Below are 57,671 nucleotides of genomic sequence, written 5' to 3' on the forward strand. Positions count from 1 at the left end.
CCGAGGTGACGCAACCCGAACCGACGAGCCCGACCACCTCGACGCCCACCGTCGGCGGGCCTCGGGCGTGCGCCGGGTCAGAGACATCGACCCCGATCCGCATCCGCTTCGGTGGAACCACGCTCACCGGGTCGCTCGGCACGAGCCCGGCGGCGCGTGCGTTGCGTGACCGGCTGCCGATCACGGTCGCGGCCACCGACTACGGCGGTGTCGAGAAGACCGCCGAGATCCCGGCGCTGCCGATGGCGGACATGCCCGCAGGCGCCGATCCCGAGCCGGGAACGCTGGGCTACTATGCCCCCGACCGGGTGCTCGTCTTCTACTACGGCGACGTCGGATACTTCCCCGGTATCGCCGCCCTGGGGCAGTTCACCGACACCGATGGCGTCGTGGCCACGGCCACCGGTGCGGTCACCGTGACCGTCGAACTCGACTGCTGACTCCGAGGGTCGGGCCCGTGCCGACGACACCGACCCCCGAGGCAGTCCCCTACTTCTTCTTGCGGATGTTCTCGAACACCGTCGGATCGACCAGCGTCGAGGTGTCGCCGAGTTCGCGGCCCTCGGCCACGTCCTTGAGCAGCCGCCGCATGATCTTGCCGCTGCGGGTCTTCGGTAGCTCGGGCACCACGTAGATCTCGCGTGGCTTCGCGATCGGGGAGATGTCCTTCGACACCTGCGCCTTGAGCTCCTTGATCAACTCGTCACCGGTGTCGGTGGTGCTGCCGCGCAGGATCACGAACGCGACGATGCCCTGACCGGTGGTCTCGTCGGAGGCACCGATCACCGCGGCCTCGGCGACACCGTGATGGTTCACCAATGCCGACTCGACCTCGGAGGTCGAGATGCGGTGCCCCGACACGTTCATCACGTCGTCGATGCGGCCGAGCACCCACAGGGCGCCGTCGGAGTCGTAGCGCGCGCCGTCACCGGCGAAGTACCACCCCTGCTTGGCGAAGCGGGACCAGTAGGTCTCCTTGAACCGCTCGTCATCACCCCAGATGCCGCGCAGCATCGCCGGCCACGGCTCGTCGAGCACCAGGTATCCCTGCTCGCCGTCGGCCACCGCGTTGCCGTCGTCGTCGACGATCTTGGCGCTGATGCCCGGCAACGGACGCATCGCCGAACCCGGCTTGGTCTCGGTGACACCCGGCAGCGGCGAGATCATCATCGCGCCGGTCTCGGTCTGCCACCAGGTGTCGACGATGGGGCTGCGGTTCGCGCCGATCACGTCGCGGTACCAGCGCCACGCCTCGGGGTTGATCGGCTCACCGACACTGCCAAGCAGGCGGATCGAGGTCAGATCGTGCGCGTCGGGGATCTCGCGACCCCACTTCATGAACGTACGGATCAGCGTCGGCGCGATGTAATACGTTGTGACCTTGTGCTTCTCGATGATCTCGAAGTGCCGGTGCTCGTTCGGCGAGTTCGGGGTGCCCTCGTAGACGATCTCGGTCGCGCCGTTCGACAGCGGGCCGTAGACGAGATAGCTGTGCCCGGTCACCCAGCCGATGTCGGCGCCACACCAGAAGACATCGCTCTCGGGGCGATGATCGAACACGTTGCGGAACGTGTAGTTGATCTGGGTGAGGTAGCCGCCGGAGGTGTGCAGGATGCCCTTGGGTTTGCCGGTGGTGCCCGAGGTGTAGAGCAGGAACAGCGGATGCTCGGCGTCGAAAGCCTTGTAGGAGTGCGTGTCTGCGGCCTCGGCGACCGTCTCGTGCCACCACACGTCGCGGCCGTCGACCCAGTTGAGGTCGGGGTCGTGGCCGGTCCGCTTGACCACCAACACCTTCTCGACCGACTTCGCGGCGTCGTCGCCGGTGCCGAGTGCCTCGTCGACCGCGGACTTCAGCGGTGCAGGCTCGCCACGGCGGTACTGCCCGTCGGTGGTGACGACGAGCTTCGCCGACGCGTCGTCGACCCGGGAACGGAGGGCGCCGGCGGAGAACCCGGCGAACACCACCGAGTGCGGCAGGCCCAGGCGTGCGCAGGCGAGGATCGTGACGATGGCCTCGGGGACCATCGGCATGTACACCGCGACGCGGTCGCCCGGCTCGAGGCCGATCTCGGTGAAGTAGTTGGCGGCCTTGCTCACCTCGGCGAGCAGGTCGGAATACGTGATGTCGCGGCTGTCGCCGGGCTCACCGATCCAGTGGATCGCGACGCGGTCGCCGTTGCCGGCGTCGACGTGACGGTCGATGCAGTTGGCGGCGACGTTCAGCTCGCCGCCGACGAACCACTTCGCGAACGGCGCGTTCGACCAGTCGAGCGTGTCGGCGAAGTCGGTCTCCCACTGCAGCTCACGCGCCTGCTTGGCCCAGAACGCCAGCCGATCGGCGTCGGCCTCGTCGTAGAGACCGGCCTGCGCGATCGCGTTCGCGGCGAACTCCGCGGGCGGCGGGTAGGCGGCCTGATGTTCGGGCTCGCCTGCTGCAGTGGACTGATCGGTAGCGCTGGACATGGTGTGTCGATCACCTTTCTCTTCCACCGCGCAGGGGAGGTGACCCCGTCGTCGGTGCTCCTCGCGTCTTCCATGGTGAGGGTAGTCACGTTGGGATCGCGTTGCAGGCGGTGGTGATGACCTGCGTCAGCGCCCGCCGGCGCCGTCGGCGAGCCAGCGCTCGCGGCGTTGCGCCTGCGCGACCGGATCCGGCACGGGCACCGCGGCCAGCAACTTCTTCGTGTAGTCGGCCTGCGGCGAGGTCAACACCTGCTCGGTGGTGCCGACCTCCACGAGCCGCCCGTTACGCATGACCGCGATGCGGTCGGACACCTGCTCGACGACGGCGAGGTCGTGGCTGATGAACAGGCACGCGAAACCGTGTTCACGCTGCAGTTGGGCGAAGAGTTCGAGGACCGTCGCCTGCACCGAGACGTCGAGTGCCGAGGTCGGTTCGTCGGCCACCAGCAGGGTGGGCTCGAGCGCCAGTGCCCGTGCGATACCGACACGCTGGCGCTGGCCGCCGGACAGCTCGTGGGGATAGCGGTTGCGCATCGTCGACGACAACCGCACCTGGTCGAGGAGTTCCTCGACCTTCCGATCGAGCGCCCCGCCGCGCATCTTGCGCTTGAGTCGGAGTGGCTCGCCGATGGAGTCGCCCACGGGGAATCGTGGGTTCAACGACGAACCCGGGTCCTGGAAGACGATGGCGACGTCGTCGCGAATGGCCTGCAGGCGACGGCGGTCGGGATCGATCATCGACGTCCCGACGACGTCCATCTCTCCGCCGGTCGGCGCGAGCAACCCGACGACGGCGCGGCCGATGGTGGACTTGCCCGAACCGGATTCCCCGACCAGACCCACCACCTCGGATCGGTCGATGTGGAGCGTGACCTCGTCGACCGCGCGGAACGCGGGGGCGCTGCCGCGGCCGGGGTACTCGATGACGGTGGCCCGCATGTCGAGCACACGGTCGGCGCCCGTGGCAGCGGTCTCGGTGGTGGCGCCCGCAGCGCCCGGCGTCCCCGTCACCGATGGGTCAGGTTCTGTCGCAATTTCGTCGGTATGGGTGCCGAGGTGGGGGACGGCCTCGAGCAGCGAGACCGTGTACGGGTCGGACGCGGACTGATAGATGTCGAGCGCGGTCCCCGACTCGACGACCACACCGTCCTTCATCACCAGCATCCGGTCGGCGATGTCCGCGACGACGCCCATGTCGTGGGTGATCAGCAGGATGCCCGCGTCGATGCGGTCGCGGAGATCGCGCATCAACTCCAGGATCTCGGCCTGCACGGTCACGTCGAGCGCGGTCGTCGGTTCGTCGGCGATCAGCAGGCCCGGCTCGTTCGCCAGGGCCATCGCGATCATCGCGCGCTGCCGCTGCCCACCGGAGAGCTGGTGCGGGAAGGAGTCGACCCGTCGACCGGGTTCGGGGATGTCCACCATGTCGAGCAGCTCGATCGCGCGGACCCGCGCGGCCTTCGGTGTCATCTGCCGGTGGCTGCGAATGACCTCGGCGATCTGGAAACCGATGGTGTACACCGGGTTCAGCGCGGTCATCGGCTCCTGGAAGATGACGGCGATGTCGTTGCCGCGAACGGAACGGACCGTGGACGGCTTGGCGCCCACCAGCTCGTGTCCGCGCAGCGAGATGCTCCCGCCCACGCGCGCGTTCGCCGGGAGCAGGCCCAGCATCGCCATCGCGGTGGTCGACTTCCCCGAGCCGGATTCGCCCACGATCGCCAGCACCTCGCGCCGGGCGAGGGTGAAGTCGATGGTGTCGACGGCGCGGAACCAGTCCTTCTGCGTCCAGAAGTCGACGGTGAGTCCGCTGACCTCGAGGATCGGACCGTCGGCGCCCGCGCCGCCGGCGAGGATGTCCGCGGATTCTGCGGGTCTGCCGCGGAGCAGGGTGGTCAGATCGAACATGGGAGATCCTCGCTGGTGTGCTGGTGGCGTACCCGGTGAGAGCATGGTCGGATGGATACGGTGACCATCCGGCCGCGCGGTGCGCTGGTGACGGCGTGCGTGTTGTGGGTCATCGCGGCGGCTTCGACGGTGTACGGGTTCACCCTCGGCGTGCTGCCCGGTCTGTCGGTGGCGGGACCCATGGTCCTCGTGGCGACGGCCGCGTGGCTGCTGCTGGCCAATCCGCATGTGCGCGTCGATGATTCCGCGATCACGGTCGTCAACCCACTACGAACCTTCGTCGTCGACCTGCAGTCGATCGTCGATGTCGCGACCAAGTTCGCGCTGACCGTCCAGACGGCGAACGAGACCGTCGTGGCGTGGTCGGCCCCCGCGCCGGGTGGGCGTGACCACGTTCTCGGGGCCAGGGAAGGCCGTCGACGTCCCGAGGCGGGCGCCGTCCCTCGCTCGGCGATCCGTGCCGACGGCACGGTGTCACCCGGTGACCTGCCGGGTTCGGGATCCGGCGACGCCGCCGCGGTTCTCCGGAGGAGATGGGAGTCAGCCCGGGCCGCAGGCGTTCTCGACGATCTCCCGATCACCGGGGTGAGAGCACACTGGAACGCCGCGTCGATTCTCCTGGTGGTGGCGGGGATCGTCACAACGGTGGGTTCTGTTCTGCTGACGTGACATCGGACGGGTCGTCGAGTCGCGGCTTGGCCGTTCGTCCGAGGAGGCGTTCGTACCAGCGCACCTTCGGGATGTCGCGCTGACGCGGGTCGTAGGCGTCGCGCAGGCCGTCACCGATGAAGTTGACGGTCAACGCGATGATCACGATGAACAGACCGGGCCACCAGAACAGCCACGGCCGCGTGGTGAACGCGGCCTGGTTCTCGGTGATGAGCAGCCCCAGGGAGGTGTCCGGACTCCGGACGCCGACCCCGAGATACGACAGCGACGTCTCCAACAGGATGGCCGTGGCGGTCATCAAGGTCGCCGAGACGACGATGACGCCCACGGTGTTGGGCAGGATGTGCCGGAAGATGATGCGCATCGACGACGCGCCGCCGACGCGGGCGGCGTCGACGAATTCGCGCTCGCGCAGCAGCAGGAACTCGCCGCGCACGACACGTGCCAGAGACGTCCACCCGACGAGTCCGATGACCAGTCCGATGATGACGACGCCGGACTGACCGAACTTCGCGCCGAGGGTCGCTGCGATCGCGATCACGGGGATCGTGATGACGACGTCGGTCGAGCGCATGAGGATCGCCTCGGTCCAGCCGCGGAAGTAGCCGGCGACGGCACCGATGACGGTGCCGACGATGGTCGAGGTGAGACCGGCCACGAAGGCGACCACGATCGACTGCTGGGCACCGCGCATCGTGAGCGCGAAGTAGTCGACGCCGATCGAGTTCTGCCCGAACGGATGTGAACCGAGATGGAACGGGAAGCGATAGGTGGGGTGTCCGCCGTTCACCGTCGGCGACGGACTCGTGTAGTCCCACTTCCACCATCCGGGGATGCCTGCCCACCCGATCGAGCTGTAGACAAGGACGATCGTCAGGACGAGGATGGCGACGCCCACCATCGCACCGCGGTGGCGGACGAAGCGTCGGTAGACCAACGAGCTCTGCGATTGCGCGGCGGTGGTCGGTTCGTCGGCCTCGGGTGTCGGCGGCCCGGTGTGGGCGGGCACCGACGGGTCGAACGGGGTGATCGGAGTCGTCATTGGAGCCGGATCCTCGGATCGAGTGCGGTGTACAGCAAGTCGGCGAGCAGGTTGAACACCACGGCCGCGGTACCGGTGACGAGGAAGAACGCCATGACCACGTTCGGGTTCACGTCCTTGAGCCCGGAGATGAACAGCGTGCCCATCCCCTTCCACCCGAAGACGTTCTCGGTGATGACCGCGCCGCCCAGTACGGCGGCGAAGTCGTAGGCGACGACGGTCGTCAGCGGGATGAGCGCGTTGCGGAAGGCGTGGCGCATCACCACGGTGCGCTCGGTGAGGCCCTTTGCGCGTGCGGTGCGGATGTAGTCCTGGTTCATCACCTCCAGCATCGACGCGCGCGTGTAGCGGGTGTAGCTCGCGAAGCTGATGAGGATCAGTGCCGTGGTCGGCAGCAGCAACGACGTGGTGAGGTCGAGGAAGTGCTGCCAGGTGTTGCCGCTGAAGTTGGGGGTGGAGTCGCCCACGGTCGGGATGGGGCGACCGAACTTCTTGTCGGAGAACCGGGCGAAGTTGCTGAGCACCCGGTCGAGAAGCACCATCAGGCCCGTACCGATCCCGGTGAACACCGCCGCGCGCACCGCGGGGCTGCGGTACTCCTCGCCACCGACGAACCATCCGACGGCCGCCGAGACGATCACGGTGATGATCAGCAGGACCACCAGGAAACTGATCGCGGGATTGCGCAGCACCGGTTGCAGGACCAGCCCGATGATCGTCCCGAGGACGGCGGTGATCACCGCCGACGAGAGGACGGGGCGGGCGGCCAGGCCGGCCGTCAGCGATGTCGCCGCCAGCGCGATGAGCAGCGACAGCACCAGGATCAGTCCGACACCGAGGGCGGGGCGCGCGAACCAGTCGACGGCCGAGAAGTACTGCAGGACCGCGACGACGACCACGAGGGACCCGCCGAAGGCGATGGCGCGTTTGCGTCCGTTGCCGCCGATCACCCCGGACAGCACCAGCCCGACCAGCACGCCCGCCACCACGCTCACCCAGATCGGGATGGTGGGGCTGGCGAGCCAGTTGTTGAACTTGATCGCGCCGAACTCCTTGAGCAGCACCGCGACCCAGAAGATGGGCAGCGAGTAGAAGAGGAACGAGGCGAAGGTGATCGTGTAGTCGAAGCCGCTGTACTGACGCAGCGCCGAGAGGATGCCGACGATCACACCGAGAACCACGGCCAGGAACAGCGCCAGGATCACCAGTCGGAGCGTGGTGCTGATCGCGTTGCCGAGTACCGCGGTCACCTGCGTGCCGTCGATGGTCTTGCCCAGGTCACACGACACACCGGGGACGAAACAGCCACCCGCGCCGCGTAACCAGTTGAGATACCGCAGGATCACGTTCTGATCCAGATCCAACGCCCGGGTGACCGCCGCGATCTTGTTGTCGCGGATGGCGGCGGGGAAGCTCTCGAAGTTCTGACGCGGGTCGCCCGACCACACGGTGAGCATGTACATCAGGAACGTCGCGCCGAGCAGCACGAAGAAGCTCGTGACGAGTCGGCGGAGGACGAAGTAGAACGCTGGACTGCGAAGGAGTCGCCTCGGCGACCAACGCGCCGATGTGGGCGAGATCCCGGCGGTGGTGTCTGCGGGATCCGACGTTGCTGTCGACATGGTGTGTGAACTCTCGAGGAATGGGGCCGGTCATCGACCGGCGGAGGGCGAACGCCACCGAACCGGGTGGCGCGGACCGTGTCGGCCCGCACCACCCGGGGTGAGAGGTCAGGTCAGGACTTGACCCAGCTCGCAGCGTCGAAGGTGGCCTGCGTCTGGGTGGTGTTGAGCACCACGCCGGACACCCTCGGGCTGTAGGCGTTCAACAGCGGCCAGGCGAACACCGGGATGGTCGCCAGGTCCTTCCACAGGATCGTCTCGATCTGCTTGGTCAGGTCCAGCTGCTGCGACTTGTCGCTCGTCTGGGCCAGCGTGGCCAGCAGCTTGTCGACCTCCGGGTTGTTGTACTTGCCGTAGTTCTGATCACTCGTGGAGGTGAACAGAGGCGGGTTCTCCGACACGAGACCGCTGCCGCTCCAGGCGAACTGGGCCACGTCGTAGGCACCGCTGGTGGTGGCCACGCCCCACTCCTTGGGGGTGAGCGCCTTCACGTTGTACTTGAACCCGGCCTGGCCGCACGAGTCGGCGATCAGCTGCTGGGTCTGCTGACGACGCTGGTTCGGGTTGCCCAGGTAGATCGCGTTGACCGTGAGGTCGGTGACTCCGGACTTGGCGATGTCGGCCTTGGCGCCGGCGATGTCGACCGAGTCGTAGGCCTTGCCGCCGTCGGCGTCGGCCACGGTCGAGTAGCCGTCCTGGACCGGGTAGATGATGCGGGTCTGCATCAGATCCGCACTCGGCTCCACCGGCTTGATCAGCTTGTTGACGATCTCCTGGCGCGGAAGGCACTTGGCGATCGCCGAGCGCAGCAGCGGGTTGGCGAACTTGCCGCGGAAGTTGAAGTCCAGGTGGTCATACGAGAAGCCGGGGCCGGTGTTGATCTTGGCCGCGTCGCCGAGTCCCTTGAGCGACGAGATGAGGTCCACGTTCGGCTGCGGCTCGATGACGTCGGCGTCACCGTTCTGCAGCGCCTGGACCTGCTGCTCCTGCGGGATGAACTTGATGGTGATCCCGCCGTTCTTCGGCTTGGTGCCCCACCACTTGTCGTTGGGGACGACGGTGATCGACTGACCGGCCTTCCACTCGCCGAGCTTGTACGGACCCGACGACGGGATCTGATCGGCCGAGGGCAGCTGTCCGGGCGCGAAACCGACCCACTTGTTGTTCCAGTAGTCGGCGATCTTCGCGATGGCCGCCTTGTCGTCGTTCTTGACGGCCTCGGCGACGTTGGTGCCGGTGGCCTTCTCGATCACATGCGCGGGCAGGAGCGGCTGGTTCTGGGTGCCCAGAGCGGTCTGCCAGTCACCGAACGGCTTGGAGTAGGTGACGGTGAAGGTCTTGCCGTTCGGATCGTCGGTCGGCTTGTTGATGTCGGAGATACCCGTGGTCGAGACCGGCTGGAACTCGCTGTACTGCCCCTTGTGGGACAGCCAGAACAGGTACCAGTCCGACGTGGTGACCGGCACGCCGTCGGACCAGACGGCCTTGTCGTTGATCGTGTACTTGACCGTCAGCGGATTGTCGGAGACCTTCTCGAAGGTGCCGTAGTCGGTGTCGCGCGCGACGTTGCCCTTGGGGTCGACGTGCGAGAAGAAGCCGAAGGTCTGGTTGGTGACGACCGCGTTCGCGACGGCGTTGGCCGCGGCGTTGTCGTTGTTGTACGCCGAGAACTCCTGCTCGTAGGCGTAGCTGATCTGGTTCTGGTTGCCCGCTGCGCTCGAGGATGCGCCACCGGAGTCACCCGTGTCGTCATCGGAACTGGTGCACGCTGTGGCGACCATGCTGGCGACGGCGATGCCGACGACCGCGGATATGAGTCTTCTGGACTTCATCGTTTCCCTCTTGCTTGTGAACGGGTGACGGCCTTGCGACGAGTTCGTTGAATGTGGACGAATCGTGGCCGAACGTTAGCGAACCACACACACCCCCGGCGGCATTACCCGGGAATTCACTTTCAACACGAACGAAACATTCGACCCCCGAAATCGACGATTTGTCGCATTGGTCGGACCGTTCGTGGTGGCGGGCGTCACGGTGTCCGTCGGGCGATCTCGCCGACCGGCCGCGAGGAGGACGCGACCCCCGGCGCACTAGAGTTCAGGTGGTGACCGACCCGCTCGCGCCCCTCCTCGATCTCCCGGGCGTCGCGGAGGCCGCCGACGCCGCGCGTGAGGCGCTCAGTGCGGTCCACCGCCACCCGGTGAACCTGCGGGGGTGGCTCGACACCTCCACCGAGGCGTCGTGGCGGGCCGCGCACTCCTCGGCTGCGATCGACGGAGTGAGCGCCTCGTTCAACCGGTCCGACGACGTCGACGACCCGATGCTGGCCGGCGCGCTGCGGGTGGCTCTCGCGCTGACCGGCGACTCCCTCGACGCCCTCGTGGCGGTGTGGACGCGGGCCCCGTTGCAGGCGCTCGCGCGACTGCACCTGCTCGCGGCGACCGACATCGTGACCGACCCCGACACCCTGGGGCGTCCTCGTGTCGACGCCGAGGTGTCCGAGCGGCTCGAGATGCTCGCTCAACTCGTCACCGGCGCCACCACGGTTGCCGCTCCCGTCCTCGCCGCGGTGGTGCACGGCGAGCTGCTGACTCTCGCGCCGTTCCCGGTGGCGAACGGTGTGGTGGCACGTGCGGCGTCCCGTCTGGTGGCCGCCTCGACCGGCCTCGATCCCCACAGCCTCGGCGTGCCCGAGGTGACGTGGCTGCGCAGAGTCGACCAGTACCGCTCGGCAGCAATGGCATTCGGCACCGGAACCGGTGACGGCGTGCGGGAATGGGTGCTCCTGCACTGTGAGGCGTTGTCGGCCGGCGCAGTGGAGGCCAGGTCCATCGCCGAGGCGCGTCGCTGACCGCTTACCGCCGAAACCTGGTGGGGTGGAGAATCTGTCCCACAACGTATTACGGGCGGCCGGGGTGATCCGATGTGGATCATCCTGGCCGCCCGTCAGCACGGACCCGAGTTACCAAGCGTGCGCGGTGGGTTGCGTGGGTGGCCTCGGCGATGGATCGCGCTGCGATCGTCCGCGACGCCCACCCAAGGGTCGTCGTGGTTCTCGCTGATCGCGATGTCGCAGGCCCGCAACACTTCTGCCTGTCGCGGCGTGCTCCGCGTGGGTGCTCGATATCCGTGCTGGGTCACGACGTTCGGGGGTCCGCTCCTTCTCTTCCGAAGTGGACTTTGCCGCTCGTCGATCCCGTGCCTCAGTTCTACACCGTGATGGCCATCACATCAAGGGTTCGATGGTTGCGATTTCACCGTCGTCACCTCTGCCGGGGTCGGCAGGCCTGAATCGCCAGCGGGACTAGCGGTTTCGCCCCTTGTGCAGCGTGGCGTAGGTGAGTCCGCCGGCCACGACGGCGCCGACACCGACGGCCGCGGCTCCGGTGAGCGTGCCCCGCGACGGCGCACCCGGGATGCGTTCGCGCAGAGACACCGGGCGGGAGAACGTGAGCACGGGCCAGCCGTGAGTCGCTGCGGCCCTGCGCAACTGGCGATCGGGGTTGACGGCCGTGGGGTGACCGACCGCGGCGAGCATCGGGAGGTCGGTGATGGAGTCGGAGTAGGCGAAACACGCCTCGAGGTCGTATCCGCGCGCAGCGGCGAGTTCCTCCATCGCCGTCACCTTGCCCTCGCCGTAGCAGTAGAACTCCACCTCGCCCGAGTAGTGCCCGTCGACGACCTCCATGCGGCTGGCCACGGTCGTGTCGACGCCGAGCATCTCGCCGATGGGCGCGACGATCTCGCTGCCCGACGCCGAGACGATCACCACGTCGTGTCCACGGGCGCGGTGGCCGGCGATGAGGTCGGTGGCCTCGGCGAACACCAGCGGATCGACGATGTCGTGCAGCGTCTCCGCGACGATGCCGCGTACCTGATCGACGTCCCACCCGGCGCACATCTGGGTGACGTGCCTGCGCAGCCGCTCCACCTGGTCACGATCGGCGGCGGTCAACAGGAACAGAAACTGCGCATAACTGGATTTCAGAACCGCCCGACGATTGATCAGTCCCTCGTCGAAGAATGGGCGAGAAAATGCGAGCGTGCTCGATTTCGCGATGATTGTTTTGTCGAGATCGAAGAATGCGGCGACCGGGGTGTCGGCGGCGCGTCCCGACCTCGGGACACCGTCTCGGCCGGGCGGGGTCACGGTCACCGTCCGAGCGTACGTCCCCGGCGGCCTCACGGCGCGGTGCTGGTGGGGCGCATCTCCGGGTTTCGTCTGGTCAGGCGCCGAAAACTACCCAGGGGTAACAACCGTCGGTAACTTGCATTACACCCCGCGGCGGTGTGTATAGTCGTCCTTACCCGGTTCATCCGGGGCTTTCAGCCCGACCCCCCGGGGCTGAAACGCGACGACCCTGGCCTCCTCCCCCCCTGGCCGGGGTCGTCCTCTATTTACGGCCCTTTTCCGATCATTGCCGCTGGTGCAGATCTCTCTTTCTCAACACCCGAGACGGCATGACCACAAAGGGTGTCGCCCAGTGCACAGGTGTACCGATTGTTCGGCACCGTTGTGCACCGATATGGGCTCATCCACACGGTCGCCCTGTTCTCGGGGTCGACAGGCTCGGTGCATGGGTGTGCACGGCGATCATCGTCGCCATGACCGATCACCCGTCCACCACGGATCGACGACCCGGGACCGACCAGCTGCTGGCCCTCGTCGGCGCGGAATTGCGCGACGACGTCGCGCGCTGTGCCGCGGCCGCCGGCTATCAGGTGGTCGACGCCACCGCCGCCACCGCGCGTCGTGCCTGGTCGGAGTCCACGGCCGTCGTCGTCGACGCGGCCGCGGCCCGCGAGCTGATCGCACTGGGGTGGCCGCGACGACGATGCGTTCTGGTCGTGGGTCCCGCAGAGGTCGATCCCGGCCTCTGGCGGGCCGCGCTCACCCTCGGTGCCGAGGACGGACTGGTCCTGCCCGCCGACGAGCACGCCGTCGTCGGAGCGCTCAGCCGGTATCGCGCCCCCCGGCGTCTCGCGGGCGCGGCCGTCGCGGTCCTGGGCGGCCACGGCGGGGCCGGTGCCTCGGTGCTGGCGGCCGCAGTGGCCGCACGAGCCGCCCGTGACCTGTCCGGATCGGCGTTGCTGCTCGACCTCGACGAACTCGGTGGCGGCATCGACCTGATCTTCGGGGTGGAGGATTCCGCTGGGCTGCGATGGCCCGATCTCACCCTCGACGGCGGCGCGGTGTTCGCCGACAGCCTGCACGCGGCCGTGCCGCACGCCGCCCCGGGTCTCGCGCTGTTGTGCCCGCGTCGTGGGGTCGACCACCGCATCGGTGTGGACGCGGCCGTCGCGGTCATCGAGGCGGGCCGCGACAGCGGTGACGTCGTGGTCGTCGACCTGCCCCGCGCCACCGATTCGGTCTGCCGTGCCGTCGTCGAGTGCGTGGACCTCGTGGTCGTCGTCACCACCGCGACCGTGCGCGGCTGCGCCGCCGCCCGGGACACCGTCGCCCGATGGCGTCCGGTGACCGACCGCCTCGGGCTGGTGGTGCGCGGACCCGCACCCGGCGGACTCACCGCCTCACAGATCGCGACCATCGTCGACATCGACCTTCTCGCCGCACTCCGTCCACAACGACACCTCGCCGTCGCCATCGAGTCGGGCCGACTCCCACTCGGCCGCCGTTCGCCGCTCGGTGCGGCTGCCGACGCCGTGCTCGATCGTGTCCTCGACGTGGCCGGACTCGCGGCATGAGCAGTCCCGAGTCGAGATCGGATCTGCTGATCCGTGTGCGTGAACGCCTCGCGGCCGAATCGGCGGATCCCACCCCGCAGGTGATGGCCGACGCCGTGCGCGCCGAATCGGGCGGGGTCCTCGGCGACACCGACCTCCTCGAGGCCCTGCGCTTCCTGCAGACCGAGCTCGTCGGCGCCGGACGCCTCGAACACCTGCTCGCCGATCCCGACGTCGCCGACATCCTCGTCGTCGGCCCCGACCAGGTGTGGGTCGATCGCGGTCGCGGTCTGGTGCCGAGCGCGGTGCGGTTCGACGACGACGCCGCGGTCCGTCGCCTCGCCGTCCGCCTGGCGCTCGGGGCGGGCAAACGACTCGACGACGCGGCACCGTGGGTGGACGGGCAGCTCAGCAACGTCGGGCGCCGCGGTTACAGCGTGCGCCTGCACGCCGTCATCCCACCGATCAGCGTCGACGGCACCTGCCTGTCGCTGCGGGTGCTGCGCCCGGCCACCCAACACCTCGGGGCACTCGTCGAACGTGGGGCCGTACCGCCGGAGATCGCCGAGCTCGTCGAGGCGATCGTCGCCGCGCGCCTGGCCTTCCTCGTGGTGGGCGGAACCGGCGCAGGCAAGACGACGCTCTTGAGCGCCATGCTCGGACGCGTGGATCCGGCCGAACGGATCCTCGTCGTCGAGGACGCCGCCGAACTGGCGCCCGCCCACCCGCACGTGGTGCGCCTGGTGGCCAGGACCGCCAACGTCGAGGGCGCCGGCGCGGTCGCCGTCCGCGATCTGGTGCGTCAGGCCCTACGGATGCGGCCGGACCGCATCGTGGTCGGCGAGGTCCGCGGCCCCGAGGTCGTCGACCTCCTGACCGCCCTGAACACCGGCCACGAGGGCTGCGCGGGAACCCTGCACGCGAACTCCGGGGCAGAGGTCCCCGCGCGGATGGAGGCGCTCGCCGCCCTCGGCGGAATGGACCGCACAGCGCTGCACAGCCAACTGGCCGCCGCGGTCCACGTGGTGGTCGTGGTGGCGCGTGATGCCGACGGTCACCGCGGTGTCGCCGAGATCGGGATGGTCGACCGCGGCACCGACGGATGGGTCCACATCGAGCCGGTCTGGCGTCGCGACTCAGGGTTCGGGCCCGCCGCGGATCGCCTGCACACGGTGATGGCGCAGCGCCGCACCGGGATCGCGCGATGAGTGCTGTCGTGGCGGCCGTGGCCGTACTGCTGATGCTGTGGCCGCACGCCCGACCCACCGCCCGTATCCGGGGCCTCGCGCCGGACCAGACGCGACGGCGGTCGGGCGTCCCGCTCGGCGTGCTCACCGCCGGTGGGGTGACCCTCGCCGCGGTGATGGCGTTCGGTGTGTCGGCGGGAGTGGCCGGGGCGATCGTCGGTGTCGCACTGCTGCACCGCGCCGGGCTGCGTCGCCGCGAACGAACCGACTCGGCGGCCCTCGACCTCCTGCTCGACGCCGTCGCGGTGATGATCGCCGAACTGTCGGTCGGCACCCACCCGGCGCGGGCGTGCCGCCAGGCGGCCGAGGATGTCACCGCGGCGTGCGATGTCGCGCTGCGTGATTCGCCGGGATCGGTCGTGTCGGTGGTGACGAGGATGGCCGGTCGTGCCGAGCTCGGTGGCGATGTCGCGGCCGGTGTCGAGAACGCGGGTGCGGTGCACCAGTCGTCATGGGATCGGGTCGCCGTCGCCTGGCGCACCGCAGAACAGCAGGGCCTTCCGATGGCCGACCTGCTCTCGGCGGTGCGTGATGATCTCGTCGCCCGACGTCGGTTCACCGAACGCACCCGCGCAGCGCTCGCCGGTGCCCGCGCGACGGCGACGGTGCTGGCCTTCCTCCCGGTCCTCGGGATCGGTCTCGGCCAGGCGATGGGTGCGTCACCCCTCGCCGTGCTCACCGGCGGCGGCCTCGGTGGCATCCTGCTGGTGATCGGTGTGGGTCTCGTCGCCGTCGGTCTGTGGTGGACCGAGAAGATCACCGCGAAGGTGATGACACCGTGACCGTCTCCTGGATCGTGGCCGGAATGGCAGCTGCGATCGGACTTCTCGTGATGCCGCCCCCGGGGTGGACCGTGTTCCGGATCGCGCCTCCACCCCCTCCGGACCGCAGCCCGCGCTGGCTCGGCGTGACGCGGCCTCGCGACGACCCGTTCGCCACCGCCGCCGGGTACGACCTCTTCGCGGTGTGTCTGCGAGCCGGGATGCCGGTCGCCTCGGCCGCGGCGGTGGTCGCGCGATCGGCGCCGCCCGGTCTCGGGGCGACACTCACCCGGGCCGCGGAACTGCTCGCGCTCGGTGCCGACCCGGCCCAGGCGTGGGAGACCCCCGAGAACGCCGGACCGGCGGCGACGTCGCTGTGCGCCATGGCCCGTCGCTCCGCGCGTGCCGGCTCGTCACCGGTGCGCGGGCTCGGCGAACTGGCCGAGGTCGAACGGGCCGCGGCCCAGGACAACGCCGCCGCGGCCGCCGAGCGCGCCGGGGTCGCCATCTCCGGGCCGCTGGGCCTGTGTTTCCTGCCCGCGTTCGTCTGCCTCGGCATCGTGCCGGTGGTGATCGGACTCGCGGGCCGAGTTCTCGGCGGAGGGGTGCTGTGAACGCACCGGCTCCGACCGATCCAGAACGCGGCGGAGACCTCCGTCGCGCATCACCAGGGGAGAAACGATGAGCACCAGATGGATTCGAGACCTGCAGACGCAGATCATGATCGCGGCCACCGACGAGGACGGGATGTCGACCGCCGAGTACGCGATCGGCACGATCGCCGCCGCGGCCTTCGGCGCGATCCTGTACACGGTGGTCACCGGCGACAACATCGTGTCGAGCCTGACCGGGATCATCACCAAGGCGTTGAACACCGCGGTGGGGTAGCGCCACGCCCCGTCTCGCTCACGCCCGCACTCGCGGGCGTGAGCGGGTCTCAGCGGATGTCGACCTGTTTGCCGGTGCTGTCGCGCTCCTCGGTGCCGTACCAGGCCGCGAACTCCTTGACGCCGACAGCCTTCAGGCGGCGTAGGGAGATGTAGACGACCGCCTTGGGGGCGAGCGCGAGGCCGCGGACGCCGGTGATGGCCCGGACACGACGCTGCAGCATGTCGTCCTCGTTGGCCTCGTCGATCCGCACCCGCGGGAAGCCGCCACTGGTCAGATAGATGTCGGCGTCGAACGCCATGTTCCCGCCGCACACCGCGAAGCTGCGTCGGTTCGCGTCGGCTTCGTGACGGGTCGCCCACCACTGCAGCAGGTGACCCAGCCGCCAGAAGGTGCCGACCGCGTTGAAGACGTATCCGGTCGACCCCTCGTCGGTGCGGGCGCGCAAACGTCCGGCGACCAATCGTTTCCCGCCGACGAGCGGTGCGATGACGCGGCTCAACCAGTCCGTGCGCGGGAGGCAGTCGGCGTCGGTCCGGGCGACATAGTGCGCACCGGTGGCGATGGCGTGCCGTGCGGCGGTGTCCACCGCGCAGCCCGTGCCCTTCTCGAGTTCGGTGATGAGCTCGACGGGGACGCGGGGGTTCGACGCGATGTGCGCCGCGACGACGTCGCGGGTGCCGTCGGTGCTCGCGTTGTCGACCACGATCACCCGGAACGTGTCGAGTACGCGGCCGTCGCCGACCACCCGGAACTCCTGGCGGTCCAGGGCCCGCAGCGTGTGCGCTATGTATTTCTCCTCGTTGTGGGCCGGAACGATGACCGCCACAACGGATTTCTGTTCGCCCGTCACGCGGAGCCTGCTGCCGGGCGCACGCCAGTGTGCATGTCGAAATGTAAACACGAGGTTGCGTAATTCGCCGCAATTTTCAGATGAACACATCAGAAATTGTGAAACGCGACGAACCTGACGTCCGTACGCGGTGACCGCGGGTCCCGTCGAGCCGAGCCATCCGGTCAGCGGATGTCGATCTGCTTTCCGGTGGTGTCGCGGTCGTCGGTGCCGTACCAGGCGATGTAGTCCTTGGCGCCGAGTCCCTGCAGACGGCGCAGCGACATGAAGACGACGGCATCCTTGGCCAGGGCGATCGCGTCACCGCCGGCGACCTTGCGCACACGGACCTGCAGCACGTGGTCCTCGTCCTCGTCGTCGATCTTCGTGCGCGGGAAACCGCCGCTGCGCTCGTAGATGTCGGCGTCGAACGCCATCGACGGTCCGCACACCGCGAAACTACGGCGCTCCTCGTCAGGCATGTTGCGCGTCTTCACCCAGTCGACGGCGTGGCCGATCCGCCACAGCGACCCGACCGCGTTGAACACCTTCGCCGTCGAGCCCTCGTCGGTGCGGGCACGCAACCGTCCGCCGACCAGGCGCTTGCCCTGCAGCAGCGGCCGCAGAAGGTTACCGAGCCAGTCCGGTGCGGGAATGGTGTCGGCGTCGGTGCGGGCGATGAACACCGCGCCGACCGCGATCGCGTGACGTGTCCCGGTGTCGACCGCGCAGCCGGTGCCCTTCTCGGTCTCGGTGATCAGTTCGAACGGGAAATGCGTACCCGCCGCGATGAACTCGCGAACGAGGTCGGCGGTGCGATCGGTGCTGTTGTTGTCGACGACGACGACACGGAAACCCCCGAGCACCTCGCGCTGGAAGAGACTGTCGAACCGTTGCGCGTCGAGGCCGCGCAGCGTGTCGAGGATGAACTTCTCCTCGTTGAACGCCGCGACGACCACAGCGACGCGGGGCGACCCGTTACCCGACACGAGGACCAGTGAACACGATCGGGACGGCGGTGGCCATCATCTGATCGACGCTCAGCGGACGTCGGCTTCCATGGTCTTCCCGGCGCCGTCGCGATCGTGGTACCAGGCGACGAAGTCCTTCACCCCGAAGGCCTCCAGACGACGCAGCGAGGTGTAGACGAGGGCGTCCTTCTGCAGTGCGATGGCGTCACCGCCGGCGACGTGCCGAACGCGCTGCTGCAGCACGTAGTCGTCGTCGAGGTCGCTCATGTTGGTCCGCGGGAAGCCACCGCACTCGGTGTAGATCTCGGCGTCGATCGCCATGTTGTTGCCCACGACGGCGAAGCTGCGCCGCTGATCCTCGGGACCGCGTCGCGTCCGCAGCCACTCGGCGGCGTGGCCCACGCGCCACAGATGGCCGATCGCGTTGAACGCGAACGAGGAGGTGCCCTCGTCACTGCGGGCCTTCACGCGTCCACCCACGAGGTGCTTGCCCTTGAACAGCGGGATCAGCAGGTGGGCGAGCCAGTCGGTGGCCGGGAGCGAATCGGCGTCGGTGCGGGCGATGAACTTCGCGCCCAGCTCGATCGCCCGCTTGGCGCCCGAATCGGCCGCGCAACCGCTGCCCTTCTCGGTCTCGGTGATGATCTCGACGGGGAAGCGGGTGCCGGCCTCGATGTAGGCGTTGACCAGCTCCGCGGTCGTGTCGGTGCTGTTGTTGTCGACCACGATCACCCGGAAACCGCCGAGAAGATCGCGGTGAACGGTGGAATCGAACTCCTGGGCGTCGATCGCGCGCAGTGTGTCGAGGATGTAGTCCTGCTCGTTGTACACAGGGATGATCACGGCGACCGAGCATGTGCCTTGCGTCATGACGATGAGTAAACACCGGGAGTCCGGCCCGCGCGTTGTTCGTAGTGGGACCAGAACCCGAACTCTTCGACAACTGTGATGCTGCCCGAAGCATGACGAATCGCTCACCTGCGATGACGGGGAACCACCGCGGGTGTCCCCGCGTCGGAGTGACATGGTTCTCACTTCGCCCCGCCCCCGTGCCCGCCGCTGTGATGTGGGTCGCCGTGCGGCGCGACGGCTGGCCGACGACGGCGGCATGGTCTCGGTGGAGGCCGCGTTCGCGATCGCCTCGATCGTCGCCGTCCTGGTCCTGGGGATCGGCGCGGTCCTGGCGATCGGCACGCATCTGCGATGCGTCGATGCGGCCCGGGAGACCGCACGCATCGCGGCGCAGGGAGACGCCACCGGCGCGCTCTCGGCGGGCCGATCGGTCGCGCCGGCCGGCGCCGAGATCTCGATCGGTGGGCGCGGCGATCGCGTGGTGGTCACCGTGCACGCGACGTCGCCGGTGCTGCCCGGCGTCGACCTCGGCGCCCAGGCGGTCGCGGTCCGTGAGCCGGTCGCGCAGGACGCGTCGTGACCACGTGGCGTGCGCGGCTGCGCGATGAGCGGGGGATGGCCACCGTGTTGGGTGCGTGTGTGATCGCGGCAACGGTGGCACTGATCGTGGGAGTGAGCTGGTTCGGTGCGGCTGTCGTCGCCCGTCATCGCGCCCAGTCGGCCGTCGATCTCGCGGCGCTGGCCGCGGCGCAGCGGTGGATCCTCGCCCTCGACGACCCCTGCGGCGCAGCTCGCGCCGTCGCCGATGAGACGAAGGTGCGGATCACGCAGTGTCGCACCGACGGTGACGACGTGGTGGTCAGCGGGTCCGTCGATGTCGATCTGGGGCCGTTCGGCGTGCGGACCGCGGTCGCCGACGCCCGCGCGGGACCGTCGGGATGATCAGCGGACGCCGCTGGAGTGGGCGGCGACCATGCGCATCGCCCCGATCGGACCGTGGTCCTGCAGATGGCATTTCGCGAGTTGGTAGGCCACCCGCAGGCACACGCTCGACGCGAGCCGGCCGAACACCTCGGTGTTCTCGAGGAACGCGCCGGGCCGGTCGTGATCGGCCCAGGCGAGACGCCGCAGATGGTCGGTGTCGGCGTCGATCATGGGGATCGTGTCGGCGTCGAGCACCGCGCACCAGGCCGCGAGCATGAGCGCGGCGTGGTCGATCGACGCCGCGGCCCGCAGGCGGTCGGCGATCACCGGCAGCACGAACTTCGGCACGCGATCGGAGGTGTTCACCATCTGACGGGCGAGGGTGTCGCGGATCGCGAGATTGGAGAACCGTTCGAGCAACTGCGTGATGTAGTCGTCGAGATCGACACCGGGCACCGGTCGCAGCGTCGGCAGCGCCTCGCGGCGCATGTACGAACCGACGAAGCCGCGGATGTCGGCATCGGCGAGGGCCTCGTGCACGTAGGTGTACCCGGCGAGCACCCCGAGATGGCTGAGCACCTGGTGCGAGGCGTTGAGCAGCCGCAACTTCATGTGCTCATAGGGTTCGACGTCGTCGACGAGGACCACGCCGACGTCGTCGAACGGGGGCCGACCGGCCGAGAAGGAGTCCTCGAGCACCCACTGGGCGAACGCCTCCGAGGCCACCGGCCATGCGTCGTCGACACCGAGTTCACGGCCGACCTGCTCGACGACGGCGTCGGTGGTGGCGGGGGTGATGCGGTCGACCATGGAGCTGGGGAAGGCGACGTTCTCGTCGATCCAGCGGGCGAGATCGGCGTCGTGGCGCGCCGCGAAACCGGTGACCGCGGCACGGGCGACCCGGCCGTTGTGTTCGATGTTGTCGCACGACATGACGGTGAACGGCGCGAGGCCCGCATCCCTGCGCATCCGCAGCGCGGCCACGACGAACCCGAACACGCTGCGCGGGTCGTCGGGATGGTCGAGGTCGCGCAGGGTCAGCGGGTCGCGTGGGGCGAATTCGCCGGTGGTGTCGTCGACGCCGTAGCCGCCCTCGGTGATCGTCAACGACACGATCCGCGTACCCGGCGCGGTGAGCACGTCGAGAACGTCCCGTGGACGGTCGGGCGCAAAGATTATGTCGGCCACGGCGCCGATGACACGCGTGTCACGACGGCCGTCGGCATCGGTGGTCGCCAGTGTGTAGAGGTGATCCTGCGCGGCGAGGATGTCGGTGATCCGACGGTCGCCGGGGAGGACGCCGATCCCGCAGATGGCCCAGTCGGTGTGCCCCGCGGCGAGCAGCCGGTCGACGAACATCGCCTCGTGGGCGCGGTGGAAACCGCCGACTCCGAAATGGGCGATCCCGATCGACAGCGCCGACGGATCGATGATGTGGGAGGCGACGCCGACGTGGCCCGGGAGATCGCTCACGGTTGCGCGGTGCAGAGCTGGCATCAGATCACCTCCGGGGGTGTCGCTGTACAGAATCGAAGTATCGCAAATGGGATGCGGTGGCGCCCCGGTTTCGTGGTCGCGGGGCGCCACCGCAGTCTGATGGACGTCAGATCGTCATCAGCACGACGACTTGTAGACGTATTGCGCGCCCTCGCCGTCGAGGGTGTCCTTGGTGATCACGTGGAAACCGGTCGAGATGGTCTTCGTGACCGGCTTGTCGTCGATGGCGTTCATGGCCTGCTCGACGCCGTCGGTGCCGATGGTGCCCGGCTGCTGGGCGATCAGCGCCTGCACCACACCCTCGCGCAACTGCTTCACCTGCGCCGGGCCGGCGTCGAAGCCGACGATCTTCACCTGGTCCTGCTTACCGGCCTGGCGCACACCGGTGGCGGTGCCCTCGGCGGCGAAGGTGTTGGTGGCGAACACGCCCACGATGTCGGGGTCCTTGGCGAGCGCGGCGGTGACGAGCTTGGCCGCCTCGGCGGGATCGTTGTGGCTGTACTGCACCCCGAGGTAGGAGAACTTCGAGTCCTTGGCGACCGCACCCGAGAAGCCCGCGACACGGGCATCGGCGGTGGAGACACCCGGGTCGGTGGAGATGACGAGAACCTTGCCGCCCGAGGGGTTGAGCTGCTGGATGGCCGAGAACGCCTCGGCGCCACCACCGGCGTTGTCCGACGAGATCGCCGAGACCGCGATCGAAGGATCGTTGATGGTGGTGTCGACGAGCACGATCTTGATGCCGGCGCGTTCGGCGGCGGCGAGCGGGGCCTGCATGGCGGCGACATCGGTCGGGGCGATGAGGATCGCGGCGGGTCGCGAGGCGACGACGGAGTCGACGATCGGCTTCTGCAGGGTGGGGTCGAACTTCGCGGGGCCCTGCACCTCGACCGAGGCGCCTGCCTTCTTGGCCGCGTCCTCGATGCCGCACTGCATGCTGATGTAGAACTCGTCGCCGCTGACGCCCTGGATGAAGGCGAGCTTGTTGCTGCCGCCGCCGGAGTCCGAGGAACACCCGGACAGCACAAGGGCCGAGGTGGAGAGAACGGCCAGGGCAGCAACGCTGATGCGTGAGATTGTCATGATGGCTTTCTTGTCAGATGACGCACGGGTGTGGCGTCGGGGAGAGTGAGGGAGCGGGAGACGTGGTCGGTCAGGGGCTCTTGGACCAGAGTTTCTTCAGCGAGGAGGTCGACTGCCCGCGACTGGCGGCGGCTCGGCGACGCTGATCGAAGTAGACCGCGGCGATGAGGACGGCGCCGACGGCGACCTGCTGCCAGAACGGCTCGACACCGACGATCACGAACCCGTTGAGCAGCACGGCCGGGATGAACAGGCCCACCACCGTGCCGAACATGGTCCCGACACCGCCGAAGAGGCTGGTTCCGCCGATGACGACCGCGGCGATCACGTTGAGGTTGGTCTGCGACTGCCCCGCGATCGCGGTCGTGCCGTACTGCGACAGCGACAGGATGCCGGCCAGACCGGCCATCGCTCCCGACAGCGCGTAGATCCTGATGAGGTGGAGGTCGACCTTGATGCCGACCCGGCGGGCCGACTCCTCCTTCGAGCCGACCGCGAAGGTGTAGAGCCCGAACTTGGTGCGGTGCATCACGATACCGAAGATCACGACGGCCACGATGGCGATCACCGAGATCAGCGGCAGGGTGGTGGCGGGCAGGTTGCCGTAGCCGATGGTGTCGACCAGGACCGGGGGTACGTCGCGGATGTCGACGCCGCCGGTGATGACCTGGGACAGACCCAGTGCGCCGCCGAGCGTTCCGAGGGTGACGATCAGGGGCGGGACCTTGGCCTTGCCGATGAGGATGCCGTTGAGCAATCCCCATGCGAGACCGCACACGACGGCGACGAGGATGCCGATCGTGGCGACCCCCCAGCCGTCACCGCCGATGGCGCGCATCGTCTTCGCGGCGACGACACCGGAGAACACCAGCACCGAACCGACCGAGAGGTCGATGCCGCTGGTGACGATCACGAACGTCATGCCGATGCCGAGGACGGCGAGGATCGAGACGTTCTGGATGATCTGGCGGAAGTTGCCCCACTCGGGGAAGCTCTCGGGCGCCATGATCGAGAAGACCAGGCAGATCGCGACGAGCACCAGGACGATCTGGATCATCTGTACGCGAGCGAGTTTCGACATCGCGCCGACGAGGTCGAACCCACGGTGCTCGGGCTCGTTCTTCTTCGGCGGGGTGACGCCGGCGGGCGGGGTCATGGTCTGGTTGCTCATCAGGATGCTCCGACGGTCGCGCCGGTCATCGCACCGACGAGTTGTTCCATGGTTGTGTTCTTGGCGTCGAACGTCGCGACGCGATGTCCCATCCGCAGCACCTGCACGCGGTCGGCGACCTCGATGACGTGGGGCATCGAGTGGCTGATGAAGACGACGCCGACACCCTTGTCGGCCACGCGGCGGATGGTGTCGAGGACGTTGCGGGTCTGCACCACACCCAGTGCGGCGGTGGGCTCGTCGAGGAAGACGACGCCCTTGGCCCAGGCGACGGCGCGGGCGATCGCGACGGCCTGCTGCTGACCACCCGACATCGAGCCCACCGGGTCGGTCAGGCTGCGCACCGTCGCGCCGAGGTCGTCCAACGCCTCCTGCGACTGCCTGCGCATCTCGGCGGTGTTCAGGAAGCCGAACTTCCCGAGCAGGCCCGGTGCCGGGAGTTCCCGTCCCAGGAACATGTTCTGCGCGGCGTTGAGATGCGGGGCCAACGCGAGATCCTGGAACACCGTCTCGATACCGAGATCGGCTGCGGCGGTGGGGCTGTTGAGATCGACCGGCGTGCCGTCGAAGAGGATCTCGCCGGAGTCGAGGGCGAGGCTGCCCGAGAGCGCCTTCACCAGAGTCGACTTGCCGGCGCCGTTGTCGCCGATCAACGCGACCACCTCGCCGGCGTGGACCTCGAAGTCGGCGTCGTCGAGCGCACGCACGTTGCCGAAGCTGCGCGACAGGCCGCGGGCCTGCAGTATCGGCGTGCGGCCGGGGGACGGTTCTGCCATGGGTGGCTCCTTGTGATCGGACGGGTCGGTGTGGTGGTCGGGTGGGGGAGGGCCCGGCATCAGCCGGGCGGCACGTCGAGGGCGACGCCCGGCACCGAACCCTGTGCGTCGGGCACCGTGACGGCGAGGTCGGCGCGGTGGCGGGTCGCGGTGATCACCGCGGCGTTGCGCATGTCGACCTCCTCGGTCCACCGCAACGCGTCGTCGTGTGAGCGGCCGTGGTGCTCGTGGCGACGGACGAGCCGTGCGGCGCGGACGTCGGCGGCGGCGTCGAGGAACCAGACCTCGTCGAGCACACCGCGCACCTCCTCCCAGCCGCCGCGGTCGAGCAGGAGATAGTTGCCCTCGGTGACCACCAGCGGTGTCGTGCGCGCGATGGGGACGGCCGAGCCGATCGACTCCTCGATCGCCCGCTCGAAGCGCGGTGCGTAGACGAGATCTGCGCTCTGCGAACGTAATCGACGAAGGAGCGCGACGTAACCGTCGACGTCGAAGGTGTCGGGTGCGCCCTTGCGGTCGCGCCGGTGCAGTCGTTCCAACTCCTCGTTGGCGAGGTGGAACGCGTCCATCCCGACGAGCACCGCGTCGCTGCCGAGGCGGGCGGCGAGCATGGCGCACAGCGTTGACTTGCCCACTCCGGGAGGTCCGGTGATGCCCAGGATCCGGCGCTCACCGCAGGCCACGAGAGAGCGGGCGCGGACCGCGAGCTCGTCGACGAGCGCGGCGAGATCCGATGTGGCGGTTGCTCGCTCCACCTGGGTCACCTCCGCCACCGGCTGCATCGTCGCATCCCGTCCTCTCGCCTCGAACACGTCCGTCGGGTTCGATGCGGATCAGTGTGACCCACACCTCACCGGTTTGTCACGCGTTCGGAAGAAATTCATGACACCGATGACATGACAGTGTCGGTACGTGTCCACGATGACAGCGTCGGGACGACGGTTCGTGACACCGTGTCACGGCTCTGAACTGCGATTAGAGAATCAATTGCGCAAACGCGGGACGGCCGGGGGTGGTGTCGTCTACCGTCCATGACATCGATGACATGTGAACCCCGATCCGTGGGTGATGACATCGATGACATCAGACGTCACGAGACGAAGAGGGAGGGTCGCGATGGCCGACTTCACCGGACAGACGATCCTGGTCACCGGAGCCAGCGGCGGCATCGGTGGCGCCACCGTGCGTCGACTGGTCGCCGACGGCGCCGGCGTCATCGCCTCGGGTCGGGAGATCGATGTGCTCGACAAACTCGCCGACGAGACCGGTGCGACGCCACTGGCGTTCGACCTGACCTCCGAGGACGAGATCCGTGACGCGCTGGCCGGTCTCGCGCTGGACGGCGTGGTGAACTGCGGCGGCTTCGGCGGCGAGATCGCCACCCCGCAGGACACCGACATCGACATCTTCGACAAGGTCATCTCCATCAACGCCCGGGGCACCCTCCTGGTCACCAAGTACGTCGCGCCGGCGATGATCGCCGCCGGTAAAGGCTCGATCGTCAACGTGTCGAGCCAGGCGAGCCTGGTGGCCCTGCCCGGCCACATCTCCTACGGGTCGTCGAAAGCCGCCGTGGACAACATCACTCGCGTCTCGGCTCTCGAACTCGGGCCGCACGGCATCCGCGTCAACAGTGTGAACCCGACCGTGGTGATGACCGAGATGTCGGCGTTCTACTGGGGCCGGCCGGAGATCGAGGGCCCGTTCCTGGAGGCGATGCCGCTCGGGCGGTGGGCCACCGAGGACGAGATCGCGGGCCCCATCGCTTTCCTGCTCAGCGACGACGCGTCGATGATCTCGGGCGTCAGCCTGCCCATCGACGGTGGATACACCTGCCGCTGAGCGCGATGACCGGCAGGATGGCACTCGAGGAGGAGGTGGGGCCGTGACGACGATGCAGGATGTCGCCGCGCTCGCGCGCGTGAGCGCCAAGACGGTGTCGCGCGTATACAACGACGACCCGCACGTCGATCCCGACACCCGCGCGCGGGTGACCGCGGCGCTGGAATCGTTGAACTACGTGCCGAACACGATCGCCACGTCGTTCCGCGCGGGTCACACCGCCGCGGTCGGGGTGGCCGTCCCCGACATCGCCGACCCGTTCTTCGCCTCCATCGCCCGGGCGATCGAGGACCGTGCGCGCCAGAACGACATGGCCGTGTTCATCACGAGCCTGGGCACCGACGGCGCCGCCGAGCAGGGGCTGGTCGAGTCGCTGCTGCGCCGGCAGCTCAGCGGTCTGATCATCGCGCCGACCGGGGTCGATCACGAGTACCTCAAGCGGTGGATCGGGCGCACACCCACCGTCTTCGTCGACCGTGCCGCGAACGGCATCACCGCCGACAGCTTCGTCGACGACGATCACGGCGGGGCGGTGATCGCCACCGAACACCTGCTGGCGAAAGGTCATCGGCGCATCGCGTTCATCGGCGACAACTCCGACATCCCCACCACCCGCAACCGCCTCGCCGGGTACGGCGACGCACTCGCCGCGCGCGATCTCACGGTCGACGACGCGCTGGTGGTCACCGGTGTGATGGACCGCGGCGAGGCCGTCACGGCGCTCCGTGACCTGATGGCGCTCGAGGATCCGCCCACCGCGCTGTTCCTCTCGAACGCCCGCGTCGCGATGGACTGTGTGCCGGGGATCCAACTCCTGCGTCTCGACGACGTGGCCTTCGTCGGGTTCGGCGATTTCCCCCTGGCCGACGCGGTGTGCCCGCCGGTCACCGTGATCGATCAGAACCCCGCCGAACTCGGCCGCCAGGCCATCGAACGCATCCTCGGCCGCATCGAGCACCCCCAGCGCCGCTACCGTCGGCGCAACGTGCTCGACGTGGAACTGGTGGTGCGTGCATCGTGTTCGCCCGGTGCGGTGTCGGCTGCACGACCACATCGGCACTGAACCCGTGGTCGTCACCTCGGGATGAGTGCGAATCCCTCTCCACGCCGGACGATCTCGACCTGATCGAGGGCGTCGACCACAAGATCGGCCCCGGAATCGGTGAGGTCCACGGTGCCCCGTATGCCGAGCACCAGGCACCCCGCGGCGCGTCCCGCGGTGATGCCGGCGGGGGCGTCCTCCACCACCAGGCAGCGTCGCGGGTCGACACCGAGCCGGCTCGCACCCAGCAGATAGGGCTCGGGATCGGGTTTTCCGTTCTCGACGTCGTCGGCGGTGATCACGATGTGGGGCGCGGAGATCCCGGCTGCGGCCATCCGCGCCCCCGCGACCGGTGGTGTGCCCGAGGTGACCACGGCCCAGGGCATGTGGTGCAGACCCGCGAGCATGTCGAGGGCGCCGGGGATCGCCGTCACGTCCGACACGTCCTCGGTCTCGAGGGTGATCAGTCGTGCGCCGGCCGCGGGTCCGGCGTCCGGACCGAGGATCGCCGAGAGCCCCGCGGCGGCGGGCATGCCGTGTCCGATGGCGGAATCGTGCAGATCGAATCCGAACTCGTCGGCGACCCGTGACCAGCTGCGATGCACCGCGGCGGTGGAATCGAGCAACGTGCCGTCGAGATCGAAGAGGACCGCGTCGAAGGTATCGCCGAACAGCGCGGACGCCGCGTCGACCGGTGTGTGCACACCGAGGGCGCGCTGCACCCGGAAGACCTGTTGGTCGGTGGTCAGTGCGGCGTCGATGCCGATGACCTCCACGGCGACCTCGGCGGTCGGATCGACCTGCGGCCGCTGTCGGTCGCGCTCGGCACCGCGGTGTGCGCGGCGCGACTCGAGCAGCTCCGGTGTGCCGGTCAGGTGGATCGCGGTCACCGGCGCGGGCGCGACCGCGTCGACCAGTGCGTGCCATGCGTCGCCACCGGTGAGTTCGGCGGTGAACGGTGCGACGAGTATCGGACTCTGGCCCACGGCCACCAGATCGCCTGCGGCTGAACGCAGGACCGCGTAGCGGGCGTCACGGACGGCGACGCGGTGGGGTCCGTCGGTGTTCCAGTGTCCGTCGACGCCGCGCAGCGGTAGTCGATCGAGCAGGGGATTGGTGAGCGTGTCGAGGTCGAGGATCGGACGTCCCAGCGCTGCCGCCAGCGCCCGGCCGAGCGTCGTCTTGCCGCTGCCCGCGCCGCCGGCGATGGCGACGACCGCGGGCGATGTCCGGTCGGACGGGTCAGGGGCTTGACAGGTGCGGTCCACGCTGTGGATCATACGAGACAACGTTGTCTCACCGAAACCCCTCGGCGGTCAAGCACCAAGACAACGTTGTCAGGAGGAGAGCGCCGGTGGCGGATCGCGCCAGCATCAAAGACGTGGCGGCTCGCGCCGGGGTCAGTTTCAAGACCGTGTCGCGGGTGGTCAACGGGGTCGACACCGTGTTGCCCGAACTACGCGCACGCGTCGAGGCCGCCGTCGTCGAACTCGACTACGTCCCCAATTCCGCGGCGCGCTCGCTGAAATCGGGCGCGGGCAACGCGATCGGCATCGTCGTCGACTCCATCGACGACGTGTTCTTCGCCTCGCTGGTCCGCGAGATCGAGGACAGGGCACTCGAACTCGGGCTCGCGGTGATCGTGGGCAGCACGGGTTTCGATCCCGACCGCGAACGCGATCAGCTGATGCGGTTGGCGGGTCAGCACGTGCGCGGCATCATCCTCGCGCCGGTCGGCGACCACGGCGATTTCCTCCTCCCACGCAAGTCCACCCTTCCGGTCGTCACCGTCGACCGCTCGGTGCCCGGTTTCGACTCGGTCACCGTCGACGACTACGCCGCGGCCACCGACGCCGTCGAACGTCTCGTCGCCGCCGGGCACCGCAGCATCGCGCTGGTGGGACTCGACGAACGACTGCAGACCGCGCGACGCAGGCGCGACGCCTTCGTCGACACCCTCGCCCGCCACGGCATCACCGCGCAGGAGCGGTTCATGCCCGAGGTGGCCCACCACGCCGACGCCGTCCGCCCGGTCGTCGATGCGCTTCTCACACAACCCGATCCGCCGACGGCGCTGTTCGTGTCCAATGCGCGTCACGCGACCTCGGTGGTCTCGGTGCTGCACGAACTCGACCGCACCGACGTCGCGATGATCTCGTTCGGCAGTTTCGGACTCGCCGAGGCCGTCGCGCCGTCCATCACGTGCATCGACCAGGACCCGCGCCACATCGGTGCGCTGGCGTTCGAGCGTCTCGTCGCCCGCTTCGACGACCCGGACGGTCAGGCGGTGGACCTGCGGGCCGACACACGCCTCATCGCCCGCGCCTCGGACACCCTCCCGGTCGCCGGGGGCACGGCATGACCGCGCGCCTCGTCGCCGGCCTCGACCTCGGCAGCACCGGCGTGAAGATGCTCGTCGCCGAGGTCGACGGGACCGAGGTGCTCATCGAGTCGCGTCCCACACCGTGGCGCAACGGACCCGCGGGCACCACCGACATGGACGCGCCCGCTCTCGAGGCTGTCGTGGTCGACCTGATGACCGCGGTCGCCCGTCGACTGCCCGACGACACGCGCATCGAGGCCGTCGCCGTGTCCGGGATGGGGGAGACCGGCTTCCTGGTCGACACCGCAGGCACCGTGGTCGCACCCGCTTTCGCGTGGTTCGACCCCCGCGGTGCCGCCGAGATGGCCGCGCTCCCCGACCACCTGCGCCGCGACTTCCCCGCGCACACCGGTCTGCCGGTCGGCGCCCAGGTGTCGGCGGCGAAGATCGCCCATCTGCGCACCGAGGGGCTCGACCTCACCGGATTGCGCTGGTTCACCCTGCCGGAGTTCGTGGTCCGCATGCTCGGCGGCGCGGAGGTCGGCGAGTACTCGCTGGCGTCGCGGACCGGGCTGCTCGATCAGGACACCGGACGGCCGTGGACGGCGCTGCTCGACCATCTCGGGATCACCGACGACATCCTCCCGCCGCTCGTGGACGCCGGCACCGACCTCGGGGCCGCCGACACCGCATGGCTGCCGACCGCGTTCGCCGGAGCGCGACTCACGGTGGCCGGACACGACCACCTCGTGTCGGCCGAGGCCGGCGGAGCCATCCCGGACGACGGCTACCACGTGTCGATGGGCACCGCGGAGGTGCTGTTGCGGGTGCTCGACGAACCCCCGACGCCGCAGGCGCGCGCGCGGCTGGCCGAGCACCTGATCAACGCGGTGCGCCACGTGGTCCCCGGCAAACACGTGCTGGTGGCCGGGGTGAAGACCGGGCTGATCATGCGCCGCACGTTGCAGATGTTCGACATCTCCGACCGCGAGGGCCGCGATCGTCTCGACGAGCGCGTGTGCGCGTTGCCCCCGGACGCGCTCGCCGACGGCGGCATCGACGTGACCGGCGCCCGCAACGACGACGGCGTGCTGTCGGTGACCGTCCGCACCGACGGTGTCAGCTCGGCGGAGATCTTCGCCGCCGTGGTGGAGCACGGCAACGACGAGATCGTCCGGTTGATCGCCGCTCTCGACCGCGAGATCGCGCCCGCCCGATCGACGGTGCTGACCGGGGGATGGAGCGGGATGCGCTGCGTGCGCGACGCCCGAGCCCGCATCCTGCCCGAGGTCACGGTGTCGACGCGCAGCCAGGACACGGCCTACGGCGCAACCCGATTCGCCGCACGACTGCTCACCGCGGACTCCGTCGTGTGACCGCCAGAACCCGAATCGCAGAACCCGACAGCCCGCACCCCACACCCTGAACCCCACACCGAGGAGAGATCATCGTGAACGAACTGACCACCATCGAGAAGCGCGGCATGGCCGCGATCTCCACCGCCGAGGGCAACATGCTCATCGTCGCGGGCGACCAGCGCAACGGCATGAAGGCCGTCATGACCGACGCGCCCGACGGCCCCGGCTCGGTGACCGCACCCCAACTCGCCGACGCCAAGGCAGATCTCGTGCGACACCTCGGCAACCACGCGCCGGCGATCCTCCTCGACCCCGAGGTCGCGCTGCCCCGCATCGTCGACGACGGCACCCTCTCGCGCGACACTGCGCTCGTGGTCGGCATGGACGCGTCGGGGTTCGAGACCGTCGACGGTCTGCGCCACACCCGCTTCGTCGACGGCGTCACCCCGCGCACCGTGCGCGAGCTCGGTGGCGACGCCGCCAAGATGCTCTGGTACCTGCGCCCCGACCGCCAGGGACTCGATTCGGTTGCCGCCCAGTCCATCCGCGACCTCACGGCCGCAGCCACCGCCGAGGGCGTCCTGCTCATCGTGGAGATCCTCACCTACCAGCTCGAGGGCGAGAGCGACGAGGACTACCGTGCCGCGTTCGGCACCCTCATCGCCGACTCGGCCCGGTTGTCGGTCGCGTGCGGCGCCAAGGTGCTCAAGTTGCAGTACCCCGGTTCGGCGCAGGCCTGTGCCGCGGTCACCGAGGCCGCGAACGGTGTGCCGTGGGCCGTGCTGTCGGCCGGCGTCGACCACGAGACGTTCGTCGAGCAGGTCCGGATCGCGGTCGACAACGGTGCCGGTGGTGCCATGGCCGGTCGGTCGCTGTGGAAGGACTCGATGGCGGTCTCGGCCGACACCCGCGCCGATTTGCTCACACATCGGGCGCTGCCGCGCCTGCGCGAGCTCGCCGACGCCGTCGACCACCGCGTGCCGGTCCTCGCCTGATCCGTGGCTCGTACCGCGGCCGCGAGCACCGCGGCCGCGGTGAGACGGGACTACTGTGGGTCGCGATGAACATCGTGAGCAGTTGACAGCCCGGACGGCCGAGCACCCCCGGCCCGATTTCACGCTGCTCCATCTCAGCGACACCCACATCGTCGCCGAGGGGGTGCTCTACGACGACGTCGACAGCGGCCTGCGGTTGCGGGAGATCCTCGACGACATCGGCAGTTCGGGTATCCGGCCGGACGCCCTGGTGTTCAGCGGCGACCTCGTCGACCGCGGCGAGGCCACGGCATACGACGCCCTGCGTGTCCTCGTGGAACCGATCGCCGCCGAGATCGGCGCCACGGTCGTCTGGGCGATGGGCAACCACGACGACCGTGCACAGTTCCGCAGCCACCTGCTCGACACCGAGCCGTCGAGTGCGCCGGTCGACCTGGTCCACGACATCGACGGTCTGCGGATCATCGTGCTCGACACCACGGTCCCCGGATACCACCACGGCGAGATCACCGACGCCCAGTTGGACTGGCTCGCCGGTGTTCTCGAGGTCCCGTCGACCTACGGGAGCATCCTCGTGATGCACCACCCGCCGATCCCCGCGGTGCTGGATCTCTCGGTGTTGGTCGAATTGTTCGATCAACACCGACTCGCCGAGGTGGTGCGCGGCAGCGACATCCGCACCATCCTGTCGGGGCACCTGCACCACTCGACCAGTGCGACCTTCGCCGGGATACCGGTGTCGGTGGTCTCGGCGACCAGCTACACCCAGGACCTCGCGATCTCGGTGGGCGCCATCCGCGGTCGTGACGGCGCGCAGTCGCACAACCTGGTGAGCGTGTACCCCGACACCGTCGTGCACTCGGTGGTCCCGATGCGTGGGCAGTCGGCGGTGGGCGAGGCCGTCAGCGCCGTCGACGTCCGTGCGCGGCTCATCGCCCACCAGGTCACGATCGGCGAGAGCGCCCGCAACCGACGTCGCGTCGCCGATCGAGCGATTCAGCGACCGGGCGCGGCCGAACCGGTCATCGACGTCTCCCACTCGCACGCGATCGGGAAGTAGCGGTCGAGAAAGTCGGTCACCGTCGCGGTCCGCACGTCGAGATCGACCTCCGGGAAGCTGCCGTCGTTGAGGCAGAAGAAATCGACCGCCCGCTTCGGGAGGAGCTTGCCCATCGCCCGCAGTCCGGCGGCCGTGGTGGTGTCGATGTAGCGGACCTTCGCGCCCCGCTGCACCACGGCCTGGCCGGTCTGCAACGCGTAGTAGTGGTAGAGCGAATTGGTCACCGAGATGTTCTCGCTCGACCGGAACGCGCTGGCCGCGGTGGCGGCGAACTCCTCGGGGAACTCGCGTTCCATCTGGGCCATCACGCTCCTGCGCAGCGGGGTGGCCACGTGCTCGAGATGTCTGGTGGTGACCGAACCGAAGCGCCTCTTGAGGATCCGACGGTTCACGCGGGCGGCGTTCTCGAACCCGCTGCGCTCGGAGTCGTTGTGACCCAGACCGATCCGCACCGCACCCTCGACGAACATGCTGACGCCACCGGGGGAGAAGAACATCTCCGGTGACACCGGGCGGGCGAAGAACATGTCGTCGTTGGAGTAGAGGAAGTGTTCCGACAGCCCGGGGATCCGGTGCAGTTGCGACTCGACGGCCTGCGAGTTGTGGGTGGGGAGCACCGAGGTGTCGGCGAAGAACTCCTCGCTGCGCACGAAGGTCACGCGGGGGTCGTCGGCGAGCCATGCCGGTCGCGGCGAGTCGGTGGCGACGAAGATGCGTCGGATCCACGGTGCGTACATGTGCACCGACCGCAGAGCGTATTTCAACTCGTCGATCTGGCGGAACCGCGCGGCCGAATCGTCACCGGAGCCCACCACGTAGTGCTTCATCCGCTTCGCGCGCTGCGCCTGGAACTCCGCCGAGGATCCGTCGACCCACGAGAACACGATGTCGATGTCGAAACCGATGTCGGAGGCGTGTGCGTCGAACATGTTCTCGATGGTCGGCCAGCTCAGGCCGTATCGCTCCACGGTTCCGTGGACCGCCTCGGCGGCCGGGATCGACCGTCGGGTGAGCGAATTGACGACCGGCGCACTGATGTCGGTCGCGGTGAACGACCACAGCTCGATCTGGACCGAACCGGATGTGCCGTAGTGCATCCCGCTCGTGGGCTCGACCCGGGGGCGGTGGACGCGCAGGATGCGGGCGTCGGCGATCTCCGACAGGGCGCCGGCGGCGATGAGACCCAGCCGGGACCCCTTGATGTCCATGGCCTTGGCGTAGAACGGTTCGCGCGCGCAGCCGACCGTGAGTGCGCTGCGCAGGTCGGGTCCGCGGGTCACATCGACGGCCAGCACCGGCCGGTCGTCGTTGCCGCGCACCAACAGGTAGTCGATGTCGGCGGCGTCGAGGATGTCCCGGACGAAGAGCAGATCGGCGATCGTGGCCTCGAGCGGGGTGGTGATCACGTTGCGCAGCGCGAGGCGTCCGCGGAACTCGACGATGTCGTCGCGGGTCCGAAGGCTTCGGGTGAGGCCGGAGGCGTTGTCCACCAACGGATGTGACGATCCCGTGGTGCGGGGAACGAGACGGAGCTCGGGGGTCGATGGTGACGAGGTGATGGCGATCCTTCCCAGGTGACGCGACCCGGGACAGGAGCCGATGCGTGTTTGCCCAGCATACGGCACCTGACAAGCAGGTGACGACCGGATGAACTGCGGCTACGGGATCTCGCGGAGCAACAGGTTCAGCACCGCGATGGCCCCGGCCTTGTCGAGCGGTTCGTTTCCGTTGCCGCACTTCGGCGATTGGACGCACGAGGGGCATCCGCTCTCGCATCGGCAGTCGGTGACGGCATCGCGGGTGGCCCGGATCCAGGTCGCGAACGCGGTGAACCCGCGTTCGGCGAAACCCGCCCCGCCCGGGTAGCCGTCGTAGACGAAGACCGTCGGCAGGCCGGTGTCGGCGTGGATGTTGGTCGACAGGCCGCCGATGTCCCAGCGGTCGCAGGTCGCGATCAGAGGGAGCAGGCCGATCGCCGCGTGCTCGGCCGCGTGCAGGGCACCGGGGAACCGGTCGACGGGTACCCCGACTCCCTCGAGCGCCTCGGGTTCGAGGGTGTACATCACCGACCGCGTGCTCAGGGTCTGCGGCGGCATGTCGAGGTCGATGACGTCGAGGACCTCGCCGGTGTGCAGGGTCCGCATGTACCCGACGACCTGGTGGGTGACGTCGACGTCGACCAGCGCGACGGTGAGCGGACCCGACCGCCAGGATCGGGTGGTGGCGGTGATGTCCATCGCGGTCGTCTCCCGTGCCGACGTCGACCACTCGGGGTCCTCGGGGTGGGTGATCGCGAGGCCGTCGGTGAGATCGAGCTCGTCGACCACGAACGACCGGCCCTGGTGCAGGTGCACCGCACCGGGGTGCACCGTCGACATCGCGCGGCCGGTGTCGACGGTGCCCAGCAGCTGCGAGGTGGTGCCGTCGACGATCATGACCTGCCCGCCGATCCCGCCGCGGATGTCGATCTCGCCGTGCGGGAACAGCCCGGCCGCGGGGTACCAGCCCGCGGGACGCCGCCGCAGCAGGCCCCGGGCGGTGAGGTCGGCGACCACGTCGGCGGCGTCGAACGCCGCGACATCGGCCTCGGTCAGGGGGAGCTCGGTCGCCGCGCACAGCAGGTGCGGGCCCAACACGTACGGGTTGGTGGGATCGGTGACGCTCACCTCCACCGGCCGTTCCAGGAGCGCCTCGGGGTGGTGCACGAGGTAGGTGTCGAGCGGGTCGTCGCGCGCGACCATCACCACCAGCGACCCCTCCCCGCGCCGCCCGGCGCGGCCGGCCTGCTGCCAGAACGAGGCGACGGTGCCGGGATAGCCGGCGACGACGACCGCGTCGAGCCCGGCAATGTCGACGCCGAGTTCGAGGGCGTTGGTCGTGGCCACGCCGAGGAGCGTGCCGTCGCTCAGCGCCGCCTCGAGGTCCCGTCGGTCGTCGGCGAGGTAGCCCGCGCGGTAGGCGGCCACCCGACCGACCAACTCGGGATCGGCGGCGGCGAGGATCTGACGGGCCGACAGCGCGGTGATCTCCGCGCCGCGTCGGCTGCGGACGAAACACAGCGTGCGGGCGCCCTCGATCACGAGATCGGCCATGATGCGCGCGGCCTCGGCGCCCGCCGAGCGTCGGACCGGTGCGCCGTGCTCGCCGGTCACCCCGGGGGTGAACGTCGGCTCCCAGAGGGCGACCGTCCGCTCGCCGTGCGGGGAGCCGTCGTCGGTCACCGCCACGCAGTCGTCACCGATGAGGCGGCCGAGCGCGCGGGCGGGTTCGCCCGCGGTGGCACTGGCCGCGATCACCGTCGGGTTCGCCCCGGCCGCGCGCGCCAGCCGCAGCGTCCGCTGCACCACGAGTGCGGTGTGTGAGCCGAAAACCCCTCGGTAGTGGTGGCATTCGTCGATCACGAGGTAGCGCAGGTTGCGGAAGAAATGTCGCCACCGCCCGGGGGAGCCAAGGAATCCGATGTGCAGCATATCGGGGTTGGTGAAGATCCACCGCGAGTGTTCGCGCGCCCACTGGCGCACGTCGGGCTCGGTGTCGCCGTCGTATGCGCACGGCGCCATGTGTGCGAACTCGCGACGCCCGGCGGTCAACGAGGTGAGCGCGCGGATCTGATCGGCGCCCAATGCCTTTGTGGGAGCGATGTAGAGAGCCGTGCCGTGCGGCGCCGCGCCCGAGGTCATGTCGGACAGGATCGGCAGCTGGTAGGCCATCGATTTGCCCGAGGCCGTGCCGGTCGAGACGACGACGTGGGTGCCCTCGTGGGCGTGCTGCGCGGCGGTCACCTGATGGGTCCACGGGCGGCGGACGCCGATGTCGCCGTAGGCCGCGCGCACCGGCTCGGTGACCCAGTCCGGCCACTCTGCGAACTGTGCTGTCTGCGAACGCATCACGGTCTTGTATGTGACAGGTGACAAATCCGGGTCCACGCCGGCCAGGGAACGGTGCAGCAACTGCTCGCCGAACGAGTCGCCCGGGGAAATGCTGGTCACGCAGCTGCCTTTCGGTGGCCCTCGGCGTTACCGACAGATGTCGATGGCCTGAAATCTGACGATGTTTTGTTCAGTTTGAGTTCTGCGACTGTCGGGGGCGACATGTTCATGATTGACTGTCGTCGGTCGCAGCTTTCGGGGGCTTCTGCAAGGGTCGACACGGCACGGATGGTCTGCCCCCCGAGAACGTGTTGCGGGCGTAATACCCAAGGTTAGTGCGCGGCTGGTCCGCAAACGTCGCCAGTCGGTATGGCGGTCGGAACGGGCCCGTCGCGGTGACACATCGTGACGTATCCGGTGAGTCAGTAAAGGAATGCAAGAAATGGCACAGGGAACTGTGAAGTGGTTCAACGCGGAAAAGGGCTTCGGCTTCATCGCGCCTGATGATGGACCGGACGACGTGTTTGTCCACTACTCCGAGATCCAGGGATCCGGTTTCCGCACCCTCGAGGAGAACCAGCGCGTCGAGTTCGAGGTCGGTCAGGGAACCAAGGGTCCGCAGGCCACCGGCGTCCGCGCGGTCTGAGCTCGCACACTCTCGACACCGCCCCCGGCGTCCGTTCATCGCGGCGCGTCGGGGGCGTTGTGCGTCGAGGGGTCGGGTGCGGCCGACCTCGTCCGGCGCGTCCGGAGATGCGTGGCCCAGTCGACCATTCGTTCGAGTAGAGTTCCCGACCGTGGGCCAACTGTCCTTCTTCTCGGCAGAAACCGACGAGCCCTCACTGGAGGATCTGTCGGGATTGTTTGCCGCGCATGGGCAGTCGTCGTTCTCCCCGGCCGGTAGTCGGGTCTCCATCGTCGTCGACGCGCAGTGGCGTGCCGACGCACTGGTCGAGGACATCGAACTGTGCGGCGTACGGGCGCACCCCGCCGTCTCCGACGAGGGCTCGCCCATGGCACGCACCGAGACCTCCAAGTCGCTCGACGCCCTCACCCGCTCGTGGGTGAAGGGTGCGGTCAAGACGATGCCCGCCGACTGGGTGCCCAGTCCGCGCGCGCTGCGGCTGTGGGCGATCGCCGCGGGCCGTCGTGAGGAGGACCGCTATCTGCTCGGTCTCGACCCGCACGCCCCCGAGACGCACTCGCCGCTGGCGACCGCGCTGATGCGCGCGGGGATCGCGCCCACCCTCGTCGGCACCCGCGGTCATTCGCCGGCCCTGCGGATCGCCGGCCGCCGTCGGTTGTCGCGTCTGCTGGAGAACATCGGCGCACCGCCCGGGCACCTCGATGCCGTCGGATTCTGGCCCACGGTGTGACACATTCATTTGTCAGATCGATCACCCCGCTGAGCTGCCTGTTCTCCCACCTCGCGGCGCCCTGACGCGAGGTGTCCGGCGCCGCGGAAACCTTTGTGCTCCCAGCGGCGTTGTGTCAATAGGCTGTTATATGGGGTAGAACAAGCCAGATGTGTCGGCTGCGCGGACCGTCTCCGATGCCGTCAGAACACATATAGAAGGCCTTACCCAACAGGCCGGTAGAAAGGTGCAGGCACAGACAGTGGCTGATAGCGACACCGCGTCCACCCGCTCCGGTGGCAATGTGCGCCGCCTCGTGATCGTCGAGTCGCCCACCAAAGCCCGCAAGATCGCCGGATACCTGGGATCGAACTACGTCGTCGAGTCGTCCCGTGGACACATCCGGGACCTCCCGCGCGGCGCGGCCGACGTGCCCGCCAAATACAAGGGACAGCCCTGGGCCCGTCTGGGGGTGAACGTCGAGCAGGACTTCGAACCGCTCTACGTGGTGTCGCCGGACAAGAAGTCCACGGTCACCGAACTCAAGCAACTGCTCAAGGGTGTCGACGAGCTCTACCTCGCCACCGACGGTGACCGCGAGGGCGAGGCCATCGCGTGGCACCTGCTCGAGACCCTGCGCCCCAGCGTCCCGGTGAAGCGCATGGTGTTCCACGAGATCACCCAGTCGGCCATCCAGGCCGCCGCCGACACCCCGCGCGATCTCGACGTCGACCTCGTCGACGCCCAGGAGACCCGCCGCATCCTCGACCGCCTCTACGGGTACGAGGTGTCGCCGGTGCTGTGGAAGAAGGTCATGCCGAAGCTGTCGGCGGGCCGCGTGCAGTCGGTGGCCACCCGCATCATCGTCGAACGCGAACGCGAGCGGATGGCGTTCATCTCCGCCTCGTACTGGGACATCGACGCCACCCTCGACGCGGGCGCCGACGTCTCGCCGCGCACGTTCAAGGCCAAGCTCGTCTCCGTCGACGACAACCGCGTCGCCTCGGGCCGCGATTTCGACGCGGCGGGCCGCATGAAGAAGTCCGACGGCGTGGTGGTGCTCGACGAGGCCCGCGCCAACGCGCTGGCCACCGGACTGCAGGGTGCCGACCTCTCGGTCACCTCGGTCGAGGAGAAGCCGTACACACGCCGCCCGTACGCGCCGTTCATGACCTCGACGCTGCAGCAGGAAGCCGGCCGCAAGCTGCGGTTCACCTCCGACCGGACCATGCGCATCGCGCAGCGTCTGTACGAGAACGGCTACATCACCTACATGCGTACCGACTCCACGACACTGTCGGAGTCGGCCATCAACGCCGCCCGCGGGCAGGCCCGTGAGCTCTACGGCGCCGACTACGTGCACCCGACCCCGCGGCAGTACACCCGCAAGGTCAAGAACGCCCAGGAGGCCCACGAGGCCATCCGCCCGGCCGGCGAGACGTTCCGCACCCCCGGCCAGGTCGCCTCGGCCCTGCAGTCCGACGAGTTCCGGCTCTACGAGCTGATCTGGCAGCGCACCGTCGCCTCGCAGATGGCCGACGCGCGCGGCACCACGATGAGCCTGCGGATCAGCGGCACCGCGACCTCGGGCGAGCGCGCGACGTTCGCCGCGTCGGGTCGCACCATCACCTTCCCCGGCTTCCTGTCGGCCTACGTCGAGACCGTCGACGAGCAGGCCGGCGGACAGGCCGACAACGAGGAGGTGCGGCTGCCGCTGCTGACCGAGGGGCAGCACCTCACCGCCGCCGACCTCGAGGCGGCCGGCCACTCGACGAACCCGCCCGCCCGGTTCACCGAGGCGTCGCTGGTGAAGACGCTCGAAGAGCTCGGCATCGGTCGCCCCTCGACGTACGCGTCGATCATCGGCACCATCCAGGACCGCGGGTACGTCCACAAGAAGGGCAGCGCCCTCGTCCCGTCGTGGGTGGCGTTCGCCGTCGTCGGACTCCTCGAGGCGTACTTCGGCAGCCTCGTCGACTACGACTTCACCGCGTCGCTCGAGGACGACCTCGACCAGATCGCCTCGGGTCGGGAGAACCGTACGCACTGGTTGTCGCGGTTCTACTTCGGCGCCGACGCCTCCGAGGACTCCACCGACTCCGCGGCGAGCTCCGATGTCGCCGCCCACGGCGGGCTCAAGAAGCTCGTCGGCGTGAACCTCGAGGAGATCGACGCCCGGGAGATCAACTCCATCAAGCTCTTCGACGACGACCAGGGTCGACCGGTCGTCGTGCGCGTGGGTCGGTTCGGGCCGTACCTCGAGCGCAACGTCGCCGGCCCCGACGCCGAACCGGATCTGCAGCGGGCGAACCTGCCCGACGACATGACCCCGGACGAGCTGACCATCGAGGTCGCCGAGAAGCTGTTCAGCACGCCGCAGGAGGGTCGCACGCTCGGCGTCGATCCGGTCACCGGCCACGAGATCGTCGCCAAGGAGGGCCGTTTCGGCCCCTACGTCACCGAGATCCTGCCCGATCCCGATGAGGAGTCCGACGGCGACAGCGGCGACGGTGGGAATTCGGTTCCGGCGCTGACGGTTCCGCCCGGCCCCACCCCGCTCGACGGCGACGGCGCGGCAGCGTCCGGCGGTTCCGGTGGCGGTACCGCGGTGGCCACCAAGGCCGGTGCGACCACGAAGACCGCGGCCAAGAAGGCTGCGACAAAGGCTCCGGGGAAGAAGGTCGCCGCGAAGAAGGCGGGCCCCAAGCCGCGGACCGGGTCGTTGTTCAAGTCGATGGAGATCGCGACGGTCACACTCGACGACGCGCTCAAGCTGCTGTCGTTGCCGCGTGTGGTGGGTGCCGATCCCGAGAGCGGCGAGGAGATCACCGCCCAGAACGGTCGCTACGGCCCGTACCTGAAGAAGGGCACCGATTCTCGGTCGCTGAGCGCCGAGGACCAGATCTTCGGCATCACGCTCGAGGAGGCGCTCAAGATCTACTCCGAGCCCAAGCGTCGTGGTCGCGCGGCCGCGGCCCCGCCGCTGCGGGAGCTGGGCAAGGACTCGGTCAGCGAGCAGCCGATGGTCATCAAGGACGGTCGCTTCGGCCCGTACGTGACCGACGGCGAGACCAACGCCAGCCTGCGCAAGGATGACGACGTCGCCTCCATCACCGACGAACGCGCGATGGAACTGCTCGCCGACCGCCGCGCGCGGGGGCCGGTGAAGAAGAAGGCGAAGAAGGCGCCGGCGAAGAAGGCGACGGTCAAGAAGACCGCCGCGAAGAAGGCCCCGGCCAAGAAGGCGGTCGCGAAGAAGGCGCCGGCGAAGAAGACGCCGGCCAAGAAGGCGCCCGCGAAGAAGTCCGCAGCGACGAAGACGGTGGCAACCGATGGAACCGGGTCCGACTCCGACGAGTGACCCTGTCGACCTCGACTCCCGGTGGTACCGAGCGATGTTCGAGGCCAGCACCGTGCCCATGGCGCTCGCCGACGAGGACGGTCTGCTGGTGGTGGCCAATGCCGCCTATTGCGCGATGGTGGGTCGATCGTGGCCCGAGATCGCCGGCCGGTCGTCGCGCGACTTCACCCACGACGACGATCTCGCGCAGCACCGGGCCATGGACCGTCTGATGGCCGATGCCGCCGAGCGCGGTGAGGTCCTGCGCGTGGAGAAGCGCTACCTGCACCCCGACGGCGCTGTTCGGTGGGGGTGGGTCTCGGCCAGTCCCGTCGTCGGTCCCGGCGGCCGCCGGTGGACCATGGCGGTCATCCACGACACGACCGACCGCCGGCGCACCGAGGACGACCTGCTGACCGCGGCGAGCACCGACCAGTTGACCGGGCTGCTCAACCGTCGCGGGTGGATGACGCACCTGGCCGAGTTCGAGCGCGTCGCCGCGCACGGCGGCGGCGGCGATCTCGTTCTCGCGATCATCGATCTCGACAGGTTCAAGGACTACAACGACACCCGCGGCCACGACGCGGGCGACCGTCTGTTGGCCGAGTTCGCGCGGGCCATGGTCGCCTCGGCGTGCGAGGCGGCTGTGCTCGCGCGGTGGGGCGGCGAGGAGTTCGCCCTTGCGCTACCCGGTTCGGCGGCCGTCCACATCGACGCTGTGCTCGGCGATCTGGCACGCAGGGTCCCCGACGGTCAGACGTTCTGCGCCGGGTACGCCACGGTGCGTGCCCGCGAGTCGGCGACCGACTGTTTCGCGCGGGCCGACGCTCGTCTCTACCAGGCGAAACGGCAGGGTCGCGGGCGGGTTCTCGGCGACTGATCGCGGCGTCGCTCAGACGCTGCTGCGCGACTCCTCGTCGTCGTCCTCGTCGACGGTCCCGGTGGGTCCGGCGTCCGAGTCGACCTCGGATCCCACGTCGGCGGAGCCGCGCGTGCCCGACGGTGTCGTGTGCGAGGCGCCCACGGCCGCGTCGACGACGCCGTCGGTCTCGCTGTCGACATCTCCGTCGTCCTCGATGACCAGCGCGAACTTCGGACGCGCGAGCTTGGTCTCGATGCCCCGACCGCGCAGCTCCACGCCCTCACCGATGTCCCAGCACTCGGCCTCGGCATCCGACGCCAGGTACACCGCTCGCGCCGATCCCAGGACCCGTGTCGGTTCGTCCTTGGCCATCTCGGTGAGCCGCGCCGCCTCGTTGACCGGGTCGCCGATCACGGTGTACTCGAGTCGTCGCTCGGATCCGATGTGGCCGGCGATCGCCTTGCCCGCCGAGACGCCGATGCCCACGTCGGTCTCGCCGAGGGTCCGCTCGAGCTCGATGCGCAGCTCGCGGGCCGCGGCGAGCGCCTGACCCGCGAAGTCCTGCAGGTCCAGCGGCGCACCGAAGATCGCCAGTGCGGCGTCACCCTGGAACTTGTTGATGAACCCGCCGTGGCGACCGACGGTCTCGACGACCACCTGGAAGAAGTCGTTGAGCAGATCGACGACCTCGCGCGGCGGGCGGGTCACCGCCAGTCGGGTCGATCCGACGATGTCGACGAACAACACCCCGACGTAGCGTTCCTCGCCGCCGAGTTCGGTACCCGATTCGATGGCGCGTCGTGCGACGTCCTCGCCGACGTAGCGACCGAACAGGTTCCGCAATTGCTGTCGTTCGCGCAGGTCGCCGACCATCTCGTTGAACCCGGCCTGCAACAGACCCAGGTCGCTGCCGTCGTAGATGCGGACCGAGGTGTCGTAGTTGCCCTCGCTGACCAGGCGTTGGGCGTTGCGGAGCTGCTTGATGGGATCGGCGATCGCGCCGACGAGCCGCACCAGACCGATCAACCCGAAGACGACCGACGCGACGGCCAGCCAGAGCAGCGGCCGTTGAAGACCCTCGGCGTCGGTGCGCACCAGCCCGAACTGCTGGCCCACGATGAGACCGACGATCGCCAGCAGGGGCACCACCACACTGACACTCCAGAACAGGGTGATGCGGACGGTCACGCTGGGCGCGACGGCGCTCGTCGGGTCGTTGGCCATCGCCGAGACGGTGATGGGACGCAACACCTTCTCCGACTGCATGTAACCCAGTACGCAGGAGACGAAACCGCCGATCGCCGACGCGATCCACACCACCAGCGCCGTCGCGCCCGAGGCGGGGAGGTTCAGCAGCGCGAACAGGATGCCACCGACGGTCCACAACCCGAGGTTCACCGCGGTGAGCAGCACCGGCAGTCGCAGCGCGCGATTGCGGGCCATCTCGTTGTCGAGACGGGTGCGCCGGCGGTGCCAGATGAGCACCGGCAGCGTCAGCAGGATGCTGAGATACCCGCCGACGAAGGTGGCGGCCACCAGGTACGCGACGAACACGGCCTGGTTGGAGACACTGATCTCCTGGATTCGCACCGTGTACTGGTACGGCATGCCGAACCGCAGGAACGCGAAGGTGAACAGGGCGCCGATGATGTTCGCGCGGACGAGGTCGAGGGCCAGGATCGGCCACGGTGTGTGCGCCAGCCACCGCAACAGGTGCACACCCCGCTGCAGACGCGACTGTCTCTGGACCACCTGTTCACGGTAGCGGGCGCACAGGGTCGGCATCTGCCGTTGGTGACAGTGCCGACAGGGGGTGTCGGAGCGCGCGATTACGATCGCTCCCGTGACGTCGGTGTTCGATCGCCTGGTGGGCCAGCAGGCCGTGGTGGACGAGTTGTCGGCCGCTGCACGGTCGGCGGTGGGCGCCTCGGCGGCCCTCGACGACGCTGATGGCGGTGCCGAGTCGATGTTCGGCGACGCGGTACCCGCACCTCGCAACTCCATGACCCACGCCTGGCTGTTCACGGGTCCGCCCGGCAGCGGCCGGTCGGTGGCCGCGCAGTGCTTCGCCGCCGCCCTGCAGTGTGAGATCGCCACCGGCGCGCCCGGGAGCGAGGTCGGGTGCGGTCGTTGCCACGCCTGCGCGACGGTGATGGCCGGCACTCACGGTGACGTGCGCCGGATCGTCCCGGAGGGCCTGACGATCTCGGTGAAGCTGATCCGCGAGACGGTGCAGATCGCGTCGCGTCGTCCCGGGGTGGGGCGTTGGCAGATCGTTCTCATCGAGGACGCCGACCGGCTCACCGAGCAGGCCGCGAACGCACTGCTCAAGGTGGTCGAGGAGCCGCCGTCGCGCACGGTGATCCTGCTGTGTGCGCCGTCGGTCGATCCCGAGGACATCTCGGTGACGCTGCGTTCGCGGTGCCGCCACGTCCCGCTGACCATGCCGGGCGTCGACTCGATCGCCGAGGTGCTCGTCGGCGACGGCATCGACGCCGAGCGGGCGCGGTGGGCCGCGTCGGTCAGCGGCGGCCACGTGGGTCGGGCACGGCGCCTGGCCACCGACGAATCGGCGCGCTCCGAACGCAATCAGGCGCTGGGTCTCGCACGCGCGGCGACCAACGAGTCGACCGCGTACGGCGCGGCCGAGGCGCTGGTGAAGACCGCCGAGAACTCGGCGAAGGCCATCAGCGCCGTGCTCGACGAGGCCGAGACCGAGGAGATGCGCACAGCCTTGGGCGCGGGCGGCACCGGCAAGGGCGCCGGCGGCGCGATGCGCGGCACCGCGGGCTTCCTCAAAGACATGGAGCGGCAACAGAAGTCGCGTCGCACCCGTCTGCAGCGTGACGTGCTCGACCGGGCACTCGTCGATCTGGCCGCGCTGTTCCGTGACGCCGTCGTCGCCTCCTACGCCGCGCCGGTCGCCGCGATGCATCCCGACCACTCCGAGCAGACCCTGCGGATGGCCGGTTTCGCCTCACCCGAGAAGCTGCTCCGCTGCGTCGAGGCGGTGCTCGCGTGCCGCGAGGCCCTCGACGTGAACGTGAAACCGAAGTTCGCCGTCGACGCCATGGTCGCCGACGTCGCCACCGCTCTGCGTCGCTAGACCCGGGGCGGTCGACCCGGCGCGGTTTGTCCCCTGCCACGCACGCTCGATACACTCGGGAACGTTGCCTTCGGGCGGCACGCCGCCTTAGCTCAGTCGGTAGAGCGCTTCACTCGTAATGAAAAGGTCGCGAGTTCGATTCTCGCAGGCGGCTCCATCTGTTCGGCGTCACAGCGACGCCGTCCCCCGCACGGGTGACCCTCCGACATCGACGGTCGGTGCCCCCCGAATGACTATCGTCGTCGGCGTATCGGCATTCGATCATCGGGGGAGCGATGCGGCACGACGAGTACGTCGAACACGACGCGGTGGGCCTGGCCGACCTCGTGGCCCGCGGTGAGGTGACTGCGACAGAACTGCTCGAGGCGGCCATCGCGCGTGCCGACGCCGTGGAGCCGTCGTTGAACGCCATCACCGTCCGTCAGGACGCCCCCGCCCGCGACCGCGCGTCACGTCCCCTGGCCGGACCGCTGGCCGGGGTGCCGTTCCTGGTCAAGGACCTGTACCAGTCGCAGCGCGGTGTGGTGAGCAACAACGGATCTCGTGCATGCGCGAACGCCGTCGCCGCCGAGGACGACACCGTGGTCACTCGTTGGCTGGACGCCGGGTTGGTCATCTTCGGCCGCACCAACACGCCCGAATTCGGCGCCAAGGGGACCACCGAGCCCGAGGCGTTCGGCGCCACGCACAATCCGTGGGACCTGGCCCACACACCGGGCGGCTCGTCGGGTGGTTCGGCGGCCGCGGTGGCCGCGGGAATCGTCCCGGCGGCGGGCGCCAGCGACGGCGGTGGCTCGATCCGCATCCCGGCCGCGTGCTGCGGGCTGTTCGGACTGAAGCCGGGACGCGGGGTGGTGCCCACGGGTCCCGGCCACAGCGAGTTCCACCACGGCTCGGCCGTGACCGGTGTGGTGACCCGTACGGTCCGCGACAGTGCCGCGATGCTCGACGTGCTGCGTGGGACCGATCCTCTGGCCCCGCCGTTCGTGTTCGCCGACCCCGACACCGGCTACCTCGACGCGGTGTCGCGCGCACCGCGCCCGCTGCGGATCGGTGTGCAGCGGCTCTCCGCGCTCAACGACACCCCCGACCCGGCGGTGCTCGATGCGCTGTCGTCGACCAGCGATCTGCTGACCGATCTCGGCCACGTCGTGGAGGAGGCGCGCCCCGCCATCGACGAACAGCAGCTCGCCGACGACTTCCTTGTGCCGTGGTTCGTGCACGTCGCCTCGGCGGTCGACGACCTGCGCGCCGGCGGCGCCGGCACCTCCGACTTCGAGCTCGACACCCTGGTGATAGCCGCCATCGGTCGCACCACCAGCGCCGTCGAGCTCGAGGCGGCACTGGGACGATGGCACACCCACGTCCGTGCGCTGAGTGAGTTCCACCAGCGGTACGACCTGCTGATGACACCCACCATCGCGCGGACCGCGCCCCGTCTGGGCGACTACGCGACGTCGTCACTCGAGCGACTCGCGGCACGCTCGGTGCTCTCGGCCCGACTGGGCCGCTTTATCGACGCGACCGGGACGGTCACCGCGGCGATCCTCCGCAACCTGTCGTGGGTGCCCTACACGCAGCTCGCCAACCTCACGGGTCGTCCGGCGGCGAGCATCCCGCTGCACCAGGCGCCCGACGGCCTACCGATCGGCATCCAATTCGTGGCTCCACCCGGCGGCGAGGGCCTGCTGTTCTCGCTGGCCGGACAGCTCGAGCAGGCGTCGCCATGGCGCGATCGCCGTCCCGCTTTGTAGGCTCGAACCGGTTCGGGGCTTGCGGTCCGCGAGGAGAGGAGACGCTCGTGAACACCTTCCAGAAATCGGCTGCGGTGTGGAACTCGTTCTTCACACGTCTCATGCGGGTTCCCCTGCTGGACAAGGTGATCGGCAAGTCCACGGCCATCATCACCTACACGGGTCGTAAGTCGGGGAAGACGATCAGCCTGCCGGTGAGCTTCTCGCGATCGGGCGAGACGCTGACGGTGCGGGTGATGATGCCGGACAAGAAGAACTGGTGGCGCAACTTCACCGGGACCGGGGATCGCGTCACCGTCGACATCGCCGGCGTCGAACGCGCCGGCCACGCGGTCACCTCGCGGAGCGACTCCGGCGCGGTGTCGGTGCGCATCGACCTCGAATCGTCCGCCCGCTGACGCGGGCCAGGCAGCGCGGCACCTGCTAGGTTTACTCACGTATAGTTTGCCGCGTACTCGGACGAGGATCCCCCATGACCGCAGCCACCCCGACCGACGCAGCGTCCTCGCGTCGGTCCCTCGTCGTGTCGGCCCTGGGCACGCTGCTGGTGTTGGTCGCATTCACCGCGCCGCTGTCGACGCTGAACGTGACCGCCGCATCGCTGGGCGCCGACGTGAGCGGCAAGACCTGGATCCTGAGCTCGATGAGCATCGGCCTGGCCGCGGCCCTGCTGTCGGCGGGGACCATCGCCGACGACTTCGGTCGTCGTCGCACCCTCACCCTCGGTCTCGTCCTCATGGCCGTCGGATCCGTTGTGGGCGTGCTGGTCCCGGATGTCCTCGTGTTCGTGCTGACCCGCGTGGTCGTCGGGATCGGTGGGGCCGCGGTGATCGCGTCGAGCCTGGGCATCATCGCCCACACCTTCGCGCCCGGCCCGGCGCGGGCGGCGGCGAGCGGTGTCTGGGGAGCGAGCGTGGGCGCGGGTATCGCGATCGGGCCGCTGCTCTCGGCACTGCTGGAGAAGGCGCACAGCTGGCACGACGCCTACTGGGTCCTCGCCGCCGCGTCGCTGGTCCTGGCCGGGGTCGCCGAACGGGTGGTGCCCGAATCGCGTTCGGACACACCGCGTGGTCTCGATCTGCCGGGCGCCCTGCTGTTCGCCGGCGGGATCGCGACCCTGCTGGCCGGCCTCGTCGAGGGACGGCAGGGGTGGGGGCAGCCCGTGGTGATCGTGGTGTTCGTCGCATCGGCGGTGCTGCTCGCCTCGTTCGTGATCGTCGAACACCGCAGCGCGACATCGATGCTCGACCTGTCGCTGCTGCGATCACCGGCCTTCGGGGCCGCCACCCTCGCCGCCGTGGCGATCGGTGCCGGTGCGATCGCGCTCATGTCCTACATGTCGGGCTTCCTCGGTGCGGCGCTCGGGGTCTCGGCTCTCGGCGCCGCGCTGCTGCTGTTCGCGTGGTCGGGCACATCCGTCGTCACCGCGCTGCTGGCCCGCCGCATCCCCGCCCGGATCTCGGGACGGGTCCAGCTCGGCGTCGGGTTGCTCGGCGTCGCCGTCGGTCTCGCCGGTCTGACCGGAATCGGTGAGGGCTCGGGATGGCCGCGATTCCTCCCGGGGCTGCTGTTCGCGGGGATCGCGACCGGCGTGGTGAACGCCAACCTGGGTAAGGAGGCCGTGGCGAGTGTCCCGGCCGGACGCGGCGGGATGGGCAGTGGGGCCAACAACACCGCCCGCTACGTGGGGTCGGCGATCGGTGTGACGATCGTGTCGGTGATCGCCACCCACCCGGGACCCGGATCGGTCACCGCCGATCTCGTCCACGGCTGGAACACCGCATCGGTGGTGACGGCGGTCATCTCGGCCGTGGGCGGTTTGGTGGTGCTGTGCCTCCACGTGCGGGCCACTAAGCTCTCGACCAACGCCCTCGCGGGCCCGACAGTGCAGGTGGCCGACAAGCTGTGAGCGTTCTCGTGTGTTTCCACGCCCATCCCGACGACGAGGTGTTCAGCACCGGCGGCACGATGCGCCGCGCCTCCGACGACGGTCACCGCGTGGTGCTGGTGACGGCCACCGACGGGGCGCGGGGCGAGTTCCCACCGGACCTGCTGGCCGAGGGGGAGTCGTTGCTCGAGCGACGTCGTGTCGAGTTGCAGCGCTCGGCCGAGATCCTGGGCGTGCATCGACTCGTGATGTTCGACTACCCCGACTCGGGGATGGCCGGTACCGACGACAACGCCAACCCCGACGCGTTCACGAACGTGGACGTCGAGACGGCGGCACAGCGCCTCGCCGACATCCTCGTGGAGGAGAAGGCCGACGTGGTCACCTTCTACGACAGCAACGGCGGGTACGGGCACCCCGATCACATCGCGGTTCACCACGTCGGTCGGCGTGCCGCCGAGATCGCCGGTACACCACACAGTTTCGAGAACGTGGCGAACCGCGACCGTATGCGCGAGATGATGAAGATCAATCCGCGGTGGTCGGAGGAGGAGTCCCCGGTCGACATCGAGACGTTCGGCGTCCCGGCCGCCGAGATCACCGTCGAGGTCGACGTGAGCGACCTCATCGAGATCAAGCGCGCCGCGATGGTCGCCCACGCCACCCAGATCGGTGACTTCGGGCCGTTCCTGGAGATGCCGGTCGAGATCTTGACCGCGGCGTTCGGTCTCGAGTCGTTCCGACGTGCCGATCTCGTGCTCGAGCCGATGCGCGACCGTCTGCCGCTGTAGTCGGTTCAGCCGATGGTGGCGTGCATCTCCCACACGATGACCTCGGCGCCGACGTCGGTCGAGAGCGTCTGACCACCGCCTCCGGCGATCCGCACGGCGTCTCCCTCGGTCAGCGGACCGACCCCTTCCAGCGAGGCGGTGCCCCGCGCGACGAACACGTGCAGGAACGGCGCGTCGGGGAGCGTGACCGGGCTCGCGTCGGGCTGCAGTCGTGCGACATGCATGGCCGCGTACTTGTTCTTGATGCGGATGGCCGAGTGGTCGGCGTACTGCGGCATCCCCGAAGCGACCGGGACCAACCCACCGGAGAGCAGATCGTGATCGATCTCGAGTTGCTCGTAGGTCGGGGTGATACCGGCCTCGTCGGGGACGACCCACATCTGTACGAAGTGCACGGGTTCGGCGTGCTCGGAGCGGTACGCGCCCGCCACGTCGCCGAGTCGCCACGAGTCGTTCTTCTCCGAGTGCATGATGCCCGTGCCGGCGCTCATGCGTTGTGCGAGACCGGGATAGATCACCCCGGAGTGCCCCATCGAGTCCTGGTGGACCAGTGACCCCTGGAGCACCCATGTCACGATCTCCATGTCACGGTGCGGATGGGTGTCGAAACCCTGTCCGGGCGTGACGATGTCGTCGTTGTTGACCAGCAACACCCCGTGGTGGGTGTTGTCCGGATCGTAGTGACTGCTGAACGAGAAGCTGTGCTTCGAGTCGAGCCACCCGATCCGGGTCTTGTACCGGTCGTCGGAACGACGGAGATCGATGTTCGGGGTGACCGCGGTGCTCATGAGGCCAGTTTGCCCGCGATGGTGACCACACGGGTGCCGAGGTGCTCGAGCGCGGCGGTGGTGGCGTCGTTGATCTCGTCGGTGTTGTTCGGGCCGGTGACGTGGCCGACGCCGTAGGGGTTACCGTCGGCGAACTTCAGGCCGTCGGTGTAGCCGGGCGCCACGATGATGCCGCCCCAGTGCATGAACGAGGTGTACAGCGCCTGCAGCGTGGTCTCCTGGCCGCCGTGCAGGGTCTGGCTGGAGGTGAACCCGGCGTAGGCCTTGTCGGCGAGCTTGCCCTGGGCCCACAGACCGCCGAGGCCGTCCATGAAGGTCTGGAACGGGGCCGCGGTGTTGCCGAAGCGGGTCGGCGAGCCGAAGATCACGCCGTCGGCCCACACGATGTCGTCGCCGGTGGCAGCCGGCTGATCCTTGGTGGCCTCATAGTTCGCGGTCCAGGCCGGGTTCTCGGCGAACACCGACGGGTCGGTGGTCTCGGCGATGTGGCGCACACGCACCTCGGCGCCGGCCTTCTCTGCTGCGGCGGCGATGGTGTTGGCCATCGTGGTCCCGTGGCCGGTGGCGGAGTAGTAGAGGATCGCGAGCTTGGTCATGTCGGTGACGCCTTTCGTCGGTGGGGTCGCGCGGACTGTCGTCCCCGACGGTACCGAAGATGATTGCGTTGTCAACCAAATGTCGTATTCTAGGAGGCATGACCGAGACGCAATGGCTCACCGCGGACGAGCAGCGGATGTGGCGTGCCTACCTCGACTCCATGCGGATGCTGGTCACGCGTCTCGACCAGCAGCTCGCCCGCGACGCCGGGATCTCGCTCACCGACTACGAACTGCTGGTCACGCTGTCCGAGGCGCCCGAACGGCGGATGCGCATGTCGATGCTGGCGACCGCCGTCACCGCGACCCGAAGTGGCGTCACCAGGGCGATCAACCGATTGGTCGAGTCCGGATGGGTCGAGCGCGTGCCGTGTCCGGACGATCGCCGCGGCGCGCTCGCGGTGCTCACCGACGCCGGCGCCGCGAAGTTGGCCGATGCCAGTCCCGGACATGTCGCCGAGGTGCGCACGAACGTCTTCGACGTGCTCTCGCCTCGCGACGTCGAGCGGCTGACCTCGACCTACAGCGAGATGCGCAGTCACATGTCGGAGACGGCGCCTCGTCGGTGAGTGGTTTCATCGACAACTTTGTGCCGAGTGCTGCCGTGCGTGGTGCGTGCCCTGGGACGACAATCGACGGCTATGGGCGACGTCATCGAGGTTCCTGTGATCGATCTGTCGGGACCGCGTCACGACGTGGTCGCCGAGGTCGACGACGCCTGTAGGCGCGTCGGCTTCCTGCAGATCGTGGGTCACGGGATCGACGCCGCGGTGGCCGACGGACTGGCCGACGCGATGGATGCCTTCTTCGCACTGCCGGCCGAGGTGCGCGCCGGCTATCGGGTCCCCGGAGCCAATCGCGGATACAGCCCGCCGAAGAGCGAGTCGCTCAGCCTGAGTCTCGGCGTCGAGTCGGCGGCCCGGATGAACGACTTCTTCGAGGCCTTCAACGTCGGTGTCGAGGGCCGATCGTTCCCCGGCCTCGACCTCGACGAGAACGATTACGGCATCAACCTCTGGCCCGACGTCGCCGGCTTCCGCGAGAACGTGGAGGCCTGGTTCGCCGAGGCCGGACGGGTGGCACGCGCACTGACCTCGATCTTCGCCGAGGCACTGCACCTGCCGCCGGACTTCTTCACGGCGATCACCGACCACTCGATCGACGTGCTGCGCATGAACAACTACGCGCTGCCGCCGGGCACCCTCGCACCGGACGGTGAGCTCACCGGGATGGGCGAACACACCGACTTCGGCATCGTCACCGTCCTGTGGGCCGATCCGATCCCGGGACTGCAGATCGTCGGCCCCGATGGGCGGTGGCAGGACGTGTCGCCGATCGACGGAGCGCTGTTGGTGAACCTCGGTGACCTGACCGCGCGGCTCACCAACGATCAATGGCGTTCGACCCTGCATCGCGTGCGACCGCCGGTGGTCGACGGCGCGATCCGACGGCGACGTTCGGCGGCGTTCTTCCACGACGGCAATCCCGATGCGGTGATCGCCACGCTTCCCGGTTTCGATTCCGCCGCAGACGGTCTGGCGTATGCACCGATCCGGGTCCGCGACCACATCGCGGCGAAGCTGGCGGGCTCACGGCAGGGTCGGTCGAACGCAGCAGCGATCCGCGAGGCGCAACGCGTCCTCGACGCCCGCTAGCGGCTGCCCGCGCTCTCGAGCTTGGACAGGAGCGTCACCAGGGTGGCCACCTCGTCGGGGTCGAGGGCGGAGAAGGCGTCGGGCGCGGGGTCGTCGGTGGCCATGGCGTCGTCGAGCATCGCGCGCCCCGCATCGGTGAGCGACACCAGTTTCCGGCGTCGGTTCGTCGGGTCGACCGACCGCTCCGCCAGACCTCGCTTCTCGAGTTCGTTCACCCCGACCGTCGCCGCCGGAGCGTCGATGGAGGCCGCGGCGGCCAGGTCGCCGATGGTGACCGGGCCCGCCGCGACGCGCCGCAGCAGCCGGAAGTGATTGAACGGCAACCCGGTCCGGGCCATCATGGCCTTGCGCCACGGTCCGCGGTTGTCGATCACGAAGTGCGCCATCACCTGCCAGGCGCGGGTGCGCGCATCAGACATGCGCCGGGTCCTTCGGTTCGGTCGGTGTGAACAGGAACGCCGTCTTCTCGACGGTGTTCTTCGCCCACGCGGTGGTGCTCATGATGCCCAGCGCGGTGATCGCGAGCGCGAGGCCGGTGGTCACCCACCACAGCGGCTGCACCGCGTCGGTGAACGAGCCGTCCGACGCGGTGACCGCCGCGCCGGCGATCGAGCCGCTGATCGCGACACCCAGACTGACGCCGAGCTGGCGACTCGTCGACGCCACGGCCGAGGCCGCACCGGCCCGGTCGCGCGGCATGCCGCTGACCGCTGACGTCGTGATGGGGGCGTTGACCAGACCGAACCCGACCCCGAACAGTCCGAAGGTGATGATGAGCTGCCACACGGGTGTGGTGGGTGTGAACGTGGTGAGCAGTATCGATGCCACCGCCAGCAGGAGGCCCGAGACGATGAGCGACGGGCGGGTGCCGTACTTGCCGACGAGTCGACCGGAGATCGGCGAGAAGATCAGCGTGCCCACCGCGATGGGGAGGTAGATGACGCCGGTGTGGATGGCGGAGTACCCACGGACGTTCTGCAGGTAGTTCGACATCAGGAACAGGAATCCGCCGTACGCGGCGAAGGCCAGGATGCCGATGACCGTGGCCGTCGCGAACGGGACGCTGCGGAAGAACCGCAGGTCGATGAACGGCGACGCATGACGGCGTTCGTGGCGGATGAAGCCGACCAGACCGATGATCGCCACGGCGAAGATGGCGAGCGATCGTGGGTCACCCCAACCCATGTTCGGGCCCTCGATGAGTCCCGACACCAGCGCCGCCATGAAGACGATGCCCAGCGCCTGACCGATCGGGTCGAGTCGACGCACGGTCGACGACTTCGACTCGGGCACGAAGATCGCGGCCAACACGACGGCGGCGGCACAGATCGGCAGGTTGATCCAGAACACCGCCTTCCAGTCGAGGAGGTCGATGAGGACGCCGCCCACCATCGGCCCCAGGGCCATCGAGATGCCGACCACCGCACCCCAGATACCGACGGCGCGTGCACGTTCGGCGCGACCGGTGAACACCTGGGTGATGATCGACATCGCCACGGGATTCAGCATCGAACCGCCGATCGCCTGCACGAATCGCGCGGCGATGAGCATCTCGACGCTGGTCGAGAGACTGCAGAGCAGCGATCCGAGCGCGAAGACGGTGAGGCCGATCTGGAAGATGCGTCGGCGGCCGATGCGATCGGCCATGGCACCGGAGAGCAACAGCAGGCTGGCGAGCACCAGCGTGTAGATGTCGATCACCCACTGCAGACCCGACACCGAGGCGTTCAGATCGCGACGGATCGCGGGGATGGCGACGTTCACGATCGTCGCGTCCATCGACACGATGAGCAGGCTCAGACAACACGTCCCCAGGATGATCATCTTGCGCCGCGCGCTGTACTCGATCTCGTCCACCAAACCATTGTGAAAGTACAACTGTTAGTCGATCAAGCGATTCGCGAGTGGGATGGGTCACCCCACGCCGCCGACCATGTCGAAACCGATCGCCGAGGGTGCCGATAGCGTCTGTCGGGTGGACAGTTCTCCTGACGTGACCGCGCGATCATGACCGGCGCGCTCGACGGCGTCGTCGTGGCCGACTTCAGTCGGGTACTGGCCGGGCCGTACGCGACGATGATGATGGGCGACCTCGGGGCCGAGGTGGTCAAGGTGGAGCGTCCGCGCACCGGCGACGACACCCGGTCCTGGGGGCCGCCGTACCTGCCGGCCGACGAGAGCACCGACCCGATGGCGACGTACTTCGCGTCGGTGAACCGCAACAAGACCTCACTCGTCGTCGATCTGCAGACCGAGGACGGGCGCGAGCGGGCGCGCGACCTGGTGCGCCGATCGGATGTGGTGATCGAGAACTTCCGGGCCGGCACCATGGAGCGTCTCGGACTCGGCTACGACACCCTCGTCGCCGAGAAGCCGGATCTCATCTATTGCGCCATCACCGGTTTCGGGCGCGACGGTGGCGCCGACATCCCGGGGTACGACCTGCTGATCCAGGCCATGAGCGGACTGATGAGCATCACCGGCCCGGATGACTCGCCCAGCAAGGTGGGTGTGGCCGTGGTCGACGTCCTCACCGGCGTGCACGCCGTCGCGGGGATCCTCGCGGCCCTGCGGCACCGCGACCGGACGGGCGAGGGACAGCGCGTCGATCTCAACCTGTTCATGGTGGCGCTGTCGTCCATGGCGAACATGACCACGGCATACCTCGGCGCCGATGTCGTGCCGCGCTCGATGGGTAACCGCCACCCCAGCATCGTCCCCTACGAGGTGTTCTCGACCGCGGATCGTCCCCTGGCGCTCGCGGTGGGCAACGACACGCAGTTCGCCCGTCTGGCAACGGCATTGGGCGTCCCGGAGCTGGTCGATGACGAGAGGTACGCCACGAACACCGCGCGCGTCGCCCACCGCGACGCCCTCGTCGCCGACCTGACCGAGAAGCTGCGACGCGAAGGGGCTGACCGCTGGTATCAGGTGCTCACCCGCGCCGGTGTGCCCGCCGGCCCCATCAACGACATCGCCGAGGCATTCACCTTCGCCCGCTCGATCGGCATCGAACCGGCCGTCGACGTCGAGGGCACCGACATCCCGGCCGTCGGCAACCCGATCGGGATGTCGCTGACACCGCCGACCTACCGCCTCCCGCCGCCGGTGCTGCCCACCTGACGTCGTTACGTGCCCACCTGACGTCGTTACGTGCCCAACTGCGGTCGTTACGTGCCCAACTGGCGGGTGGGGGTCACGGGCGGGGGTCGGTGGGGAGGAGGCCGTGGAGGACGACGTCGTGGCGGCGGCCGCCCTTGCCGAGGCGGGCCGATCGGAGCACGCCCTCCTCGACGAATCCGCACCGCGCGGCCACACGACGCGACGCCGGGTTGTCGGCGTGGGCGTCCAACGCGATGCGCCGCGCGCCGATCGCCCACGAGTAGTCGACGAGCAACACCGTCGCGCGGGTGGCGATCCCGTGTCCGCGCGCCCAGGGCGACACCATGTACCCGATTTCGGTGACGGCCGATTCCTCGTCGCGGATGCGCAGGCCGCAGGTACCGATCAGCGCATCGTCGGCGTCGGCGATGGCCACCTCGAAACCCGGCCACACCTTCGATGCCGACGCATCGACGAACTCGACCGCGTCGGCGCGGGTGTACGGGCTCGGGATCGAGGTGAACGCCGCCGAGTCGGGGTCGAGGGAGGTGGCCAGCACCGCATCGACGTCCTCGACCTCGAGGGGCCGCAGGGTGATCACGCCGTCGGTGAGGATCGGGATGGTGCGCGGCCAGTCCATCAGCCCACCGCCCCGTCGCCGCGCCCGAGCGATCGCATCAGGTCGGTCATGATCGCCCCCCGCGCACCGGTGGCGTTCTCGTGCCGCGCATCGACGCGCATCAGCGCGCTCACCGGGATACGCAGTCTCCCTTCACGTTCTCGTAGTCGGGCGATCGCCGATCCGGGCGGTTCGTCGTAGAGCACCGTCCACGCGTCGGGCTGGTTGATCAGTTCCAGGGTCGCGGTGTGGTCGGCGGGCACGGGTGGGCCGTAGCGCGGCGTGAGACCGACGTCGGCGAACGCGTCGCGGATCACGGTGTGCAGCAACACCTGCTGCTTCTGCGGTGGCATGATCAGCGGGTGGCGCGCGAGGTCGGCCAACGCGACATCGGCGGTGCCGGCGAGCGGATGCTTCTCCGACATGGCCACCGTCAGCTCTTCCACCCACAGTTGTGACACGTGCAGGCGGCTGTCGACGATGGTGCCGCGGATGAGTGCGATGTCGACGTCGCCGGACACCACGGCATCGACCCGCTGCTGGAAACTCTTGATGACGAACTCGATCTCGACGCCCGGGTGACGTTCGCGGACCGCGGCGATGGCAGCCAACGACCGCCGCGCGAAGGTCATGTTGGCCGCAAGCCGTACCCGCGAGCCGGGATCACGTACGGCCGCGTACGCACGGTTCTCGAGGTCGATGATCTGGCGCGCGATGGGCAGGAGACGTTCCCCGGCCTCGGTCACGCTGACCGCACGGGTCGACCGTTCGAGCAGGGTGGCCCCGAGGTCGCGTTCGAGGCGGGCGATCTGATGACTGATCGCCGACTGCGAGATGAACGTCCGCTGCGCGGCACGACTGAAGCTCAGCTCGTCGCACACGGCGACGAAATAGGTGAGCTGGCGCAGTTCCATTCGGGCCTCCGGGTGTCGTCC

General features: G+C 68.9%; 52 protein-coding genes and 1 tRNA gene. 29 read left to right on the forward strand and 24 right to left on the reverse strand.

Translation table 11 applies throughout. The annotated features are described in order from the left end of the window. Nucleotides 1–5: 5 nt before the first annotated feature. Nucleotides 6–440, forward strand: coding sequence for a cyclophilin-like fold protein (locus OG579_RS15530; protein WP_328856681.1), 435 nt, complete (start codon nt 6–8; stop codon nt 438–440). A 49-nt stretch (nt 441–489) separates the two neighbouring features. Here OG579_RS15530 and acs read toward each other — a convergent pair whose 3' ends face one another. Further along, nucleotides 490–2,463 (reverse strand): acetate--CoA ligase, encoded by a 1,974-nt coding sequence (gene acs / locus OG579_RS15535; RefSeq protein ID WP_328856682.1) that lies wholly within the window; start codon nt 2,461–2,463, stop codon nt 490–492. Nucleotides 2,464–2,589: 126 nt separating this feature from the next. Continuing rightward, the gene (locus OG579_RS15540) at nt 2,590–4,287 is read right to left on the reverse strand and encodes an ABC transporter ATP-binding protein (RefSeq protein WP_328859258.1); all 1,698 of its coding nucleotides are present in this window, start codon (nt 4,285–4,287) and stop codon (nt 2,590–2,592) included. Between the two features lie 135 nt (nt 4,288–4,422). Between OG579_RS15540 and OG579_RS15545 the strand changes: the two genes are divergently transcribed. Then, nucleotides 4,423–5,040: a hypothetical protein gene (locus tag OG579_RS15545; protein ID WP_328856683.1), complete on the forward strand. Its 618-nt coding sequence runs from the start codon at nt 4,423–4,425 to the stop codon at nt 5,038–5,040. Here OG579_RS15545 and OG579_RS15550 read toward each other — a convergent pair. From OG579_RS15550 to OG579_RS15560, 3 genes are all read right to left on the reverse strand, one after another. Beyond that, a complete protein-coding gene (locus OG579_RS15550) occupies nt 5,009–6,082 on the reverse strand; it encodes an ABC transporter permease (protein ID WP_328856684.1) in 1,074 nt (357 codons plus the stop codon). The genes OG579_RS15545 and OG579_RS15550 overlap by 32 nt on opposite strands. Continuing rightward, entirely contained in the window at nt 6,079–7,704 is a 1,626-nt protein-coding gene (locus OG579_RS15555) for an ABC transporter permease (protein WP_082501620.1), read from the reverse strand. Before OG579_RS15555 ends, OG579_RS15550 begins: the two co-directional genes overlap by 4 nt. A gap of 113 nt (nt 7,705–7,817) precedes the next feature. Then, a complete protein-coding gene (locus OG579_RS15560; protein ID WP_045821503.1) occupies nt 7,818–9,536 on the reverse strand; it encodes an ABC transporter family substrate-binding protein in 1,719 nt (572 codons plus the stop codon). A 269-nt stretch (nt 9,537–9,805) separates the two neighbouring features. Here OG579_RS15560 and OG579_RS15565 point away from each other — a divergent pair, with 269 nt between their 5' ends. Beyond that, nucleotides 9,806–10,555, forward strand: coding sequence for an oxidoreductase (locus OG579_RS15565; RefSeq protein ID WP_328856685.1), 750 nt, complete (start codon nt 9,806–9,808; stop codon nt 10,553–10,555). Nucleotides 10,556–11,008: 453 nt separating this feature from the next. On the opposite strand, the gene OG579_RS15570 is transcribed toward OG579_RS15565, so the two are convergent. Further along, entirely contained in the window at nt 11,009–11,854 is an 846-nt protein-coding gene (locus OG579_RS15570; RefSeq protein WP_328859259.1) for an HAD family hydrolase, read from the reverse strand. Nucleotides 11,855–12,309: 455 nt separating this feature from the next. Here OG579_RS15570 and ssd point away from each other — a divergent pair, with 455 nt between their 5' ends. From ssd to OG579_RS15595, 5 genes are all read left to right on the forward strand, one after another. Then, a complete protein-coding gene (gene ssd, locus OG579_RS15575; protein ID WP_328856686.1) occupies nt 12,310–13,410 on the forward strand; it encodes a septum site-determining protein Ssd in 1,101 nt (366 codons plus the stop codon). Beyond that, a complete protein-coding gene (locus OG579_RS15580; protein WP_328856687.1) occupies nt 13,407–14,597 on the forward strand; it encodes a TadA family conjugal transfer-associated ATPase in 1,191 nt (396 codons plus the stop codon). The genes ssd and OG579_RS15580 overlap by 4 nt, the downstream gene beginning before the upstream one ends. Then, nucleotides 14,594–15,418 carry a type II secretion system F family protein gene (locus OG579_RS15585; RefSeq protein WP_328856688.1) on the forward strand — a complete coding sequence of 275 codons (825 nt, stop codon included), beginning with the start codon at nt 14,594–14,596 and terminating at the stop codon, nt 15,416–15,418. The genes OG579_RS15580 and OG579_RS15585 overlap by 4 nt, the downstream gene beginning before the upstream one ends. A gap of 23 nt (nt 15,419–15,441) precedes the next feature. Further along, nucleotides 15,442–16,011, forward strand: a complete 570-nt coding sequence (locus OG579_RS15590; protein WP_328859260.1) for a type II secretion system F family protein — start codon at nt 15,442–15,444, stop codon at nt 16,009–16,011. 67 nt (nt 16,012–16,078) lie between these two features. Further along, nucleotides 16,079–16,285 (forward strand): DUF4244 domain-containing protein, encoded by a 207-nt coding sequence (locus tag OG579_RS15595; RefSeq protein ID WP_055785569.1) that lies wholly within the window; start codon nt 16,079–16,081, stop codon nt 16,283–16,285. Nucleotides 16,286–16,334: 49 nt separating this feature from the next. Here OG579_RS15595 and OG579_RS15600 read toward each other — a convergent pair whose 3' ends face one another. The 3 genes from OG579_RS15600 to OG579_RS15610 form a co-directional block, all read right to left on the reverse strand. Then, a complete protein-coding gene (locus OG579_RS15600) occupies nt 16,335–17,138 on the reverse strand; it encodes a glycosyltransferase (RefSeq protein WP_328856689.1) in 804 nt (267 codons plus the stop codon). A gap of 164 nt (nt 17,139–17,302) precedes the next feature. Further along, nucleotides 17,303–18,106: a glycosyltransferase gene (locus tag OG579_RS15605; RefSeq protein ID WP_328856690.1), complete on the reverse strand. Its 804-nt coding sequence runs from the start codon at nt 18,104–18,106 to the stop codon at nt 17,303–17,305. A 51-nt stretch (nt 18,107–18,157) separates the two neighbouring features. Continuing rightward, a complete protein-coding gene (locus OG579_RS15610) occupies nt 18,158–18,931 on the reverse strand; it encodes a glycosyltransferase (protein ID WP_328856691.1) in 774 nt (257 codons plus the stop codon). Between the two features lie 265 nt (nt 18,932–19,196). On the opposite strand from OG579_RS15610, the gene OG579_RS15615 reads away from it, so the two are divergent. Together OG579_RS15615 and OG579_RS15620 are read left to right on the forward strand one after the other, a co-directional pair. After that, the gene (locus OG579_RS15615) at nt 19,197–19,520 is read left to right on the forward strand and encodes a TadE family type IV pilus minor pilin (RefSeq protein WP_328859261.1); all 324 of its coding nucleotides are present in this window, start codon (nt 19,197–19,199) and stop codon (nt 19,518–19,520) included. A gap of 35 nt (nt 19,521–19,555) precedes the next feature. Then, nucleotides 19,556–19,882 (forward strand): Rv3654c family TadE-like protein, encoded by a 327-nt coding sequence (locus OG579_RS15620; protein ID WP_328859262.1) that lies wholly within the window; start codon nt 19,556–19,558, stop codon nt 19,880–19,882. Here the strand turns inward: OG579_RS15620 and OG579_RS15625 are convergent, their stop codons facing one another. The 5 genes from OG579_RS15625 to OG579_RS15645 all read right to left on the reverse strand — a co-directional run bounded on the left by OG579_RS15625 (nt 19,883) and on the right by OG579_RS15645 (nt 25,146). Continuing rightward, complete coding sequence (locus OG579_RS15625) at nt 19,883–21,361, reverse strand: mannitol dehydrogenase family protein (protein WP_328856692.1); 1,479 nt, start codon at nt 21,359–21,361, stop codon at nt 19,883–19,885. It lies immediately after the preceding gene. A gap of 117 nt (nt 21,362–21,478) precedes the next feature. Beyond that, nucleotides 21,479–22,444, reverse strand: coding sequence for an ABC transporter substrate-binding protein (locus OG579_RS15630; RefSeq protein ID WP_328856693.1), 966 nt, complete (start codon nt 22,442–22,444; stop codon nt 21,479–21,481). Between the two features lie 70 nt (nt 22,445–22,514). Continuing rightward, nucleotides 22,515–23,615 (reverse strand): ABC transporter permease, encoded by a 1,101-nt coding sequence (locus tag OG579_RS15635; RefSeq protein ID WP_328856694.1) that lies wholly within the window; start codon nt 23,613–23,615, stop codon nt 22,515–22,517. Further along, nucleotides 23,615–24,391, reverse strand: coding sequence for an ATP-binding cassette domain-containing protein (locus tag OG579_RS15640; RefSeq protein WP_045821516.1), 777 nt, complete (start codon nt 24,389–24,391; stop codon nt 23,615–23,617). Before OG579_RS15640 ends, OG579_RS15635 begins: the two co-directional genes overlap by 1 nt. Nucleotides 24,392–24,450: 59 nt before the next feature. Continuing rightward, a complete protein-coding gene (locus tag OG579_RS15645; RefSeq protein ID WP_328856695.1) occupies nt 24,451–25,146 on the reverse strand; it encodes a nucleoside/nucleotide kinase family protein in 696 nt (231 codons plus the stop codon). Nucleotides 25,147–25,507: 361 nt separating this feature from the next. On the opposite strand from OG579_RS15645, the gene OG579_RS15650 reads away from it, so the two are divergent. Together OG579_RS15650 and OG579_RS15655 are read left to right on the forward strand one after the other, a co-directional pair. Beyond that, nucleotides 25,508–26,233, forward strand: coding sequence for an SDR family oxidoreductase (locus OG579_RS15650; protein WP_045821517.1), 726 nt, complete (start codon nt 25,508–25,510; stop codon nt 26,231–26,233). A 52-nt stretch (nt 26,234–26,285) separates the two neighbouring features. Beyond that, nucleotides 26,286–27,296, forward strand: a complete 1,011-nt coding sequence (locus OG579_RS15655) for a LacI family DNA-binding transcriptional regulator (RefSeq protein WP_328859263.1) — start codon at nt 26,286–26,288, stop codon at nt 27,294–27,296. Between the two features lie 11 nt (nt 27,297–27,307). Here the strand turns inward: OG579_RS15655 and OG579_RS15660 are convergent, their stop codons facing one another. Continuing rightward, nucleotides 27,308–28,543 carry an HAD-IA family hydrolase gene (locus OG579_RS15660; RefSeq protein WP_328856696.1) on the reverse strand — a complete coding sequence of 412 codons (1,236 nt, stop codon included), beginning with the start codon at nt 28,541–28,543 and terminating at the stop codon, nt 27,308–27,310. An 86-nt stretch (nt 28,544–28,629) separates the two neighbouring features. On the opposite strand from OG579_RS15660, the gene OG579_RS15665 reads away from it, so the two are divergent. The 4 genes from OG579_RS15665 (at nt 28,630) to OG579_RS15680 (ending at nt 33,011) form a co-directional block, all read left to right on the forward strand. Beyond that, complete coding sequence (locus OG579_RS15665; RefSeq protein WP_328856697.1) at nt 28,630–29,637, forward strand: LacI family DNA-binding transcriptional regulator; 1,008 nt, start codon at nt 28,630–28,632, stop codon at nt 29,635–29,637. Beyond that, nucleotides 29,634–30,974 (forward strand): FGGY-family carbohydrate kinase, encoded by a 1,341-nt coding sequence (locus tag OG579_RS15670; RefSeq protein ID WP_045821520.1) that lies wholly within the window; start codon nt 29,634–29,636, stop codon nt 30,972–30,974. Before OG579_RS15665 ends, OG579_RS15670 begins: the two co-directional genes overlap by 4 nt. A 74-nt stretch (nt 30,975–31,048) precedes the next feature. Then, nucleotides 31,049–31,951 carry a tagatose-bisphosphate aldolase gene (locus OG579_RS15675; protein WP_045821521.1) on the forward strand — a complete coding sequence of 301 codons (903 nt, stop codon included), beginning with the start codon at nt 31,049–31,051 and terminating at the stop codon, nt 31,949–31,951. An 82-nt stretch (nt 31,952–32,033) separates the two neighbouring features. Beyond that, on the forward strand, nt 32,034–33,011 hold the full coding sequence (locus OG579_RS15680) for a metallophosphoesterase (RefSeq protein WP_328856698.1): 978 nt from the start codon (nt 32,034–32,036) through the stop codon (nt 33,009–33,011). On the opposite strand, the gene OG579_RS15685 is transcribed toward OG579_RS15680, so the two are convergent. Both OG579_RS15685 and OG579_RS15690 read right to left on the reverse strand, forming a co-directional pair. After that, entirely contained in the window at nt 32,948–34,501 is a 1,554-nt protein-coding gene (locus OG579_RS15685) for a stealth family protein (protein ID WP_408068686.1), read from the reverse strand. The genes OG579_RS15680 and OG579_RS15685 overlap by 64 nt on opposite strands. A gap of 168 nt (nt 34,502–34,669) precedes the next feature. Next, nucleotides 34,670–37,000 (reverse strand): DEAD/DEAH box helicase, encoded by a 2,331-nt coding sequence (locus OG579_RS15690; RefSeq protein ID WP_408068687.1) that lies wholly within the window; start codon nt 36,998–37,000, stop codon nt 34,670–34,672. A 322-nt stretch (nt 37,001–37,322) separates the two neighbouring features. Here OG579_RS15690 and OG579_RS15695 point away from each other — a divergent pair, with 322 nt between their 5' ends. The 4 genes from OG579_RS15695 (at nt 37,323) to OG579_RS15710 (ending at nt 42,455) form a co-directional block, all read left to right on the forward strand. Next, nucleotides 37,323–37,526 carry a cold-shock protein gene (locus OG579_RS15695; protein ID WP_045821523.1) on the forward strand — a complete coding sequence of 68 codons (204 nt, stop codon included), beginning with the start codon at nt 37,323–37,325 and terminating at the stop codon, nt 37,524–37,526. Between the two features lie 151 nt (nt 37,527–37,677). Further along, a complete protein-coding gene (locus tag OG579_RS15700) occupies nt 37,678–38,256 on the forward strand; it encodes a hypothetical protein (RefSeq protein WP_045821524.1) in 579 nt (192 codons plus the stop codon). A 241-nt stretch (nt 38,257–38,497) separates the two neighbouring features. After that, complete coding sequence (gene topA / locus OG579_RS15705) at nt 38,498–41,596, forward strand: type I DNA topoisomerase (RefSeq protein ID WP_328856699.1); 3,099 nt, start codon at nt 38,498–38,500, stop codon at nt 41,594–41,596. Beyond that, on the forward strand, nt 41,568–42,455 hold the full coding sequence (locus OG579_RS15710; RefSeq protein ID WP_328856700.1) for a GGDEF domain-containing protein: 888 nt from the start codon (nt 41,568–41,570) through the stop codon (nt 42,453–42,455). Before topA ends, OG579_RS15710 begins: the two co-directional genes overlap by 29 nt. 12 nt (nt 42,456–42,467) lie before the next feature. Here the strand turns inward: OG579_RS15710 and OG579_RS15715 are convergent, their stop codons facing one another. Next, the gene (locus tag OG579_RS15715; RefSeq protein ID WP_328856701.1) at nt 42,468–44,222 is read right to left on the reverse strand and encodes an adenylate/guanylate cyclase domain-containing protein; all 1,755 of its coding nucleotides are present in this window, start codon (nt 44,220–44,222) and stop codon (nt 42,468–42,470) included. Between the two features lie 58 nt (nt 44,223–44,280). Between OG579_RS15715 and OG579_RS15720 the strand changes: the two genes are divergently transcribed. The 6 genes from OG579_RS15720 to OG579_RS15745 all read left to right on the forward strand — a co-directional run bounded on the left by OG579_RS15720 (nt 44,281) and on the right by OG579_RS15745 (nt 49,976). Continuing rightward, on the forward strand, nt 44,281–45,543 hold the full coding sequence (locus OG579_RS15720) for a DNA polymerase III subunit delta' (protein ID WP_328856702.1): 1,263 nt from the start codon (nt 44,281–44,283) through the stop codon (nt 45,541–45,543). Between the two features lie 81 nt (nt 45,544–45,624). After that, nucleotides 45,625–45,700, forward strand: a tRNA-Thr gene (locus OG579_RS15725). Between the two features lie 118 nt (nt 45,701–45,818). Continuing rightward, complete coding sequence (locus tag OG579_RS15730) at nt 45,819–47,297, forward strand: amidase (protein ID WP_328856703.1); 1,479 nt, start codon at nt 45,819–45,821, stop codon at nt 47,295–47,297. Nucleotides 47,298–47,344: 47 nt separating this feature from the next. Beyond that, nucleotides 47,345–47,695 carry a PNPOx family protein gene (locus OG579_RS15735; protein WP_328856704.1) on the forward strand — a complete coding sequence of 117 codons (351 nt, stop codon included), beginning with the start codon at nt 47,345–47,347 and terminating at the stop codon, nt 47,693–47,695. A gap of 74 nt (nt 47,696–47,769) precedes the next feature. Further along, a complete protein-coding gene (locus tag OG579_RS15740) occupies nt 47,770–49,206 on the forward strand; it encodes an MFS transporter (protein WP_328856705.1) in 1,437 nt (478 codons plus the stop codon). Next, nucleotides 49,203–49,976: a PIG-L family deacetylase gene (locus OG579_RS15745; protein ID WP_045821529.1), complete on the forward strand. Its 774-nt coding sequence runs from the start codon at nt 49,203–49,205 to the stop codon at nt 49,974–49,976. The genes OG579_RS15740 and OG579_RS15745 overlap by 4 nt, the downstream gene beginning before the upstream one ends. Nucleotides 49,977–49,981: 5 nt before the next feature. On the opposite strand, the gene OG579_RS15750 is transcribed toward OG579_RS15745, so the two are convergent. Both OG579_RS15750 and wrbA read right to left on the reverse strand, forming a co-directional pair. Then, nucleotides 49,982–50,764, reverse strand: coding sequence for a pirin family protein (locus OG579_RS15750; protein ID WP_328856706.1), 783 nt, complete (start codon nt 50,762–50,764; stop codon nt 49,982–49,984). Continuing rightward, nucleotides 50,761–51,360 carry an NAD(P)H:quinone oxidoreductase gene (gene wrbA / locus OG579_RS15755; protein ID WP_045821531.1) on the reverse strand — a complete coding sequence of 200 codons (600 nt, stop codon included), beginning with the start codon at nt 51,358–51,360 and terminating at the stop codon, nt 50,761–50,763. Before wrbA ends, OG579_RS15750 begins: the two co-directional genes overlap by 4 nt. A 98-nt stretch (nt 51,361–51,458) precedes the next feature. Between wrbA and OG579_RS15760 the strand changes: the two genes are divergently transcribed. Both OG579_RS15760 and OG579_RS15765 read left to right on the forward strand, forming a co-directional pair. Beyond that, complete coding sequence (locus OG579_RS15760) at nt 51,459–51,929, forward strand: MarR family winged helix-turn-helix transcriptional regulator (protein WP_045821532.1); 471 nt, start codon at nt 51,459–51,461, stop codon at nt 51,927–51,929. Nucleotides 51,930–52,001: 72 nt separating this feature from the next. Further along, a complete protein-coding gene (locus OG579_RS15765) occupies nt 52,002–53,015 on the forward strand; it encodes an isopenicillin N synthase family dioxygenase (RefSeq protein WP_408068688.1) in 1,014 nt (337 codons plus the stop codon). Here the strand turns inward: OG579_RS15765 and OG579_RS15770 are convergent. Together OG579_RS15770 and OG579_RS15775 are read right to left on the reverse strand one after the other, a co-directional pair. Beyond that, nucleotides 53,012–53,434, reverse strand: coding sequence for a MarR family winged helix-turn-helix transcriptional regulator (locus OG579_RS15770; protein ID WP_328856708.1), 423 nt, complete (start codon nt 53,432–53,434; stop codon nt 53,012–53,014). The two genes, OG579_RS15765 and OG579_RS15770, sit on opposite strands and share 4 nt — an antisense overlap. Next, the gene (locus tag OG579_RS15775) at nt 53,427–54,839 is read right to left on the reverse strand and encodes an MFS transporter (RefSeq protein WP_328859266.1); all 1,413 of its coding nucleotides are present in this window, start codon (nt 54,837–54,839) and stop codon (nt 53,427–53,429) included. Before OG579_RS15775 ends, OG579_RS15770 begins: the two co-directional genes overlap by 8 nt. Before the next feature lie 180 nt (nt 54,840–55,019). Here OG579_RS15775 and OG579_RS15780 point away from each other — a divergent pair, with 180 nt between their 5' ends. Then, complete coding sequence (locus OG579_RS15780) at nt 55,020–56,138, forward strand: CaiB/BaiF CoA transferase family protein (protein WP_328859267.1); 1,119 nt, start codon at nt 55,020–55,022, stop codon at nt 56,136–56,138. A 73-nt stretch (nt 56,139–56,211) separates the two neighbouring features. On the opposite strand, the gene OG579_RS15785 is transcribed toward OG579_RS15780, so the two are convergent. Both OG579_RS15785 and OG579_RS15790 read right to left on the reverse strand, forming a co-directional pair. Then, a complete protein-coding gene (locus tag OG579_RS15785; protein ID WP_328856709.1) occupies nt 56,212–56,757 on the reverse strand; it encodes a GNAT family N-acetyltransferase in 546 nt (181 codons plus the stop codon). After that, a complete protein-coding gene (locus OG579_RS15790; protein WP_328856710.1) occupies nt 56,757–57,650 on the reverse strand; it encodes a LysR family transcriptional regulator in 894 nt (297 codons plus the stop codon). Before OG579_RS15790 ends, OG579_RS15785 begins: the two co-directional genes overlap by 1 nt. Between the last annotated feature and the right edge of the window lie 21 nt (nt 57,651–57,671).

It is taken from the genome of Williamsia herbipolensis (genome assembly GCF_036153515.1).
In the GTDB taxonomy this organism is placed as follows: domain Bacteria; phylum Actinomycetota; class Actinomycetes; order Mycobacteriales; family Mycobacteriaceae; genus Williamsia_A; species Williamsia_A herbipolensis.

What these genes read in the sequence shown, in the direction of transcription:
- acs (WP_328856682.1), bottom strand. Translation starts at nt 2,463, where the DNA reads ATGTCCAGCGCTACCGATCAGTCCACTGCAGCAGGCGAGCCCGAACAT.
- OG579_RS15545 (WP_328856683.1), top strand. Translation starts at nt 4,423, where the DNA reads ATGGATACGGTGACCATCCGGCCGCGCGGTGCGCTGGTGACGGCGTGC.
- OG579_RS15550 (WP_328856684.1), bottom strand. Translation starts at nt 6,082, where the DNA reads ATGACGACTCCGATCACCCCGTTCGACCCGTCGGTGCCCGCCCACACC.
- OG579_RS15555 (WP_082501620.1), bottom strand. Translation starts at nt 7,704, where the DNA reads ATGTCGACAGCAACGTCGGATCCCGCAGACACCACCGCCGGGATCTCG.
- OG579_RS15560 (WP_045821503.1), bottom strand. Translation starts at nt 9,536, where the DNA reads ATGAAGTCCAGAAGACTCATATCCGCGGTCGTCGGCATCGCCGTCGCC.
- ssd (WP_328856686.1), top strand. Translation starts at nt 12,310, where the DNA reads ATGACCGATCACCCGTCCACCACGGATCGACGACCCGGGACCGACCAG.
- OG579_RS15580 (WP_328856687.1), top strand. Translation starts at nt 13,407, where the DNA reads ATGAGCAGTCCCGAGTCGAGATCGGATCTGCTGATCCGTGTGCGTGAA.
- OG579_RS15585 (WP_328856688.1), top strand. Translation starts at nt 14,594, where the DNA reads ATGAGTGCTGTCGTGGCGGCCGTGGCCGTACTGCTGATGCTGTGGCCG.
- OG579_RS15590 (WP_328859260.1), top strand. Translation starts at nt 15,442, where the DNA reads ATGGCAGCTGCGATCGGACTTCTCGTGATGCCGCCCCCGGGGTGGACC.
- OG579_RS15595 (WP_055785569.1), top strand. Translation starts at nt 16,079, where the DNA reads ATGAGCACCAGATGGATTCGAGACCTGCAGACGCAGATCATGATCGCG.
- OG579_RS15615 (WP_328859261.1), top strand. Translation starts at nt 19,197, where the DNA reads ATGGTCTCGGTGGAGGCCGCGTTCGCGATCGCCTCGATCGTCGCCGTC.
- OG579_RS15620 (WP_328859262.1), top strand. Translation starts at nt 19,556, where the DNA reads ATGGCCACCGTGTTGGGTGCGTGTGTGATCGCGGCAACGGTGGCACTG.
- OG579_RS15625 (WP_328856692.1), bottom strand. Translation starts at nt 21,361, where the DNA reads ATGCCAGCTCTGCACCGCGCAACCGTGAGCGATCTCCCGGGCCACGTC.
- OG579_RS15630 (WP_328856693.1), bottom strand. Translation starts at nt 22,444, where the DNA reads ATGACAATCTCACGCATCAGCGTTGCTGCCCTGGCCGTTCTCTCCACC.
- OG579_RS15635 (WP_328856694.1), bottom strand. Translation starts at nt 23,615, where the DNA reads ATGAGCAACCAGACCATGACCCCGCCCGCCGGCGTCACCCCGCCGAAG.
- OG579_RS15640 (WP_045821516.1), bottom strand. Translation starts at nt 24,391, where the DNA reads ATGGCAGAACCGTCCCCCGGCCGCACGCCGATACTGCAGGCCCGCGGC.
- OG579_RS15650 (WP_045821517.1), top strand. Translation starts at nt 25,508, where the DNA reads ATGGCCGACTTCACCGGACAGACGATCCTGGTCACCGGAGCCAGCGGC.
- OG579_RS15655 (WP_328859263.1), top strand. Translation starts at nt 26,286, where the DNA reads ATGCAGGATGTCGCCGCGCTCGCGCGCGTGAGCGCCAAGACGGTGTCG.
- OG579_RS15670 (WP_045821520.1), top strand. Translation starts at nt 29,634, where the DNA reads ATGACCGCGCGCCTCGTCGCCGGCCTCGACCTCGGCAGCACCGGCGTG.
- OG579_RS15695 (WP_045821523.1), top strand. Translation starts at nt 37,323, where the DNA reads ATGGCACAGGGAACTGTGAAGTGGTTCAACGCGGAAAAGGGCTTCGGC.
- OG579_RS15710 (WP_328856700.1), top strand. Translation starts at nt 41,568, where the DNA reads ATGGAACCGGGTCCGACTCCGACGAGTGACCCTGTCGACCTCGACTCC.
- OG579_RS15715 (WP_328856701.1), bottom strand. Translation starts at nt 44,222, where the DNA reads ATGCCGACCCTGTGCGCCCGCTACCGTGAACAGGTGGTCCAGAGACAG.
- OG579_RS15730 (WP_328856703.1), top strand. Translation starts at nt 45,819, where the DNA reads ATGCGGCACGACGAGTACGTCGAACACGACGCGGTGGGCCTGGCCGAC.
- OG579_RS15740 (WP_328856705.1), top strand. Translation starts at nt 47,770, where the DNA reads ATGACCGCAGCCACCCCGACCGACGCAGCGTCCTCGCGTCGGTCCCTC.
- OG579_RS15750 (WP_328856706.1), bottom strand. Translation starts at nt 50,764, where the DNA reads ATGAGCACCGCGGTCACCCCGAACATCGATCTCCGTCGTTCCGACGAC.
- wrbA (WP_045821531.1), bottom strand. Translation starts at nt 51,360, where the DNA reads ATGACCAAGCTCGCGATCCTCTACTACTCCGCCACCGGCCACGGGACC.
- OG579_RS15760 (WP_045821532.1), top strand. Translation starts at nt 51,459, where the DNA reads ATGACCGAGACGCAATGGCTCACCGCGGACGAGCAGCGGATGTGGCGT.
- OG579_RS15765 (WP_408068688.1), top strand. Translation starts at nt 52,002, where the DNA reads ATGGGCGACGTCATCGAGGTTCCTGTGATCGATCTGTCGGGACCGCGT.
- OG579_RS15770 (WP_328856708.1), bottom strand. Translation starts at nt 53,434, where the DNA reads ATGTCTGATGCGCGCACCCGCGCCTGGCAGGTGATGGCGCACTTCGTG.
- OG579_RS15775 (WP_328859266.1), bottom strand. Translation starts at nt 54,839, where the DNA reads ATGATCATCCTGGGGACGTGTTGTCTGAGCCTGCTCATCGTGTCGATG.
- OG579_RS15785 (WP_328856709.1), bottom strand. Translation starts at nt 56,757, where the DNA reads ATGGACTGGCCGCGCACCATCCCGATCCTCACCGACGGCGTGATCACC.
- OG579_RS15790 (WP_328856710.1), bottom strand. Translation starts at nt 57,650, where the DNA reads ATGGAACTGCGCCAGCTCACCTATTTCGTCGCCGTGTGCGACGAGCTG.